The organism is Azospirillum brasilense, assembly GCF_001315015.1.
GTDB classification, from domain to species: domain Bacteria; phylum Pseudomonadota; class Alphaproteobacteria; order Azospirillales; family Azospirillaceae; genus Azospirillum; species Azospirillum brasilense.
The window spans coordinates 1,102,501-1,160,171 of sequence record NZ_CP012915.1 but is presented as its reverse complement, the minus strand read 5'-3'; the positions used below and the strand labels follow the sequence as shown (position 1 = coordinate 1,160,171).

At 70.0% G+C, this 57,671-nt stretch carries 48 protein-coding genes (1 of these 48 running past the window's edge); 32 read left to right on the top strand and 16 right to left on the bottom strand.

Features of this window, described 5'->3' with window-relative positions:
• The 3 genes from AMK58_RS18965 to AMK58_RS18955 all read right to left on the bottom strand — a co-directional run.
• Positions 1-782: the start of a tetratricopeptide repeat protein gene (locus AMK58_RS18965; protein WP_059399292.1), read on the bottom strand. The gene continues 1,381 nt to the left of window position 1, outside the view; only the first 782 of its 2,163 coding nucleotides appear in the window; the start codon lies at positions 780-782; its stop codon lies off the left edge, out of view.
• A 130-nt stretch (positions 783-912) separates the two neighbouring features.
• Positions 913-2,292: a sigma-54-dependent transcriptional regulator gene (locus tag AMK58_RS18960; protein ID WP_059399291.1), complete on the bottom strand. Its 1,380-nt coding sequence runs from the start codon at positions 2,290-2,292 to the stop codon at positions 913-915.
• A complete protein-coding gene (locus AMK58_RS18955; protein WP_059399290.1) occupies positions 2,289-4,043 on the bottom strand; it encodes a sensor histidine kinase in 1,755 nt (584 codons plus the stop codon). Before AMK58_RS18955 ends, AMK58_RS18960 begins: the two co-directional genes overlap by 4 nt.
• 303 nt (positions 4,044-4,346) lie before the next feature.
• Here AMK58_RS18955 and AMK58_RS18950 point away from each other — a divergent pair, with 303 nt between their 5' ends.
• The 8 genes from AMK58_RS18950 (at position 4,347) to pflB (ending at position 17,018) form a co-directional block, all read left to right on the top strand.
• On the top strand, positions 4,347-5,648 hold the full coding sequence (locus AMK58_RS18950; RefSeq protein ID WP_035678813.1) for a dicarboxylate/amino acid:cation symporter: 1,302 nt from the start codon (positions 4,347-4,349) through the stop codon (positions 5,646-5,648).
• A 164-nt stretch (positions 5,649-5,812) separates the two neighbouring features.
• Entirely contained in the window at positions 5,813-8,131 is a 2,319-nt protein-coding gene (locus tag AMK58_RS18945) for an NADP-dependent malic enzyme (RefSeq protein WP_035678815.1), read from the top strand.
• Positions 8,132-8,196: 65 nt separating this feature from the next.
• On the top strand, positions 8,197-9,891 hold the full coding sequence (locus AMK58_RS18940; protein ID WP_059399288.1) for a tetratricopeptide repeat protein: 1,695 nt from the start codon (positions 8,197-8,199) through the stop codon (positions 9,889-9,891).
• A 110-nt stretch (positions 9,892-10,001) separates the two neighbouring features.
• Positions 10,002-10,703, top strand: a complete 702-nt coding sequence (locus tag AMK58_RS18935) for a hypothetical protein (protein WP_035678818.1) — start codon at positions 10,002-10,004, stop codon at positions 10,701-10,703.
• Positions 10,704-10,862: 159 nt separating this feature from the next.
• Positions 10,863-12,119 (top strand): paraquat-inducible protein A, encoded by a 1,257-nt coding sequence (locus AMK58_RS29810; RefSeq protein WP_079292119.1) that lies wholly within the window; start codon positions 10,863-10,865, stop codon positions 12,117-12,119.
• A complete protein-coding gene (locus AMK58_RS18925; RefSeq protein WP_035678820.1) occupies positions 12,112-13,806 on the top strand; it encodes a PqiB family protein in 1,695 nt (564 codons plus the stop codon). Before AMK58_RS29810 ends, AMK58_RS18925 begins: the two co-directional genes overlap by 8 nt.
• A gap of 8 nt (positions 13,807-13,814) precedes the next feature.
• On the top strand, positions 13,815-14,426 hold the full coding sequence (locus tag AMK58_RS18920) for a PqiC family protein (protein ID WP_051140606.1): 612 nt from the start codon (positions 13,815-13,817) through the stop codon (positions 14,424-14,426).
• A 321-nt stretch (positions 14,427-14,747) separates the two neighbouring features.
• Positions 14,748-17,018, top strand: coding sequence for a formate C-acetyltransferase (pflB, locus tag AMK58_RS18915; RefSeq protein ID WP_199753550.1), 2,271 nt, complete (start codon positions 14,748-14,750; stop codon positions 17,016-17,018).
• Between the two features lie 149 nt (positions 17,019-17,167).
• Here the strand turns inward: pflB and AMK58_RS18910 are convergent, their stop codons facing one another.
• Positions 17,168-18,604, bottom strand: coding sequence for a sigma-54 interaction domain-containing protein (locus AMK58_RS18910; protein WP_059399285.1), 1,437 nt, complete (start codon positions 18,602-18,604; stop codon positions 17,168-17,170).
• A 215-nt stretch (positions 18,605-18,819) separates the two neighbouring features.
• On the opposite strand from AMK58_RS18910, the gene AMK58_RS18905 reads away from it, so the two are divergent.
• The 4 genes from AMK58_RS18905 to AMK58_RS18890 all read left to right on the top strand — a co-directional run bounded on the left by AMK58_RS18905 (position 18,820) and on the right by AMK58_RS18890 (position 21,797).
• A complete protein-coding gene (locus tag AMK58_RS18905) occupies positions 18,820-19,392 on the top strand; it encodes a sigma-70 family RNA polymerase sigma factor (RefSeq protein WP_051140560.1) in 573 nt (190 codons plus the stop codon).
• Positions 19,389-20,042 carry a ChrR family anti-sigma-E factor gene (locus AMK58_RS18900; protein ID WP_035678040.1) on the top strand — a complete coding sequence of 218 codons (654 nt, stop codon included), beginning with the start codon at positions 19,389-19,391 and terminating at the stop codon, positions 20,040-20,042. Before AMK58_RS18905 ends, AMK58_RS18900 begins: the two co-directional genes overlap by 4 nt.
• 68 nt (positions 20,043-20,110) lie before the next feature.
• Positions 20,111-21,310, top strand: coding sequence for a DNA polymerase IV (locus tag AMK58_RS18895; RefSeq protein WP_035678037.1), 1,200 nt, complete (start codon positions 20,111-20,113; stop codon positions 21,308-21,310).
• Between the two features lie 94 nt (positions 21,311-21,404).
• Positions 21,405-21,797, top strand: a complete 393-nt coding sequence (locus AMK58_RS18890; RefSeq protein WP_014198555.1) for a DUF4280 domain-containing protein — start codon at positions 21,405-21,407, stop codon at positions 21,795-21,797.
• 141 nt (positions 21,798-21,938) lie between these two features.
• Here AMK58_RS18890 and AMK58_RS18885 read toward each other — a convergent pair whose 3' ends face one another.
• The 11 genes from AMK58_RS18885 to AMK58_RS18835 form a co-directional block, all read right to left on the bottom strand.
• Positions 21,939-22,604 (bottom strand): toxin-antitoxin system YwqK family antitoxin, encoded by a 666-nt coding sequence (locus AMK58_RS18885; protein ID WP_035678035.1) that lies wholly within the window; start codon positions 22,602-22,604, stop codon positions 21,939-21,941.
• 1 nt (position 22,605) lies between these two features.
• The gene (locus tag AMK58_RS18880; protein ID WP_035678033.1) at positions 22,606-24,681 is read right to left on the bottom strand and encodes a type VI secretion system Vgr family protein; all 2,076 of its coding nucleotides are present in this window, start codon (positions 24,679-24,681) and stop codon (positions 22,606-22,608) included.
• A 16-nt stretch (positions 24,682-24,697) separates the two neighbouring features.
• Positions 24,698-27,313: a type VI secretion system ATPase TssH gene (gene tssH / locus AMK58_RS18875; RefSeq protein ID WP_059399284.1), complete on the bottom strand. Its 2,616-nt coding sequence runs from the start codon at positions 27,311-27,313 to the stop codon at positions 24,698-24,700.
• Positions 27,310-28,380, bottom strand: coding sequence for a type VI secretion system baseplate subunit TssG (gene tssG, locus AMK58_RS18870; protein WP_236778239.1), 1,071 nt, complete (start codon positions 28,378-28,380; stop codon positions 27,310-27,312). The genes tssH and tssG overlap by 4 nt, the downstream gene beginning before the upstream one ends.
• The gene (gene tssF / locus AMK58_RS18865; RefSeq protein WP_035678022.1) at positions 28,377-30,173 is read right to left on the bottom strand and encodes a type VI secretion system baseplate subunit TssF; all 1,797 of its coding nucleotides are present in this window, start codon (positions 30,171-30,173) and stop codon (positions 28,377-28,379) included. The genes tssG and tssF overlap by 4 nt, the downstream gene beginning before the upstream one ends.
• 14 nt (positions 30,174-30,187) lie before the next feature.
• The gene (tssE, locus tag AMK58_RS18860; RefSeq protein ID WP_035678019.1) at positions 30,188-30,646 is read right to left on the bottom strand and encodes a type VI secretion system baseplate subunit TssE; all 459 of its coding nucleotides are present in this window, start codon (positions 30,644-30,646) and stop codon (positions 30,188-30,190) included.
• A 142-nt stretch (positions 30,647-30,788) separates the two neighbouring features.
• A complete protein-coding gene (locus AMK58_RS18855; RefSeq protein ID WP_051140557.1) occupies positions 30,789-31,304 on the bottom strand; it encodes a type VI secretion system tube protein Hcp in 516 nt (171 codons plus the stop codon).
• 38 nt (positions 31,305-31,342) lie between these two features.
• Positions 31,343-32,812 (bottom strand): type VI secretion system contractile sheath large subunit, encoded by a 1,470-nt coding sequence (gene tssC / locus AMK58_RS18850; RefSeq protein WP_014198563.1) that lies wholly within the window; start codon positions 32,810-32,812, stop codon positions 31,343-31,345.
• Positions 32,813-32,861: 49 nt separating this feature from the next.
• Positions 32,862-33,398, bottom strand: coding sequence for a type VI secretion system contractile sheath small subunit (gene tssB, locus AMK58_RS18845; RefSeq protein ID WP_014198564.1), 537 nt, complete (start codon positions 33,396-33,398; stop codon positions 32,862-32,864).
• A gap of 168 nt (positions 33,399-33,566) precedes the next feature.
• Positions 33,567-34,202, bottom strand: coding sequence for a hypothetical protein (locus tag AMK58_RS18840; protein ID WP_236778238.1), 636 nt, complete (start codon positions 34,200-34,202; stop codon positions 33,567-33,569).
• A gap of 128 nt (positions 34,203-34,330) precedes the next feature.
• Complete coding sequence (locus AMK58_RS18835; RefSeq protein ID WP_035678015.1) at positions 34,331-34,645, bottom strand: hypothetical protein; 315 nt, start codon at positions 34,643-34,645, stop codon at positions 34,331-34,333.
• A gap of 155 nt (positions 34,646-34,800) precedes the next feature.
• Here AMK58_RS18835 and AMK58_RS18830 point away from each other — a divergent pair, with 155 nt between their 5' ends.
• From AMK58_RS18830 to modC, 19 genes are all read left to right on the top strand, one after another.
• Positions 34,801-35,553, top strand: a complete 753-nt coding sequence (locus AMK58_RS18830; protein ID WP_035678012.1) for a hypothetical protein — start codon at positions 34,801-34,803, stop codon at positions 35,551-35,553.
• The gene (locus AMK58_RS31450; RefSeq protein ID WP_059399283.1) at positions 35,550-37,493 is read left to right on the top strand and encodes a hypothetical protein; all 1,944 of its coding nucleotides are present in this window, start codon (positions 35,550-35,552) and stop codon (positions 37,491-37,493) included. Before AMK58_RS18830 ends, AMK58_RS31450 begins: the two co-directional genes overlap by 4 nt.
• Positions 37,490-39,514 carry a SpoIIE family protein phosphatase gene (locus AMK58_RS18820; protein ID WP_059399282.1) on the top strand — a complete coding sequence of 675 codons (2,025 nt, stop codon included), beginning with the start codon at positions 37,490-37,492 and terminating at the stop codon, positions 39,512-39,514. The genes AMK58_RS31450 and AMK58_RS18820 overlap by 4 nt, the downstream gene beginning before the upstream one ends.
• Positions 39,511-40,110, top strand: coding sequence for a transglycosylase SLT domain-containing protein (locus AMK58_RS18815; protein WP_051140608.1), 600 nt, complete (start codon positions 39,511-39,513; stop codon positions 40,108-40,110). The genes AMK58_RS18820 and AMK58_RS18815 overlap by 4 nt, the downstream gene beginning before the upstream one ends.
• A 10-nt stretch (positions 40,111-40,120) precedes the next feature.
• Complete coding sequence (locus AMK58_RS18810) at positions 40,121-40,627, top strand: SPOR domain-containing protein (RefSeq protein ID WP_035678843.1); 507 nt, start codon at positions 40,121-40,123, stop codon at positions 40,625-40,627.
• A gap of 217 nt (positions 40,628-40,844) precedes the next feature.
• Positions 40,845-41,597, top strand: a complete 753-nt coding sequence (locus tag AMK58_RS18805) for an SPOR domain-containing protein (protein ID WP_035678845.1) — start codon at positions 40,845-40,847, stop codon at positions 41,595-41,597.
• Positions 41,598-41,602: 5 nt separating this feature from the next.
• Entirely contained in the window at positions 41,603-42,052 is a 450-nt protein-coding gene (locus AMK58_RS18800; protein ID WP_051140609.1) for a hypothetical protein, read from the top strand.
• A 27-nt stretch (positions 42,053-42,079) separates the two neighbouring features.
• Complete coding sequence (tssK, locus tag AMK58_RS18795; protein WP_035678847.1) at positions 42,080-43,423, top strand: type VI secretion system baseplate subunit TssK; 1,344 nt, start codon at positions 42,080-42,082, stop codon at positions 43,421-43,423.
• 8 nt (positions 43,424-43,431) lie between these two features.
• Entirely contained in the window at positions 43,432-44,316 is an 885-nt protein-coding gene (locus AMK58_RS18790; RefSeq protein ID WP_035678850.1) for a DotU family type IV/VI secretion system protein, read from the top strand.
• 15 nt (positions 44,317-44,331) lie between these two features.
• On the top strand, positions 44,332-48,468 hold the full coding sequence (locus tag AMK58_RS18785; protein ID WP_059399281.1) for a type VI secretion system protein: 4,137 nt from the start codon (positions 44,332-44,334) through the stop codon (positions 48,466-48,468).
• 8 nt (positions 48,469-48,476) lie between these two features.
• A complete protein-coding gene (tssA, locus tag AMK58_RS18780) occupies positions 48,477-49,577 on the top strand; it encodes a type VI secretion system protein TssA (protein WP_236778237.1) in 1,101 nt (366 codons plus the stop codon).
• A 3-nt stretch (positions 49,578-49,580) separates the two neighbouring features.
• The gene (locus tag AMK58_RS18775; protein ID WP_035678869.1) at positions 49,581-50,138 is read left to right on the top strand and encodes an Hcp family type VI secretion system effector; all 558 of its coding nucleotides are present in this window, start codon (positions 49,581-49,583) and stop codon (positions 50,136-50,138) included.
• Positions 50,135-50,722 carry a TIGR00645 family protein gene (locus tag AMK58_RS18770; RefSeq protein WP_079285651.1) on the top strand — a complete coding sequence of 196 codons (588 nt, stop codon included), beginning with the start codon at positions 50,135-50,137 and terminating at the stop codon, positions 50,720-50,722. Before AMK58_RS18775 ends, AMK58_RS18770 begins: the two co-directional genes overlap by 4 nt.
• A gap of 26 nt (positions 50,723-50,748) precedes the next feature.
• Positions 50,749-51,690 (top strand): ligand-gated ion channel, encoded by a 942-nt coding sequence (locus tag AMK58_RS18765; protein WP_035678871.1) that lies wholly within the window; start codon positions 50,749-50,751, stop codon positions 51,688-51,690.
• Positions 51,691-51,772: 82 nt separating this feature from the next.
• Positions 51,773-52,504 (top strand): SIMPL domain-containing protein, encoded by a 732-nt coding sequence (locus AMK58_RS18760; protein ID WP_035678873.1) that lies wholly within the window; start codon positions 51,773-51,775, stop codon positions 52,502-52,504.
• A 421-nt stretch (positions 52,505-52,925) separates the two neighbouring features.
• Positions 52,926-53,717 carry a TOBE domain-containing protein gene (locus AMK58_RS18755; RefSeq protein WP_035678876.1) on the top strand — a complete coding sequence of 264 codons (792 nt, stop codon included), beginning with the start codon at positions 52,926-52,928 and terminating at the stop codon, positions 53,715-53,717.
• Positions 53,718-53,742: 25 nt separating this feature from the next.
• Positions 53,743-54,489 (top strand): molybdate ABC transporter substrate-binding protein, encoded by a 747-nt coding sequence (modA, locus tag AMK58_RS18750; protein WP_035678879.1) that lies wholly within the window; start codon positions 53,743-53,745, stop codon positions 54,487-54,489.
• Positions 54,490-54,523: 34 nt separating this feature from the next.
• Positions 54,524-55,192, top strand: coding sequence for a molybdate ABC transporter permease subunit (gene modB, locus AMK58_RS18745; RefSeq protein ID WP_035678881.1), 669 nt, complete (start codon positions 54,524-54,526; stop codon positions 55,190-55,192).
• The gene (modC, locus tag AMK58_RS18740) at positions 55,189-56,280 is read left to right on the top strand and encodes a molybdenum ABC transporter ATP-binding protein (RefSeq protein ID WP_035678884.1); all 1,092 of its coding nucleotides are present in this window, start codon (positions 55,189-55,191) and stop codon (positions 56,278-56,280) included. Before modB ends, modC begins: the two co-directional genes overlap by 4 nt.
• An 18-nt stretch (positions 56,281-56,298) precedes the next feature.
• On the opposite strand, the gene AMK58_RS18735 is transcribed toward modC, so the two are convergent.
• The gene (locus tag AMK58_RS18735) at positions 56,299-57,198 is read right to left on the bottom strand and encodes a DMT family transporter (RefSeq protein ID WP_059399279.1); all 900 of its coding nucleotides are present in this window, start codon (positions 57,196-57,198) and stop codon (positions 56,299-56,301) included.
• 12 nt (positions 57,199-57,210) lie between these two features.
• On the opposite strand from AMK58_RS18735, the gene AMK58_RS18730 reads away from it, so the two are divergent.
• Positions 57,211-57,654 (top strand): acyl carrier protein, encoded by a 444-nt coding sequence (locus AMK58_RS18730; RefSeq protein ID WP_236778236.1) that lies wholly within the window; start codon positions 57,211-57,213, stop codon positions 57,652-57,654.
• Positions 57,655-57,671 lie beyond the last annotated feature (17 nt).

The following is a 57,671-nucleotide window of genomic DNA, read 5'->3' as shown; positions in this document are numbered from 1 at the left end:
CGGCGTGCCGCCTCCGCCGCCGCGCCGTAACGTCCCAAGGTTTCGCAGGCGGCGGACAGGTTGACCCAGCCCTCGACATGGCCGGGCTGAACGGCTAGCGCCCGCCGGCAGGCCGTGGCGCCGTCCGCGGTGCGACCGCTCTCGTCGAGCAGCAGGCCGAGGTTGCTCAAGGCTTCGGCGTGGCCGGGGGCGAGCGCCAGCGTGTGGCGGAATTCCCGCATCGCTCCGCTCCGGTCACCCAGCGCATACAGCGCCGCCGCGCGGTCGAAGCGGATGCCCGCATCCTCCGGCAGCAGTCCCACCGACCGCTCCAGAAGCGCTGCGGCCTCCGCACGCCGCCCGGCGTCGCGGTGGGGCCGCGCCATGATCTGGAGCAGAAGGGCGGCGCGTCCCGCGGCGCGATGGTCGCCGGGCACCAGCCTCGCCGCGCGCTCCAGCGCCGCAACCGCCGCTTCGCGCAAATGGGTGCCGCCATGGGGCAGGGCGTTGCCGAAGCGGTACCAGCCCTCCGCCGCGTCGGGGGCCAGCGACAGGGCGCGGCGATGGGCGGCGGCGGCCCGTTCCGGTTGCCCCGCGGCGTCGAGGATGTTGGCGAGATTGGCGGGATAATCCGCCGTATCGGGGCGCAGCGCCATGGCCTCGCCGATCAGCGCCGAGGCCTGTTCCGCGCGCCCGGTCTGTCCACACAGCACGCCCAGCAGATGGCGGGCGTCGGCCTGCTCGGGGGCGGCCTCCAGGATGCGCCCGTACAGAATCTCCGCCTCCGCCAACCGCCCGTTCATGTGGTGGTCGAGCGCGGCGGCGAGGGCTTCGGTTATGGTCGCCAGGGCGGGCCTCCGGTGTCCATGGGGCGGGCGGGTCAGATGGCTTTTTCGCCCATCGCGGCCCCGCCGTCCACCGTCCGAAGAAAGGTCACTCCACGAAATCCTCGCGGCTGAGGCCGTAGCGCTTCAGCTTGTCGTAGAAGGTCTTGCGGGGGATGTTCAGCGCCTCGATGGCGGCCTTCACGCTGCCTTTGCAACGGGCCAGCTCGCTCTCGATCAGGCTCTTCTCGAACAGATCCACCTGCTCGGCCAGCGACAGGCCGCTGCGCCCCGCCGCCATCGCCGGAGCGGTCCCCCCCACCGCGGACAGCGTGTCGTCCAGCCCCAGCACGAAGCGGTCGGCGGCGTTGCGCAGCTCGCGGACATTGCCGGGCCAGTCGTGGGCCGCCAGCCGCTGCACCTGCGCCGGGCTCGGCGCGCGCGGCTCGCGGTTGTAGCGGGCGGCGGCCTGGACGACGAAATGCTGGAACAGCAGGGGGATGTCGTCGCGGCGGTCGCGCAGCGGCGGGATGGTCACCACGACGACGTTGAGCCGGTAATAGAGGTCCTCGCGGAACTTGCCCTCGCTGGCCGCCTTGCGCAGGTCCACCTTGGTCGCGGCGACGACGCGCAGGTCCACGGGGATCAGCTCGTTCGAGCCGAGCGGCTCCACCACCCGCTCCTGGATCACGCGCAGCAGCTTGACCTGGAGCGACAGCGGCATGCTCTCGATCTCGTCGAGGAAGAGGGTCCCGCCGCTGGCGTGCTCGATGCGCCCGACGCGGCGCTTGCCGGCCCCGGTGAAGGCCCCGGCCTCGTGCCCGAACAGCTCGCTCTCGAAGATCGCTTCGGGCATGGCGCCGCAATTCAGGGCGACGAAGGGGTGCTTGCGCCGGTTGCTGCCGGCGTGGAGGGCCCGGGCGACCATTTCCTTGCCGGTGCCGGTCTCGCCCAGCACCAGCACGTCGGCGTCGGTGTCGGCCACCGCGGCGATGGCGCCGCGCAGCCGCTCGATCCCCGGCGTCCGCCCGACGATGGGCGAGACCTCCCCGGCGGGCAGCCCGGCGAGCTGGTCGCGCAGGCGCCGGTTCTCCAACACCAGGCGGCGCTTCTCCACCGCGCGCCGCGTCACCTCGACCAGCCGGTCGGAAGGGAAGGGCTTTTCCAGGAAGTCGTAGGCGCCGCGCCGCATCGCCTCCACCGCCATCGGCACGTCGCCGTGGCCGGTGATCAGGATGACCGGCAGCTCGGGGTCCAGCGCCAGCGCGCGTTCCATCAGCTCCAGCCCGTCGATCTGCGGCATGCGTACGTCGGTGACCAGGGCGCCCGGCCAGTCGCGGCCGAGATGACGCAGGGCGCGCTCCGCCCCGTCGCAGGCGGTGACGTCGAAGCCGGCCAGCTCCAGCGCCTGCTGCCCGGCGAGGCGGACGGACCGCTCGTCGTCCACGAAGAGGACGGAGCCGCCCGGGGCGATGCTGCCGGTCGTCATGTCTGGGTATCCCTGCGCTTGAGGCGGACAGTGAAGAGGGCGCCGCCCTCCGGGTGGTTGGCGGCGGTCAGGCTGCCGCCGAAATCCTCGACGATGCCATGGCTGATCGACAGGCCGAGGCCGAGCCCGTCGCCCGCGTCCTTGGTCGTGAAGAAGGGCACGAAGATGCGCGGCAGGTCGGCCTCGGCGATGCCGGGGCCGCTGTCGCGGACGGTCAGCACCGCCTCCTCCCCCTCCGCGACCAGGGCGATGCGGACGTGGCGGTGGGGGGAGGCGCGCATGGCGTCGGCGGCGTTGCCGATCAGGTTGACCAGCACCTGCTGCAACCGCACGTCCTCGCCGGTGACCAGCAGGGGGCCGGGCGGCAGGTCGGTGTCCACCGTCACGGACTCGCGGCGCAGCCGGGCCTCCAGCAGGGCCAGCGCCTGCCCGACGGCGGCGGCGGCGGAGACGGCGCCCAGCGTGCCCGAGGCGCGCCGGGCGAAGCCCTTCAGGCTGCGGGTGATGGCGGCCATGCGGTCGGTCAGGTCGGCGATCTCCGCCAGATTGTCGCGCACCGAGTCCGGCCGCCCGCGCTCCAGCAGAACCACCGCGTTGTCGGCGAAGCTGCGGATGGCGGCGAGCGGCTGGTTGATCTCGTGGGCCATGGCCGCCGACATCTGGCCCAGCGCCGCCAGCTTCGCCGCCTGGGTCAGCTCGTTCTCGGTGGCGCGCAGCTCCGCCGTGGCGGCGGCCACGCGGCGCTCCAGCTCGGCCCGCGCCTCCTCCTGCAGGGCCAGCCGCTCCACGAGGTTCAGGCGGCGCTGGGCCAGCGCGTGGCCGGTCAGGGCGGCCAGCGCCACCACCGCGGCGGCGAGCAGCCCGGCCTGCTGGGCGCGGGTGGCGACCGGGGCGAGGCTGGTCAGGGCGTGGATCGTCCAGTCGCCGCCGGGCACCGCCGCGGATTGCAGGAGGTAGCGCCGCTCCGCGTTGCCCTCCCGCAGCGTGATGCGGTCGGACGCCCCGCCGAAGGCCCAGGGCAGGGTGGGGATCTCCTCGGTCGCCGGGACCGCCGCCGCGGGCAGCGTGACCGGCAGGCGGCGGGGCAGGGCGTTGTAGCGCCAAGCCTCCACGTTGGTGATGAAGACGACGCCGTCGCGGTCGGAGACCAGCACCTTCTCCTGGCCGTGCGACCAGGCGCGCTCCAACTCCTGGAAACCGACCTTCAGGACCACGACGCCGGCCGGCCGGTCCTCTGTGCGGTTTTCCGCCACCACCCGCTGGGCCGTGTAGTAGCCGGGGACGAGCGAGGTGGTGCCGAGCGCGAAATGATGCCCCTCCCCCCGCTCCATGGCCGACTGGAAATAGGGGCGGTAGCTGAAATTCTGCCCGACGAAGCTGGGCGAGGCGTTCCAGTTGCTGGCCGCGACGGTGGTGCCTGTCCCGTTCATCACATAGAGGGCGGACGCCTTCAGCGTCGCCGCGATGGCCTCCAGCTTGCGGTTCAGGTGGTCTACCCGCTCCGGGCTGGGGTCGCGCAGCAAGTCGGCGACCTCGCGGTCGTGGGCGAGCACCATAGGCACGGCGGCGTGGCGCTCCAGCTCCGTCCGCAGGTTGGATTCGTAGAGCGACAGCTGCGCCGACCCCTGCTCGCGCAAGGATTCGCCGGCGTTGTCCGCCGCCAAGCCCGCCGCCACAGCCGCAGCCAGCGGCATGCCGACGACCAGCACGGCCAGCATCACCCTCCGCGGACGGGCGAACAGCAGGGGCATGCGCCGGGCGACCCAGTCGCGGCTTTGCGAAAATGTCCAGCGGGTCGGGGCGATCCTAACCAACGGTCCTCAATCCATGCTGCGCCGCAACAAGAAGTCGCGTCGAGGAAGCGATGTGCGGATTTTCGCACACGGATTCCGCCCCTGTCGTGCGGATTCTGACCCACGCCTTTCGTCAGAGCGCTGCGATTCCTCACTTTTGTCTTTGGCACACCGCTTGCTTTGAGAGTGGCATGACGGGCCGGCCGCCGACCGCGAGACAAGAGCGGCAGCCCATTTCAGGAACGCCACGAGGAGACGACCATGCACGCCCAAGGGCAGCCCCAGAAAAAGCCATTCTACATGAACCTGACGGTTCAGGTTCTGACCGCGATCACCATTGGCATTCTGCTCGGCCATTTCTATCCGGCTCTTGCGGTGCAGATGAAGCCGCTGGGCGACGTCTTCATCAAGATGATCAAGATGGTCATCGGCCCGATCGTCTTCCTGACCGTGGTCACCGGCATCTCCTCGATCGGCGACATGAAGAAGGTCGGCAAGGTCGGCGGCAAGGCGATCCTCTACTTCGAGATCGTCACCACCTTCGCCCTGGGGCTCGGCCTTCTGGTCGTCAATCTGTTGAAGCCGGGCTCGGGGATGAACATCCAGGCCGGCTCGCTGAAGGCCGACGCCGTCGCCAAATACGCGACCGAGGCGCAGAACCACACGACCATCGACTTCCTGGTCAACATCGTCCCGGACAACGTCATCGGCGCCTTCGTCAAGGGCGACATGCTGCAGATCCTGTTCTTCGCGGTGATCTTCGGCGTCGCGCTGTCCGCCATGGGCCAGAAAGGCAAGGTGGTCGAGGACATGTTCGAGAAGGTGTCGCACGCCCTGTTCGGCGTGATCGGCATCCTGATGCGCGTCGCCCCGCTGGGTGCCTTCGGCGCCATGTCCTTCACCATCGGCAAGTACGGCGTGTCGTCTCTGACCTCGCTTGGCCAGCTGATGGCGGCGGTCTACATCACGATGGCGCTGTTCGTCTTCGTCGTGCTGGGCAGCATCGCCCGCCTGTACAACTTCAGCCTCCTGACCTTCCTGCGCTACATCAAGGACGAACTGCTGATCGTGCTCGGCACCTCCTCGTCGGAGTCCGTGCTGCCGCGCATGATGGAGAAGATGCAGAAGTTCGGCTGCTCCAAGCACGTCGTCGGGCTCGTCATCCCCACCGGCTATTCGTTCAACCTCGACGGCACCTCGATCTACCTGTCGATGGCCGCGATCTTCATCGCCCAGGCCTTCAACATCGACCTGACGATCTGGCAGCAGCTCACCATTCTCGGCCTGCTGATGCTGACCTCCAAGGGTGCGGCGGCGGTCACCGGCGGCGGCTTCGTGACGCTGGCGGCCACCCTGTCGGCCACCGGCCACCTGCCGATCGAGGGGCTGGCGCTGCTGCTGGGTGTGGACCGCTTCATGTCGGAAGCCCGCGCCATCACCAACCTGATCGGCAACGGTGTCGCCACCATCGTGGTCGCCAAGATGGAAGGCGAGTTCGACGAGAGCAAGGCGGTCGCCGAGTACCAGGAGCACTTCAAGGAACCGGCCCTGGCCCGCATCTGACGCGGGGCCGGCTTCTGGTCCTGAGGCGTGAAAAGGAAGGGGCGGTCCGCCGCGGGCTGCCCCTTTCCCATTCCGGTGCCCGGGCAATTCGGGTATAAGCCGGAGGGGAAACAGTTCGTCGTTCGGCAAATTAACTGAAATCAAGTTAAAAGGGGAGAGGACGTATGTCCGGCGACTTCGACGCGATGGCGCTTGAGTACCACCGGAATCCAAAGCCCGGTAAGCTGGCGATCGTCGCCACCAAGCCCATGGCCAACCAGCGCGACCTCGCGCTGGCCTACTCGCCGGGCGTGGCCGCGGCGTCCAGCGCCATCGCCGCCGACCCGTCCCAGGCGGCGGAGCTGACGGCCCGCGCCAACCTCGTGGCGGTCGTCACCAACGGCACGGCGGTGCTGGGCCTGGGCGACATCGGCCCGATGGCCGCCAAGCCGGTCATGGAGGGCAAGGCCGTCCTCTTCAAGAAGTTCGCCGGCATCGACTGCTTCGACCTGGAGCTGAACGAAAAGGACGTCGACGGTCTGGTCGACACCATCGTCCGCCTGGAGCCGACCTTCGGCGCCATCAATCTGGAAGACATCGCCGCCCCCGCCTGCTTCGAGGTGGAGCGCCGCTGCCGCGAGCGGATGAAGATCCCGGTCTTCCACGACGACCAGCACGGCACCGCCATCGTGGTGGGTGCGGCCGTCCTCAACGGGCTGAAGCTGGTCGGCAAGGACATCTCCACCGTCAAGGTCGTCTCCACCGGCGGCGGGGCGGCGGGCATCGCCTGCCTGGACCTGATGCTCAGTCTGGGCGTCAAGCGCGAGAATGTCTGGCTGGTCGACCGCATCGGCGTGGTCCACAAGGGCCGCAACGAGGAGATGAATCCCTACAAGGACGCCTACGCGCAGGACACCGACGCCCGCGTGCTGAACGACGTCATCGACGGGGCGGACATCTTCCTTGGCCTGTCGGGCGCCAAGGTGCTGAAGCCGGAGATGTTGGCCCGCATGGCCGACAAGCCGCTGGTGCTGGCGCTGGCCAACCCGGAGCCGGAGATCATGCCGGACCTCGCCCGGCAGGCCCGCCCCGACGCCATCATCGCCACCGGCCGCTCGGACTTCCCCAATCAGGTCAACAACGTCCTCTGCTTCCCCTTCATCTTCCGCGGCGCGCTGGACGTCGGGGCGACGACGGTGAACGAGGAGATGAAGATCGCCGCCACCCACGCCATGGCCAGCCTCGCCCAGGCCGAGCCGTCGGACGTGGTGGCCGCCGCCTATGTCGGCGAGAATCTGCGCTTCGGCCCGGACTACATCCTGCCCAAGCCCTTCGACCCGCGTCTGGTGATCGAGGTGTCCTCGGCGGTCGCCAAGGCCGCCATGGAGTCGGGCGTGGCGACGCGGCCGATCGCCGATTTCCGCGCCTACCGCGACAGCCTCGGCCAGTATGTCTTCCGCTCCGGCCTCGTCATGAAGCCGGTCATCACCAAGGCAAAGGCGGCGCCCAAGCGCATCGTCTATGCCGAGGGCGAGGAGCCGCGCGTCCTGCGCTGCGCCCAGGTGGTGGTGGACGACGGCATCGCCCATCCGGTCCTGCTCGGCCGCGCCGACGTGATCGAGCGGACGATCGCCGACATGGGCCTGCGCATCCGCATCGGCAAGGACGTCGAGGTGATCGAGGCCGGCCGTGACCTGCGCTGCCACAACTACGCCGAGGTTTACCGGCAGCTGATGGGCCGCCGCGGCGTGTCGCCGGCCAACGCGCTGAACGTCGTGCGCAGCCAGCCGACCGTGTTCGGCGCGCTGATGGTCCGCCGGGGCGAGGCCGACGGCATGGTCTGCGGCACTTCGGGCCGCTACGGCGACCACTTCAACCACGTCATGGACGTGATCGGTCTGCGCAAGGGCGTGAAGGTCGCCGGCGCCATGAACGGGCTGATCTCGCAGAAGGGCACGCACTTCATCTGCGACACCTACGTCAACCCCGACCCGACCGCCGAGCAGGTGGCCGAGATCGCCCGGCTGGCGGCGGAGGAGGTGAAGCGCTTCGGCATCGAGCCGAAGGTGGCGCTGCTCTCCCACTCCAACTTCGGCAGCGCCGACACCCCGTCGGCCCGCAAGATGCGGCTGGCCTACCAGCTCATCGCCGAAGAGAATCCCGACCTGGAGGTGGACGGCGAGATGCACGCCGACGCCGCCCTGTCGGAGGTGCTGCGCAAGGGCGTGCTGCCCGACAGCCGCCTGAAGGGCGAGGCGAACCTGCTGGTCATGCCGACGCTGGACGCCGCCAACATCGCCTTCAACATGCTGAAGATCATGGCCGACGCGCAGAATGTCGGGCCGATGCTGCTGGGCGCCGCGCGCCCGGTGCACATCGTCACCCCGTCGGTGACCACGCGCGGTCTGGTCAACATGACGGCGGTGGCGGTGGTCGACGCCCAGCTCGCCGCCCCGGTCAACGCCGCCCCGCGTCCCCCGGCGCTGCAGGACGGCGAGGACTGAGCAACCGCGACCGCGGGGCCGGACGGCGCTTGCGCCGATCCGGTCCCGCGGGCCACTCTGCCGGGATGAGTCCCGACGCCCCTTCCCGCGATGACCTCTCCAGTCTGACAGCCCAGGCCGTCCGCCATCACGCCGAAGGTCGGCTGGCCGAGGCGGTGACCGCCTACACCGACGCCTTGCGGCTGGATCGCCGAAACCCGGCGCTGCTCTACGGTTTCGGGCTGGTGCTGCGCGATCTCGGACAAATGGACGGGGCCGCCACATGCTTCGAGGCGGCCTTCGCCCTTGATCTCCGGTTCGTGGACGCGGCCGACAGCCTTGGCACGCTGCGCGCCGGGCAGGGCCGTTTCGCGGAGGCCGAAGCCTGCCACCGCGCCGCTCTGGCCCACGGTGCCGACCGGGCGACGTTCTGGAACAATCTGGCCAACGCGCTGAGCCGGCAAGGCCGGGCCGCCGCCGCCCTGGCGGCGTGGCGACGCGCCGTCCTGCTCGATCCGGCCTTGCCGGAAGGGCTGTCCAACCTTGGCGGTGGACTGCGCGACGCCGAGCGGCTGGACGAGGCCGAGCGGGCGCACCGCCGCGCGCTGCGGCTGATGCCGGGCGAACCGCAGGCCAACAACAACTTCGGCCACGCGCTGCAGGCGCGGCTGCGCCATACGGAGGCGGCCAGTTTGTTCCGCCGCGCCCTGGCGCTCGACCCTGGCTACGCGGCGGCGCTCTGCAATCTCGGCCTGACGGTGCAGCGCCTGGGCGATGACGGGCTGGCGGAGCGCCTGTACGGGCGGGCGCTGCGCGTGGTGCCCGATCTGCCGCTGGCCCGGTTCAACCAGGGCTTGCTGCATTTGGAGCGCGGCGAGCTGGCGGAGGGCTGGGCCGGCTATGGCTGGCGCTTTGCGTCCGGTCAGGCGGGTGGGGCGCGGCAGCCGCGGCTGCCCGCATGGCGTGGCGAGGATCTGACGGGGAAGCGCCTGCTGATCTGGGGCGAGCAGGGGGTGGGCGACACCATCCTGTTCTCCTCCCTCTGCGGGGAGGCCATCGCCCGCGCCCGCTCCGTGGTGATCGAGACCGACCGGCGGCTGGTGCCGCTGTTTGCCCGCTCCTTTCCCGCCGCTCTGGTCCGTGCCGCGCGGTCCGACGCCGAGGCCGTGCCCGATTGCGATCTGCACACGCCCATCGGCTCCCTGGCGCGGGTCTTCCGTCGTGACCTGTCCGACTTCGCCGGTCATGCCGGCGGCTGGCTGGTCCCCGACCCGCTTCGAGTGGCGTTTTGGCAGGAGCGGGTGGCGGCGCTCGGCCCCGGCCTTCGCGTGGGGATCGGCTGGCGCAGCGCGCTGATGACCGAATCGCGCCGCAGCGCTTACAGCCGGCTCGACGAGTGGGGCGCGCTGTTCGCCGTGCCGGGGGTGGTCTTCGTCACTCTTCAGTATGGCGCGTGCGAGGCCGAGCGGGCGGCGGCGGAGGCACACTTCGGCGTTGCCATCCACCGCTGGGACGATCTCGACCTGACCGACGACTTCGACGGGACGGCGGCGCTGATGGCGAGCCTGGATCTGGTGATCGCGCCCGCCACGGCGGTGGGGGAGTTGGCGGCGGCGCTCGGCGTGCCCGTCTGGCGCTTCGGCGGGCGGGATTGGACCCAACTCGGCAGTGCGGTGCGCCCCTGGTTCCCGGCGCAGCGCCTGTTCCGGCCGCAGGCCGGAGAGGACATCTCTGGCGTGCTGAGTCGAATGGCTGGACAACTCGCTCGCCGCCCTACCTGAAATTTCGGCGAAAAACAATTCGCAACTTTACATGCTTTGCAGTAAAGTAGTGGTCCAGCGATCCATTCGCGCCCTCCCGTTCGGGGGCGTGCCTGATGGGAGAATGAGCCATGTCTGACGGAATGGCCGGCGTCAACCAGATGGTCTCGGACCTCAACAAGTCCGTGTCCGCTGCAGTCGAGCGTCTGAACGCCCAGCGGGAGGCCGAGGCCGCCGCCAACGCGAACGTGCAGGAATTCCGCAAGGACGTCCGCAAATCCTCCGTCAATACCCCCGGCTTCGCCACGGACATGGGCGTTCTCGCCAAGAACGTGACCCGGCTGAACGTGGTCGGCGCGCTGGGCGCCGACGATCCCGTCGACTTCTACAAGTTCCGCGTGACCACCAAGGGTGCGGTGACGCTGGGGCAGGTGGGCGACGAGGGGTTGCGACTCCAGGTGATGTCCAAGTTCGGCACGGTCGTGGCCGACAGCGACAAGAGCGCCGGCAAGAATTACGACGCCTTCAAGAGCATGATGCAGGGCGAGTACGAGCTCGACCGCGGCGACTACACACTGCGCCTGACGCGTGAGAAGGGACAGTCCGCCAAGGACACCAAGAATTACGCCATCCAGCTCAGCATGGGCAAATACACCCAGGATTACGACACGGTCGCCAAGGCGCCGAAGAAGGGCGAAAGCCCGTTCAACCTCTCCACCGGCCAGCAGGCCATGCTGGACGGGCTGAGCCAGGCGGCGGCGAGCCTGAATTCGATCCCCACAGGCCAGACCGGCACGCAAAAGCTGCTGGGCAGCTTCAACATGTTCGTCTGAGCAAAGCCTGCCCTTCTCCACAGGCCGAAGCCCTTTCCCCACTCTGGGGGAAGGGCTTTTTCCATTCGGGGCTTGCGGTTCGCCCCGGTCGGTGATCCTCCGTCGGCCCACTCCGCAAGCGGCGGACCTTTCGCCTCTGGGAAATGTTAAGCCAACGCTATGACCGCACCAGACCACCCGATCCTGCTCTGCCACGACTGCGGAGCGCCGCACGCCCTGCCGCCGGCCTTGCCCGGCCATCGCGCGGAATGCCACCGCTGCGGGGCGGTGCTGCGCCATTTCCGGACCGGCGGGCTGGGGCACGCGGTGGCCCTCGCCATCGCCTCGACCATTCTGTTCGTCACCGCCAACCTGTTCCCGATCCTGACCTTCGAGCTGGAGGGGCGGGCGCAGACGGCGACTCTGCTCAGCGGCTCGGTGGCGCTGTGGGACGGCGGCTACGAGGTGCTGGGCGTCCTGGTCTTCTTCGTGCTGTTCCTGGCGCCTCTGGCGCAGGTGCTCGGCACGCTTTACGTCGTGATGCCGCTCGCCGCCGGGCGGACGGCGGCGCCGGGCGCGGCCTGGACCTTCCGGACGGTGGCGCGGCTGCGCCGCTGGGCGATGGCCGAGGTCTTCCTGCTCGGCCTGATCGTCGCCTATGTGAAGCTGTCCGATCTGGCGGAACTGGAGCCAGGGGCGTCGCTGGCCGCCTTGGTCGCCTTCATCCTGGTGCAGGTGTGGGGGGAGGCGTCGCTCAGCCCCTTCGAGGTGTGGGAGCGAATCGCGCCCCAGACCCGCGTGGCCCAGGCGGGCAACGCCGATCCGGAACGGCTGACCGCCTGCCACGACTGCCGTCAGGTGGTGGCCGGATCGGAGGGCGCGTGCCCGCGCTGCGGCGCCCGTCTGCACCACCGCAAGCCGAACAGCCTGCCGCGCGGCTGGGCGCTGATCTCCGCGGCGACGATCCTCTACATTCCGGCGAACCTGCTGCCGATCATGACGGTGGTCTATTTCGGCGCCGGCCAGCCCGACACCATCCTGTCCGGTGTGGAGGCGCTGATCGCGGCGGAGATGTGGCCGGTGGCCCTGCTGGTCTTCTTCGCCAGCATCACCGTGCCGGTGCTGAAGCTGATCGGGCTGGCCTATCTGCTGTGGACGGTGCAGCGGGGCTCGCCGAAGCGGCAGCGCGACCGCACGCGGCTCTACCGATTGATCGAGGGGGTTGGGCGCTGGTCCATGGTGGACATCTTCATGATCTCGCTTCTGGCAGCCCTGGTCCAGTTGGGTGCCATCGCCACCATCCACGCGGAGTTGGGCGCCGTCGCCTTCGCCGCGGTCGTCATCATCACCATGCTGGCCTCGGAGTCCTTCGATCCGCGGCTGATCTGGGACGCGCCGCACCATCAGGCTAAGCGGCAGGACTCTTCCCATGACTGAACCGAACTCCACGTTGGAGCCGGCCAGCCCGGTCATCCGCCGCCGCCGCGGCCTGCCGCTGATCTGGCTGGTGCCGCTGATCGCCGCGCTGGTCGGCGGCTGGCTGGCCTGGAGGACGCTGAACGAGCGCGGCCCGACCATCACCATCACCTTCGACACGGCGGAGGGGCTGGAACCGGGCAAGACTCGCGTGCGCTACCGCGACGTGGATGTCGGGACGGTACAGGGGGTGGCGGTCTCGCCCGATCTTGCGAACGTCATCGTCTCCGTGCGCATGGTGAAGGGCGCCGCCTCCTACCTCAACGACCGGACGAGCTTCTGGGTGGTCAAGCCGCGGCTGGGCTTCGGCGGCGTGTCGGGCCTCGGCACGCTGATCTCCGGCGCCTACATCGGCATGGATCCGGGAACCGGCAACGGCGAGGCGCTCAGCGCCTTCCGCGGGCTGGAGGAGCCGCCGCTGATCCGTTCCAGCTCGCCGGGGCGGCGCTTCGCGCTGCGCGCCGACCGGCTGGGCGGGCTGGGGCCGGGGGCACCGATCTACTACCGCGGGATCCAGGTCGGCGAGGTGGTCGGCTATGAATTCTCCCAGGACTGGCAGTCGCTGACCATCCCGGTCTTCATCCACGCGCCCTACGACCGGATCGTCCGACCCAACACCCGCTTCTGGAACGCCAGCGGCCTGTCGGTGTCCATCGGGCCCGAGGGGCCGACGGTGGCGCTGGAATCGCTCCAGTCGCTGGCGACCGGCGGCGTGTCCTTCGAGACTCCCGGCCTCGGCGGCCCCGGCGACAACGGCGAGATCGCGGCGGAGGGCACCGACTTCCCCCTCTATGAGAGCCGCAACGCCGCCAGCGATGCCCGCTTCACCCGGCGGGTGCCCTTCCTGGTGCATTTCGATGGGTCGGTGCGCGGGCTGCATCCGGGGTCCGCTGTGGAATTCCGCGGCATCCGGGTGGGCGAGGTGACCGACATTCGCCTCGACGTGGACCCGGTGACCGGCGAGGCCCGCATTCCGGTCACCCTGAACATCGAGCCGGAGCGGCTGGGCAGCGACCTGCCGGCGGCGCATGACACTGACACCGCCTATGCCCGCATGAAGACGCTGGTGGAGCAGGGGCTGCGGGCGCAGCTGCGCACCGGCAACCTGTTGACAGGCGAGTTGATCGTGACGCTCGACCTGTTCCCGGACGCGCCGAAGGAAACACTGGTCCGCGGCGGTCCCTACCCGGAACTGCCCTCCCAGCCGAACGTGCTCGACACGGCGACCAAGACCGCCACCGACCTGATGAACGAACTGGCCCGTGCGCCCATCGCGGAAACAGTGGTGGAACTGCGCTCGACCATCCAGAAGGCCGGCGCCCTGATCGGCTCACCGGAGATCGCGCAGGCCGTCGGTTCGCTCAGCCGGTCGCTGGCGGAGCTGGAGAAGACGACGCAGGCGCTGGGCAGCGAGGGCGAGCCGACCATCCGCGCCCTGCGCGACGTGGCGGAAAACACCTCCAAGCTGGTCCGGCAGGCCGAGAAGACTCTCAGCAGCGCGGACGGGCTGGTCAACTCGTCCCGCCCAGCGGTCAGCGACCTGCAGGGGCTGGTGCGCGAACTAACCGCTGCGGCCCGCTCCATCCGCGGCCTGACCGACTATCTTGAACGCCATCCCGAAGCCCTGATCCGGGGCAAACGCGGTTGAGGATTCCCATGGCTCCGATTGCTCACGCCCGTCGCCTGCTGTTGTGCGCCTCCGCTGTGGCTCTGCTGGCCGCCTGCAGCACGCCGCCCAGCCGCTTCTACCATCTGGACGCCGTCGCGCCGGACACGGCACCCTCGGGCGCAGCCCCGTTGCGGGGCGCTGAGGCGCAACGGCGCGTGATCGGGCTGGAAGGGGTGGAGGTCCCCGGCTATCTCGACCGGTCGGAGCTGGTGATGCGGGGGCCAGGCAATCGGCTGGTCGTCCGGGAGTTCGACCGCTGGGGCGGCCCGCTCGACGAGATGGTGACCCGCACACTGTTGCGGAACCTGGAGGCGGACCTGCCGGGAGCGGAGGTCGTCGGCTTGCCGCTTCAGCGCGACTTCCCGCTGTCCCAGGTGGTTGAGGTGACGCTGGACCGCTTCGACGCGGCGGAGGACGGGCCGGCGGTTCTGGAGGCGCGCTGGCGCGTCTTCGACCAGGGCGGCGACCGGCTGCGCCGGCTGGGCCACACCGCGACGCAGGAGCCGGTGAGTGCGGCCGGCGATCCCGGCGCCGTCGCCGACGCCCTCAGCCGCACCCTGGCCCGCTTGGCGCAAGATATCGCAAGCGCGCTGCGCTGATCTGAACCGTCTGTTTTAAAACCGGCGATCCGAATGAAAATATTCGGCTTCCGGTGGATTGTCTCAAATGCTGCGACGCAAAAGCGGCGCATTTCTTCAGTTTTTGTGACAGGACGTGCCTTGGATGGTGGTCTGCGTATTTCGCAGAGATTGATTGATTGGGATCAATGTGGCTGGGGAGCTTTGGGCGCCTACTGATTGGGCAAGCGCGATGCTTGGCCGGGCGGTTCGCCCGGTTCGGCGCCGCGCAACGTGGCGCGGCCCCCGCCGGGGAGGGCAGGGACCGCCGCAGACCAATAGAGGCGCGTCATGGATTCCCTGATGTTCGAACCGAAAATCCCCGTTGCCGAAGCCGAGACGCCGAACCCCTGGCGCGGTTTTGCGCCCGGTTCCTGGCGGACCACGGTCGATCTGCGCGATTTCATCGTGAAGAACGTCCGCCCCTATGGCGGCGACGGCAGTTTCCTCTCCCCGGCCAGCGACCGCACCCTGTCGCTGTGGAACAAGGTGCGCGATCTCCTGAAGGAAGAGCGCGCGGCCAAGGGCGGTGTACTCGACGCCGATACGGAACTGGTCTCCTCCATCGTCAGCCACGCCCCCGGCTACATCGACCGGGAGCTTGAGGTCATCGTCGGCCTTCAGACGGACAAGCCGCTGAAGCGGTCGATCATGCCCTTCGGCGGCTGGCGCATGGTCAAGACGGGCCTGGAAGCTTACGGCTTCAAGCCCTCGCCCAAGCTGGACGACGTGTTCCCGGCGCTGCGCAAGACGCACAACGACGGCGTCTTCGACGTCTACACCGACGAGATGCTGCGCTGCCGCAAGTCCGGCGTCATCACCGGCCTGCCGGACGCCTATGGGCGCGGCCGCATCATCGGCGACTACCGCCGTCTGGCGCTCTACGGTGCCGATTTCCTGATCGCCGACAAGAAGGCCCAGTACAAGAGCCTGGAAGTCGACCGCATCGACGAGAACACGCTGCGCCTGCGCGAGGAGATCACCGAGCAGATCCGCGCGCTTCGCGATCTCGTGACGATGGCGACGTCCTACGGCTTCGACGTGACCCGCCCGGCGACCAACGCCTTCGAGGCGGTGCAGTGGACGTATCTGGCCTATCTGGCCGCGGTGAAGGAGGCCAATGGCGCCGCCATGTCGCTCGGCCGCGTGTCGAGCTTCCTCGACGTCTACATCGAGCGTGACCTGCGCGAAGGCCGCCTGGACGAGGCGGGCGCCCAGGAGCTGATCGACCAGTTCGTCATCAAGCTGCGGATGGTGCGTTTCCTGCGCACGCCAGAATACGACCAGCTTTTCTCGGGCGACCCGACCTGGGTGACCGAGTGCATCGGCGGCATGGCGCTCGACGGGCGCACGCTGGTCACCAAGGGCAGCTTCCGCATGCTGCACACGCTCCAGAATCTCGGCCCCGCTCCGGAGCCGAACCTGACCGTTCTGTGGTCGGAGAGCCTGCCGGAGGGCTTCAAGAAATTCTGCGCCGAAACGTCGATCAAGACCTGCTCGGTGCAGTACGAGAACGACGACCTGATGCGGCCCTACTGGGGCGACGACTACGGCATCGCCTGCTGCGTCTCGGCCATGCGCATCGGCAAGCAGATGCAGTTCTTCGGCGCCCGCGCCAACCTCGCCAAGACGCTGCTCTACGCCATCAACGGCGGCCGCGACGAGGTCTCGGGCGAGCAGGTCGGTCCGGCCTTCGCGCCGATCACCGGCGACGTGCTCGACCACGACACGGTGGTCGCCCGGCTGCTGCCGATGATGGAGTGGCTGGCGCGTGCCTACATGAACACGCTCAACGCCATCCACTTCATGCACGACAAGTACATGTACGAGCGGCTGGAAATGGCCCTGCACGACCGCGACGTGCTGCGCACCATGGCCTGCGGCATCGCCGGGCTGAGCGTGGTCGCGGACAGCCTGTCGGCGATCAGGCACGCCACGGTCAAGGTGGTCCGCGACGAGCGCGGCCTCGCCACCGACTTCGTCATCGAGGGCGACTATCCGGCCTTCGGCAACAACGACGACCGGGTCGACGGCATCGCGGTGTGGCTGGTCGAGACCTTCATGGGTCTGCTGCGCAAGCAGAAGGCCTACCGCGACGCGGTGCCCACCCAGTCGGTGCTGACGATCACCTCGAACGTGGTCTACGGCAAGAAGACGGGCAACACGCCGGACGGGCGCAAGGCCGGCCAGCCCTTCGCGCCGGGGGCCAACCCGATGCACGGGCGCGACCGCAAGGGGGCGATCGCCTCGATGGCGTCGGTGGCCAAGCTGCCCTACGCCCACGCCCAGGACGGCATCAGCTACACCTTCACCATCGTGCCCGGTGCGCTGGGCCCGACCGAGGGCGAGCGGGTGGACAATCTGGTGGGCATGCTGGACGGCTACTTCGGCCAGGGCGGCCACCACATCAACGTGAACGTCTTCGACCGCGAGACGCTGCTGCACGCCATGGACCATCCGGAGCTGTACCCGCAGCTGACCATCCGGGTGTCGGGCTACGCGGTGAACTTCATCAAGCTGACCCGCGAGCAGCAGATGGACGTCATCAGCCGCACCTTTCATGGCGCGCATTGAGTCCCTGAAAGTCCCCTCTCCCCTCTGGGGAGAGGGTTAGGGTGAGGGGGTGCCCGTCAGGGCGTCAACGCAGCCTCATTGCAGTGCATTTCCGGCCTTGCGGCCGCCCCCTCATCCCATACCCTTCTCCCCAGAGGGGAGAAGGGCTTCTACACCGTCCCCTGCGTGTCCTCCTTGATCCCCAGCGCCTGCATCCGCTCGTAGAGCGAGGCGCGCGAAATCCCCAGAAGCTTGGCGGCCTTCGCCTTCACCCCGCCGGTGCGCGACAGGGCGCCGACGATGGCCGCGCGCTCCGTGTCCTTCAGCACGTCGCTCAAGGGACGGTCGCCACCCTCCGCCAGCCGCTCGCCCGAACCGGCGGGACCCGCCGCGCGCGGCAGGGCACCACGGATGTGGTCGGCGGTCAGGACCGTGTCGTCAGTCATCGCCGACACCCGTTCCAAAACGTTGCGCAGCTCCCGCACATTGCCCGGCCAGTCGTAATCCTCCAGCACGGCGATGGCCCCGGCGGTCAGCTCCCGCGACGGGGCGGCGGTGGTGAAGGCCAGCTCGTCGAGAATGCGGTCGGCGATGCTGCCGATGTCCTCCGTCCGGTCGCGCAGCGGCGGCAGGGTGATCGGAACAACGTTCAGGCGGTAATAGAGGTCGGCGCGGAACTGCCGCTCGCGGACCAGGGCGTCGAGGTCGCGGCTGGTCGCCGCGATGACGCGCAGATCGACGCGCACCACCTTGTTCGAACCGACCGCCTCGAACTCCCGCTCTTGGAGCACGCGCAGCAGCTTGGCCTGGAGCGGCAGCGGCATGTCGCCGATCTCGTCCAGGAACAGGGTGCCGCCGTCGGCCAGCTGGAACTTGCCCTCGCGCATCTTGCGGTCGGCGCCGGTATAGGCGCCGGGGGCGACGCCGAACAGCTCCGATTCCAGAAGATTTTCCGGGATCGCCGCGACGTTCACCCCGACGAAGGGCGCGTTGGCGCGCGGGCTGGCGGCGTGGATGCCGTGGGCCAGCAGTTCCTTGCCGGTGCCGGTCTCGCCCAGCAGCAGGACGGTGCTGTCGAGCTGTGCGGCGCGGCGGGCCAGACGCTTCACCTCGCGCATGGAATCGCTGTTGCCGATCATCTGCGACAGGGAATATTTCGCGCGCCGCTCCTGCGCCAGTTCCTGCCGGGCGCGGGTCAGCTCCTCCTGAAGCTTCTGGTACTTCGACATCAGCGGGCGCAGCCGGTCGGCCCGGTCGAACAGGGCGAAGCCGATGGCCCCGATCAGCGTTCCGTCCTCGTCGCGCAGCGGCAGGCGGGTGACCACGATGGTCCGCTCCTTGATGTCCATCAGGTCGAGCAGCATGGTCTGCCCGCTCTCCACCACATGGCGCATCTGGCTGTTGGGGATGACCTCCTCGACCGGGCGTCCCAGCGCGTCCTCCGGGTTGCCGGAATAGCCCAGCAACTCCAGATAGCGGTCGCCGATCCAGGCGATCCGCGCGTCCCGGTCGACGACGATCAGCCCGACGCAGGCGTCCGCCAGATGCTGGAACAGCGACTCCACGGCCCTGGCCCGCAGATGTTCGAAGTTCGGTTCGAGGCTCATGCCTTCTTCCTTCTTGATGGGGGGCTTGGTGGGGCGCCCGGCGGAGGGCGTCGCGGACCTAGCATCAGGTGGGGGCACCATACCAGGGAATCCAGTTGGGGGATGCCCCGCCCCTACGCACGACGCTGATCCTATGCCGAATTACGCCGTGTGCCGCGGCACACGCTGTTGTATGGTGCGGAACGACGCTGACCGACCGAAGACTTATCCTTGGCATGCTGAAGGCCGATTCGAACGACCCCACCATGCCGGACCACGAGCAACTCCTGCTTGCCGTTGCCCGCGACCGCGATTCCACCGCCTTCCGCGCGCTGTTCGATCATTTCGCGCCGCGGATCAAAGCCTATATGCGCCGGCTGGGGGCCGACAGCAGTGCGGCGGAGGAACTGGTCCAGGACGTCATGATGGCGGTGTGGCTGCGGGCCGACCGCTTCGACCCGGCACTGGCCAGCGCCTCCACCTGGATCTACACCATCGCCCGCAACCGCCGGATCGACCGCGTCCGGCAGGAACGGCGGCCCGAGCTTCAGCCCGACGATCTGATGTCGGACGGTGGCGAGGAGCCGACGCCCGATCACCAGTTCGAAGCGGCCGAGACGGCCTTCCGCCTGCGCGCGGTGATCGGCAATCTGCCGCCGGAGCAGGCCGACGTGCTGCGGCTCGCCTATTACGAGGACAAGGTTCATGCGGAAATCTCCGCCGAACGCGGCATCCCGCTGGGTACCGTGAAGACCCGCCTGCGGCTGGCCCTCGTCCGCCTGCGCCGGGCCTTCGGAGAGGGGACGTGACCGTGCCGGCCCATCATCCCGCCCCCGAACTGCTTCTCGACTACGCCGCCGGCAGCCTGCGCGAGGTGCAGTCGCTGCTGGTCGCCGCGCATCTCGCCTATTGCCCGGACTGCCGGGCGCAGGTCACGGAACTGGAAGCCTGCGGCGGCGTCCTGCTGTCGGATCTTCCGCCGGAACCGGTCTCCGATTCGCTGTTCGGCACTCTGATGACCCGGCTCGACACGACGATCGCCGCGCCGGCACCCGTTCCCACGCCGGCCGGAAAGAGCCTGTTTCCCGGCCCGCTGCGCCGCGCCATCGGGGCGGAGCCGGAGGCGCTGGAGTGGGTGCGCGTCGTTCCGGGCGTCCACCTGTCGGCCTGGGGCGTCAGCGCAGGAACGGCCTCGGCCTGCCTGCTGCGCATGGCGCCGGGGTCACGGGTGCCGGCCCACCGCCACACCGATAGCGAGATGCTGCTGGTGATGAAGGGCGGCTTCTCCGACGAGTTCGGGGCCTACCGGGTCGGCGACGTGGCGTCCTACGACACCGGCACGCCGCACCACGCCGTGGCCGATGCGGACGGGGAATGCCTGTGCCTGCTGGTGCAGGACCAGCCCTTGGTCTTCACCGGCCTGCTCGGCTGGCTGCTCAACCGGGGCTTCCGCTTCTGAGCGGAAAACTGGAACGGGACAGGAACATTCCTTCCCCGCCGCGGGCGCGCTGCTGCTAGACTGCGGCCATGGCTGTGTTCGACGATTGCAAGGTCCTGTGCCGCGACTGCGCGGCGGCCCTCCGCGGGAGCGAGCCGCGCTGCCCGAAATGCGGCGGCCGGCGGCTGGTCCGGCATGAGGAACTGCATGGCCTCGCCATCGGTCACATCGACTGCGACGCCTTCTACGCCACGGTGGAGAAACGCGACCGGCCCGAGCTGGTCAGCCGCCCGCTGATCATCGGCGGCGACCGGCGCGGGGTGGTGGCCGCCTGCTGTTACATCGCGCGGATGGCCGGGGTGCGCTCGGCCATGCCGATGTGGCAGGCCCTGGAGGCCTGCCCGGACGCCGTCGTGCTGCGGCCCGACATGGCGAAGTACAAGGCGGTGGGCCGGCAGGCGCGGGAGCTGATGCACGCCTTCACCCCGCTGGTCGAGCCGCTGTCCATCGACGAGGCCTTCCTCGATCTGTCCGGCGTCGCGGAGCGGCTGAGCATCAGCCCGGCCCAGGCGCTGGCCGAACTGGTCCGCCGCTTCGAGAACCAACTGGGTATCACCGCCTCGGTCGGGCTCAGCTACAACAAGCTGTTCGCCAAGATCGCCTCCGACCTTGAGAAGCCGCGGGGATTCTCGGTGATCGGGCGGGGGCAGGCGCTGGACTTCCTGGCGCCCAAGCCGGTGTCGATCCTGTGGGGCGTCGGGCCGGTGCTCCAGCGCAAGCTGCAGTCGGACGGCATCCGCACAGTCGGCGACCTGCGTGGCTGGACGGAGATCGACCTCGTGCGCCGCCACGGCAAGATGGGCCGCCTGCTGCACCGCTTCGCCCGCGGTCAGGACGACCGCCGGGTGGAGCCGGAGTCGCCGAGCAAGAGCATTTCCGCCGAGACGACCTTCGACTGGGAGACTGCCGACAAGGGGGCACTGAAGGACGCGCTGCTGCCGCTGGCCGAGACGGTGGCGCGCCGCCTGTCCGCCGCGGGCTTGCGGGGGCGCAGCGTGGTCTTGAAGATGAAGACCGCCGATTTCCAGACGATCACCCGCTCGCGCCGGGTCGATCCGCCCGCCCGGTCGGCGGGGCTGATCTGGCAGACCGGCTGCGAGATGCTGGACGCCGAGCCGGCCGGGCGGTCGATCCGCCTGATCGGCGTCGGCTGCACAGACCTGCTCGACCCGGAGACCGAGGCCGAGCCGGGCCTGTTCGACGGCTTCGGCCCGTCTCCGCCGGGTTGAAGCGAATTCGGACCAATCCGGTCCAGGGACCGCTTGCCGCGGACCGGCGGAGGCGCACACTCTTGCCCTGGACGTTTCGGTGTGGAGAGACGGGATGAGTCAGGCGGTGTGCGCGGGGGCCATGATGACCTGCAGCTTCGGGGCGGCGCCATCCGCCCTGGTGGTGCTGCCGCTGAACCGGACGATGGCCGGCGGCCCGCCGATGGCGAACATCATGGACAACAAGCCGATCATGAACATCCCGCCCTTCGGCGTGTGCACCAGCCCGGCCAACCCGGTGGTTGCCTCGATGATTCCGGTGCCGCCGCCGGGCGTGATCAAGCCGCAGCCCTGCGTTCCCTGCACGGTCGCCCCCTGGGTGCCCGGCGCCCCGACCGTGATGGTCGGCAACATGCCGGCCCTGACCTCAACCAGCAAGCTCATGTGCAACTGGGGCGGGGTGATCCAGATCGTCGTACCGGGGCAGTTCACGGTGCAGACGCCGTGAATTGCGTGGGCGGTGTTGCCCCCACCCTAACCCTCCCCCGCTTTCGCAGGGGAGGGGACTGCCGCCGCTTCGCGTAAGGCACCCTCCCCTGCACAGCGGGGGAGGGCCGGGGAGGGGGCAAGACCTCCCCAAGGGTTTCCCTCACCCCGCCGGGGGGTGAAGCACGGCGATCTCCTTGCCATCCTCCGAATAGGTCCGCAGCGGTTCGATCAGCAGGCCGCGGCGGTAGACGCCGTGCTGCATCAGCGCGCCGGAGGGGAAGAAGCGGCGCAGCACCCCGTCCTGAAGCCCGTCCAGGAAGGCCGCGCGCTCGCTCACCGTGCCGTCGTCGTAATAGCCCAGCACCGGGCCGTGCAGGCGGTCGTTGGCGTAGTTCTCCCGCCGCATCGGACGGCCCTGCGGGCTGTGGAACAGCGCTTCGCCCTCGCGCTTGCCGTCGCAATACTGGAAGACGGCGGCCACCGTGCCGCTTTCGTGGAAGAAAACCGACGGGCCGTTGAGAAGGCCGTCGCGGTAGGTCATGCGGCAGGTCGGGCGGGCGTTGGCGTAGAAGGTGGTCTGGCCGTGCTGCACGCCCTCCGCGTATTCCGCCACCTGGACCAGGGCGCCGCCGGGCGCGTAGTTGCGCACTTCCCCGTGCAGCTTCCCGGCGCGCAGCCGGGCGCGCAGGATGGGATGCCCGTCCTCTCCGTAGGCGGTGAAGAGGCCGTGGAACAGTTCGTCGCGCATCTCGCCGCTGCGCACGATGCGGCCCTGCTCGTCGCGCTCCTCCACGGGTTGAGGATCGGATCCGGTATCGTCGGCCATCTCAATTCACCTTCACCAGGGTGCCTTTGACGGTCATGATGGCGCCGGCGCTGACCTCGCCCATGGTCTGGGCCTTCAGCGTGGCGGTCAGCCCTTCGGCGGTCAGGCCGAAGCCGGCCTTCAGGTTCATCGCCATGCTCGCCTTGACGTCCATGCCCATGCCCGACTTGATCTCCATCGCCATGCCGGACTTGGCGTTGAAGGCGCCGCCGGCGTCGAGCGTCATGCCGGTGCCGGACTTGACGCCGACCTCGCCGGAGGTGGCGGTCACCTTCACCGACTTGCCCTTGATGACCACGTCGCCGGTCACGTCGATGGTCAGGTTGCCCTTCACGGTCAGGGTGTAGTCGCCGTCGGCCTTGTGGATGAAGTCGGCCTTGTTGGTGTGGGTCTCGTTGTCCTTCACCGTCACGGTGCGGGTGCCCTTCGCGACCTCGTGAGTCTCGTTGCCGTCCGACACGGTGATGCTGTGATCGTTCTTCACGGTCAGCTTGCGGTCGTGCTGGATATCGATGGTGCTGTCGTTCTCGACCGTCTCCACCTCGTCGTGCTTGATGAGGCGGGTCACGTCGTTCAACACCTCGACGTTCATGTCCTTCTGGGCGTGAACGAAAATCTCCTCGGCGTCGGCCTTGTCCTCGAAGCGGATCTCGTTGAACTTGCCGGTGCCGTTCTTCGAGGTCTGGGTCTTGATGGTGCTCTTGGTCGAATCGTCGGGCAGCGTGTAGGGCACGGTCTGTTCGGCGTTGTAGACCGAGCCGGTGACCAGCGGGCGGTCGGGGTCGCCGTCGAGGAAGGTCACCACCACCTCCTGCCCGACGCGTGGGAAGAACATGATGCCGTAGTTCTTGCCCGCCCAATTCTGTGCGACGCGGACCCAGCAGGAGCTTTTCTCGTCCTTCTTGCCCAGCCGGTCCCAGTGGAACTGCACCTTGATGCGCCCGTACTTGTCGAGCCAGATCTCCTCCCCGCTCTTGCCGACGACGATGGCGGTCTGGGTCGAGTGGATGCGCGGCTTCACCGCCGTGTCGAGCGGGCGGAAGGGCAGGTCCGGCGGGAAGGCGGTGAAATGGGCGTTGAAATGGCCGCTCGCCCCGTCGATGCGCACGGAATACAGGACATACTCGGCGTTCAGGTCGCTCTTGCTGTGGCCGGACACGGTGATGCGCGTCCCGGCCTCCAGCGACCGGCATTCGCCGCTGCCGCGCACCCGGCGTCCGGGGAAGGCCAGGGCCTGCTGGCGCAGCTTGGCCATCGCCTCACCATCCGACGAGGTGGTGTGGCGGCCCATGTAGTCGCTGACCGTGCCGAAGCCCGACGCGCCCTCCGCCGTGGCGTAGAGGTCGGTCGAGGGCGTCTCGAAATGGTAGCCGTCGATGCCGTAGCTCTTGGTCGTCACCCGCCGCTCGACGCTGAGCCCGTTCAGCACATGGTCCTCGTCGTCGTGCCCTTCGGTGGTGCGGTATTCGAAGGCGTCGAGCAGCGGGCTCTTGGCGAAGGCGTTGGCCCCGTCGCCCAGCACCAGCGTGTGCTTCCCGTCCTCATGCGTGAAGTAATAGAAGATGCCTTCCTCTTCGAGCAGACGGGCGACGAAGTTGTAGTCGGTCTCGCGGTACTGAACGCAATATTCGCGCTTGGCGTAGGTCCCGGTCAGCGATTTCTTGAGGTCGGTGTAGCCGGCGCCCTTGCAGACCTCCTCGACGATTTCCGGGACCGTCTTCTCCTGGAAGATGCGGCAGTCGCCGCAATGGGTCAGCATCCACAGCCAGGGGTGAAGCTCCGCCTCGTAATGGGCGACTTGGCCGCGGTCGTCGACGTGGGTCAGCTCGATCCGACCGACGATGGCGTTGATGTAACGCACCGTCTCCTGGTCGCCGAGCGTGACGGCGACGGTCACCGCCTTGCCGACGACGCGGTCGAAGGCGATGTCCTCGTCCGACGAGATCATGGTGACGCGGTAGGTGAACAGCGACGACAGCCGCTCCTCCCCCACGATGGTGCGCAGCGCCAGCGCGTCCGCCCCCAGTGGGGTGGTGATGGACAGGTACTGGCCGTCCTGGGAAAAGCGCTTCGCCATCCTCGCCGCTCCCCGGTCAGGCCGCCGTGCCGTCCACGCCGACGGTGAAGCGGCCGTCCGCGCTGTGGTCCACGGTGATGCGGCCCACCGGCTGGCCGGCGGCGACGCGGTCGAGGATGCGGATCGCCACCTCGGGCACCACGAACTCCGACAGCAGCGTGTCGATCATGCGCGCCCCGGCGTCGGAGTTCAGCGCCCGCAGCACCAGCGCCTCCACCGCCGCGTCGGTCACGGCCAGCTCGGCGCCGCGGTTTCCGGCGGTGCGGCGTTGCAGCTTGTCCAGCTTCATCGTCACGATGCGGCGGATCTGCGCCTCGCTCAGCGGGTAGTAGGGCACGACCGACAGGCGGCCGAGGAAGGCCGGGCGGAAGCGGCGGCGCAGCACGTCGGAGATGGCGGCCAGCCCCTCTTCCCGCGCCTCGCCGATGCGCCCGGCGTCGAGCGCCTCGCGGCCGAGCGCGAACAGCTCGGTGTCGCCCAGGTTGCTGGTCAGCAGGATCAGCGTGTTGCGGAAGTCCACCTCCACGCCCTCGCCGTCCTCCAGCACCCCCTTGTCGAAGACCTGATAGAACATGTCCAGCACGTCGGGGTGGGCCTTCTCGACCTCGTCCATCAGCACCACGGCGTGGGGGCGGCGGCGCACCGCCTCGGTCAGCACACCGCCGCTGCCGTAGCCGACATAGCCCGGCGGGGCGCCGCGCAGGGTCGCCACGGCGTGGGCCTCCTGATACTCGGACATGTTGATGGTGATGAGGCTGTCCTCGCCGCCGTTCAGCAGCTCGGCGAGCGCCAGGGCGGTTTCGGTCTTGCCGACGCCGCTGGGGCCGCTCAGCAGGAAGACGCCGATGGGGCGCTGCGGCTCGCCCAGCCCGGCGCGGTAGCCGCGCACGGCCCGCGCGATGGCCTGGAGCGCTTGCGGCTGGCCGACGACGCGGGCGGCCATGCGGTCCTCCAGCGTGGCGACCACCTCCAGGTCGTCCTTGGACATCGAGCCGACCGGGATGCCGGTCCAGTTCGACACCACGGCGGCGACCACCGCGCCGTCCACCCGGTGCGGGACCAGCGGGCTGTCGCCCTGGATCGCTTTCAGCTTTTCCGTGGCCGCGGCGGCCTCCACGGTGTGGCCGGCCTTCAACGCGGCCTCCACCGCATCGACCAGATCGCGCTCGCGCGTCCAGCGCTCGTCGAGCGCGGCCTTCTCCAGGGCCAACGCGCCGCGGCGTTGCGAAATCTGCGACAGGCGGGCGTGGTGGGCGGTGCCGGGTTCGGCCTCCAGCCGCTCCGCCTCGCGGGCCAGGATGGCGTCCTCGCGCTCCATCGCCTCGATGGCTTCGGGCTTGGAACTGCGGGCGATGGCGACGCGGGCGCAGGCGGTGTCGAGCACGCTGATCGCTTTGTCGGGCAACTGGCGGGCGGGGATGTAGCGGGCGGACAGGGCGACCGCGGCGGCGATGCCGTCGTCGAGCACGCTGACCCCGTGATGCTCCTCGAAGCGGCGGACGAGGCCGCGCAGCATGGCCGCCGCCGCCGTCTCGTCCGGCTCCGGCACCGAGACGGGCTGGAAGCGGCGGGCCAGCGCCGGATCCTTCTCGAAATACTTCTTGTACTCGGCCCAGGTGGTGGCGGCGATGGTGCGGAATTCGCCGCGCGCCAGGGCGGGCTTCAGCAGGTTGGCGGCGTCACCCTGGCCGGCGGCCCCGCCGGCCCCGATCAGCGCGTGCGCCTCGTCGATGAAGACGACCATCGGCACGGGGGAGGCCGAGACCTCCTTGATGATCGACTTCAGCCGGTTCTCGAACTCACCCTTGACCCCGGCCCCGGCCTGGAGGAGCCCGAGGTCCAGCGTGCGGATGACCATGCCGCGCAGCGGCGGCGGCACGTCGCCCTCGGCGATGCGCAGGGCCAGCCCCTCGACGATGGCGGTCTTTCCGACGCCGGGGTCGCCGACCAGGATCGGGTTGTTCTGGCGGCGGCGCATCATGACGTCGATGACCTGCCGGATCTCGCGGTCGCGCCCGATCACCGGGTCGATCTTCCCGGCCTTGGCCTGCGCGGTCAGGTCCTGGCTGTACTGGTCGAGCATGGCCCGCCCGTCCGAGGCGGCGGAAACCGGAGCGGCGGCGGGAGAGGACTCGGCGGCGGCGGCAGACGGCCCGCCCGCCTTAAGGGCGCGGACCAGCTCCGGCAGGTCGGAGGCGGTGCGCTCGCGCGGCAGGGCGAGCAGGGAGGGGGCGGACTCCGTGACCACCGCCCGCACGGAATCGCAGGCGACCGCGGCCCAGAGGATGGCCGGGAGAAGGATCTGAGGGCTGTCCAGATGGGTGACGGAGATCAGCAGCGCCGTCTCCAGCATCTCCGGAACGCGGGGTGAGAAGGCCGGGGTGCGGCTGTTGCCGCGGCGGATGCGGTCCAGCGCGGCTTCGAGTTCCGTTTCCAGCCGGCCCGCCTCGACGCCGTAATGGCGCAGAATGCCGGCGACAGTGGCGTCCTTCAGCCGCAGCAGGGCGAGCAGCACATGCTCCGCCTCGACGTCGTAATGGGTCTGCGAGACGCACAGCGCGGCGGAGCGTTCGAGAACCTTGCGCCCGTCGCGGTCGAGCTTACCGATGAGGGACTTGATGTCGGCGGTCACGGGACGGCTCCCTGGGATGACGTTGCGGGCGGGGCGGGGTCGAGCGTGAGGCGCCCGTCCTTCAGGTTCGGGCGGCCCGGCGCCCGCAGCCAGGAGGTCCAGCCGAGGCGGCTGCCCTCCGGCGGCTTGGTGGACAGGCGGGTCGGCGGCACCTTGGTGGCTTCCAGCACCAGCACGATGCGGAAATCCATGCCGTCCCCGGTGTGGAAGCGGGCGAGCGCGCAGAGCGTCTGGTGATGCCGCCCATCGGGCAGGAACTCGCGGAAGCGCTCCAGGCTGTCGAGCGTCAGTTCGATGGCGTAGCAGCTCTGCTGGTCCCAGACGCGGCGGCCGAGCACCACCGTGCGGCCGAGGCTGTTGTTCCGCGCGCCGAAGCCGCCGCCGATTCGGGTCCGGCTCTCCTCGTCCAGCGGCAGCCAGCGCCCGACGAAGCTCTCCACACGCACCTTCACCCGGAAGACGGCACCGAGGATCGCCTCCAACCCGGCCGACGACCGGCGCCGGTTGGCGAGGATGCCGGAGAAAGCCAGCAGCATGCGATCGGGCGTGCCGGGCAGGCGCTGCTCCAGGCCGGGCGTGCCGATGCCGGCCAGCGCGCGCAACACGCGGGCCATCAGGGTGCGTTCCGGGTCGCGCTCCAGCAGGGGCAAACTGCCCTGACGGGTGCGGTAGAAGATCGACATCAGGCGGTGGTTGAAGATGTCGTAGAAGGCGGAGCCCGCCGTGTCGCGCCGGGCCGCCCGCTCGACCAGCAGTTCCGTGGCGACGTAGGGCAAGGGGCCGTTGATGCCCGCCACGCCGAGAACGGGGGAACGCACCACGCCGCGCCCGTCCTCCGTCCGCCGCGCCTCGACCACGTCGCTGGCGGGGAAGACGAAGCTCGGGTCGTGTTCGATGCGGACGGCCTCCTGCTCCGGGTCGATGCCAGTGCCGAGCGGCGCGTAGCCGGGCGCGGCGCGTTCCAGCAGGGCGATGGCCTGCAGCAGGTCGAAGCCCCAGGGCTCGGCCTCCAGCCGGTCGATCAGGGCGGGAGGGTGGCCCGAGGAGGGGGGAGGGCGGTCCGTCACAGGACCGGCTGGCTGCCGGCAAGGCGCGACCATGCCTTCCAGACCCCTTCCCGTTGCACCGAGCGCAGCCGAAGCTGGGCGAAGGCGTTGACGTTGACGTAGAGGCCGAGGAAGCGGCTGAGCACGCCGCCGAAGACCAGCGGGCTGGCGCCGACGAAGTTCCGCTCGTCCAGGGCCACCGTCACCTCCAGGCCGCGCACGAAGCCGCGCCAGGCGTCCTGTCCCATGCGGTGGAGCACCGGGCGGGAGGACAGGCCCTGCACGCCGCGGATCTGGTGCTGGGCGGACGGATCGTCGGGCGCGTGCAGCAGCAGGATCGATTGCAGGGCGCGCAGCCCCTCGGCGTCGCCGGTCAGGCTGAGGTGGTTGACCGACAGGTGCGAGATCAGCTTCCAGGCCGAGGAACCGCCCGCCGGGGCGGGGCGGCCGGGCGTCGGCTTGTGCAGGCAGCGGATGGTGGCGATGGGGGCGGATTCCTCGATCATCAGCGCGGCCCCCGCCGGGACCTGCTCGGCCAGCGCCCGGTTGGTGCACAGTGTGCGGACGAGGAGCGTCTCGTCGGCCGGGTCGGTCGGCGTCAGGTCGAGGTGGTGCAGGCTGAGATGCAGGTCGGTGCCCGGCACGTCCTCCCGCTGGGTCGGTTCGCGCGCCGCCAGCCAGAAGCCGCGCGGCTCGGTCTCCGCCTCGGCGTGCTGGTGCGAGAAGAGGGGGACGTAGCGGTGGTGCATGCCGTCGCCGTCGCGCAGGCCGCTGACCTCCAGGATCGAATGGACCTCGGTGGTGCGCTCGCGCAGGGCATCGGGGACGACGCGGTAGGCGGTGCGCCGGTGGTTCAGCCGGATCGGCTCCGCCGTGCGGTTGAACAGGTTGACGATGGGCGTGCAGCCGAGGACGAAGCTGTCCTTGCGCAGGGTCAGCCGGTTGGGCAGCGGGCGCGACACCGCGATCAGGATGTCCACGACCTCCCCCGACAGCCGGCCCCGGGGAAGCGGCAGGTCGTAGAAGTCGAACTTTTGCGGAAACTCGAAGTATTCCTGCAGCAGGCCGTAGGCCGGCTGGGCGTGCTTGGGATGGGGCAGCACCGTCTCATCGGGGCCGAAGCCGACGGGAGCGATCAGGTTCTCGCCGCGCAGCCGCACCGGCGGCTTGCCGGGCTGGACGTAGGCGATCTCGACCACGCCGCACAGGAACAGCTCGTGCAGGGCGGAGGTGAGGATCGTCTCGCCGTCGATGAACAGGCGCAGCGTGTCGATCGGCAGATTCTCGAAGGACTGGTTGCGCGTCTCCAGCCGCAGCCGCAGCACCGACGCGGTGGCGGCGCCGTCGAGGAAGTCGTAGCGGTCCGCCGGCTCCACCGCGGCGTCGGTCACGGCGACCGGCCACAGCGTCACGTCGTAGGCGGTGCGGAAGCGGCAGCGGATGTTGTCCTCGGCCACGGCGTGCAGCGGGGTGCCGCGCGGAACGCGGAAACCGCCGGTCAGCCGCCCCTCGCCGGGCGTCGGCTCCATCCGCGCGATGCCCATGGCGGGGATCGGCGCGATCATCTGCGGGTGCAGGATGCCGAGCAGCGCTTCGGAGAAGCGCGGGAACTCGCGCTCCAGATTGAGTTGCAGGCGACCCGACAGGAAGGCGAAGGATTCGATCAGCCGCTCGACGTTCGGGTCGGCGGCCTGATCCGGCCCCAGCGCCAAGCGGCGCGCGATCTTGGGATAGCTGCGCGCGAAGGCTTCGCCCGCCCGGCGGACGTAGAGAAGCTCGCGTTCGTAATGGTCGAGGAGGTCCTCGCGCCGCATCCTGGTGCGTCCTTTCAGCCGATTTCGGCTTGGCCGCGCAGGCCCACGTCGAATTCCAGCCGTTCGGTGACGGTGCCCGCCACGACCTCGCCGGAGATGCTGGTGACCATGGTGCCGCGCCCGGTTCCGGCGCTGACGGTCACCCGCGGGCGCTTCAGCCGCGGCTCGAAATCGATGATGGCCTGCCGCACCATCCGCTCCACCTGACGGCGGTCGGCGTCGGAGGCGGCGTCCAGATGCGTGATGTCGGAAATCCCATAGTCCAGCGCCGTTCCGCCGAGGTCGTTGCGGCGCGTGCCGGTGCTGCGGCTGTCGAGGATGCGCGCGACCTCGCGCCGGATCGACGCCTTGAGGTCTGGCATGGACAGCACCGTGGCGGACGGCTCGTCGCCCGTCGGTTGGTCCGGTTCGAAGTCGATCAGCCGTTCGAACAGCAGCGACCGTCCACCGGTCATCGTCTTGGGCTGGGTCATCGCCGTGTCCGTTGGGGCTTCAGTTCCTTCTCCCCTCTGGGCAGAAGGTTAGGATGAGGGGGTGCGCGTCGCGGAGCGTTCGGCAGAAGCGCAACCCCCTCACCCTTCCCTCTCCCCAGAGGGGAGAGGGCTATTTAAAGCCTCAGCTGTCGGAGACGGTGCCCTTCAGCAGGTTGAACTTCACGCCGCCACCGCCTTCGTGCTTCTGCTCCTCGGTGTAGCGCTTGTAGGTCCAGTAGATCTCGGTGGCGTTGATCTCGATGGTCTCGGTCGTGTCGCCCTCGTTGACGCTCAGGCTGTGCTTGGCGATCAGCGGGTTGGTCAGCTCGATCGTCAGGAACTCGCCCCACTGGTGGCTGTCGCCGATCGGCTTCAGGCAGTGGATGGTCCACTGCTTCTTCGCCGTGTCGGAGTTGGCCGAGCGCAGCAGCAGCGAGATCAGCTTGGGCGAGGCCCGGTCCCACTTGCGCTCAAGCGTGATGTTCTCGACCTTCGGGGTGTGGACCGTGCGGCGGGCGTTGGTCGACACCTCCATTTCGACGGTCATGTCCTGCGACAGGGAGTCGCACAGGATCATGTCCTTGAACACCGTGCCCCCGGCGATCTCCACCGCGGACTCCCCCTGGACGTTGGGGATATCGAGAATGATCATAGACATGCGGATTTACTCCGGACGATGCGTTCGGGGGGAGGGGATCAGGCTTCCGGCGCCGGCAGTTCGGCGACCATGCGGATGGAGGCCGACAGCTCTTCGAGCTGGAAATGCGGACGAAGGAAGATGTTGGCGCGGTAGACGCCCGGACGGCCCGGAACGTCGTAGACGTCGATGCGGGCCTCGCGCAGCGGGAAACGGGCCTTCGTGCCCTGCGACGCCTCGTCGTCCAGAAGGACGTAGTTGGCGATCCAGGTGTTCAGGTGGTCCGTGATGTTGTTGCGCGTCAGGAAGGCGCCGATCTTGTCGCGCAGCATCACCTTCAGGTAATGGGCGAAGCGCGACGACACCAGCATGTACGGCAGCATCGCGGAGATGCGGGCGTTCGCGTTGGCCTCGTCGGTGTTGTAGACCTTCGGCTTGTTGGTGGTCTGGCCGCTGAAGAACGCCGCGTAATCCGTGTTCTTGCAGTGGACCAGCGAGATGAAGCCGAGGTCGTTCAGCTCCTTCTCACGGCGATCGGTGATGGCGATCTCCGTCGGGCACTTCAGGGCGACGTCGCCCTCGTCGGTCTTGAAGGTGTGGCTGGGCAGACCCTCGACCTTGCCGCCGCCTTCCACGCCGCGGATGGCCGCGGTCCAGCCGTGCTTGGCGAAGCTGTCGGTGATGCGCGCGGCCAGCGCCCAGGAGGCGTTGCCCCACAGGTACTTGGAATGATCGCGCCCGTCGGTGTCCTCGACGAAGTTCATGCCTTCGACCGGAACGGTGTTCGGGCCGTAGGGCAGGCGCATCAGGACGTGCGGCATGGTCAGCGAGACGTAGCGGGAGTCTTCCGACGAACGGAAGGACCGCCACTTCACCATCTCGGCCGTCTCGAAGATCTTCGACAGGTCGCGCGGGGCGCCCAGCTCGCCGAAGTTCTCCATGTCGAACATCGCCGGCGACACGGCGCTGATGAACGGCGCGTGGGCGGCGGCGGCGAGGTTCGACATCTTCTCCAGCAGGGAGATGTCCTGCGGATGGCGGCCGAACTCGTAGTCACCGACCAGCATGCTGTAGGGCGTGCCGCCCAGCGTGCCGTACTCGGCCTCGTAGACCATCTTGAACATGGCGCTCTGGTCGAACTCGACCGCGCTGTCCAGGTCCTTCTGGAGGTCCTTGCGGGAGACGTTGAGGACGCGCAGCTTCAGCGTCGTCGAGGTCTCGGTGTTCATGACGAGGTAGTTGAGGCCGCGCCACGTGCCTTCCAGCTTCTGGAAGTCGGGGTGGTGCATGACCTCGTTCAGCTGGTCGCTGATCAGCTCGTCGATCTGCGCGATGCGCTGGTTGATCGCCTCGACCACGTCGATGGCGGAGGCGTCGCCGGTCTCGGCGAGGACCTGGTCGACGAATTCGGTCAGAAGGTCGCGGGCGTAGGGCCGCTGGCCCTCTTCGCGCGCCATCTTGCCTTCGACCATCATGCGGTCGAGCAGGGACAGACTGGCGGCGCTCTCAACGGACGTTTCCGTGCTCACCTGTTCGCTCCGTGAAGGGGGTTCTGATTGGGCTTGACGGGACGGGGGATCAGGCGGGCTCGCCCGCGGGCTCGCCGGCCGGGGCACCGGCCACCGGGCCGAGGAGCTTCTTCAGCTCGTCCTGCTGTTCGGTGCTGGTGATGACGTCGTTCAGCAGGCCGTTCAGCTCGTCGTTGCCGTCCAGCTTGGCCAGCAGGTCCGACAGCTTCTGCCGGGCTTCGAACAGGCGGCTCAGCGTCGGCACCTGCTTCAGCACCTCCACCGGCTGGAAATCGTCCATGTGGCGCATGTTCAGCAGGATGTTCAGCTTGCCGCCGTCCTCCTGCAGCTTGTTGTCCACCTGGAAGGCGAGGCGCGGGCCGACGGAGGCCATCACGTCGTTGAAGTTGTCGCGGTCGATCTCGACGAACTTGCGCTCCTTCAGCTTGGGAAGGGGCTTCTCCGGCTTGCCGCTGAGGTCGGCCAGGATGCCGACCAGGAAGGGCAGCTCCTTCATCTCCTGGGCGCCACCGGTGTGGACCTCGTAGGTGAGCTTCACCCGCGGCGGGCGGACGCGCTCCAACTTCTTCTGACTGCTCTCGCTCATATCTGACGACCTCATAGGGTTGTGCGCGTCGCGCGCCGGCTGTCGAGCTTCGCCATCATTCGAAAGGCACCCCCGCGGAGGCCAGCCGAGATGGACCCCAATTGGACGACATCGCCCCGGAACACCTCCGTTTCGGAGGGAATGTCCGGCGTACGAAGCATCGCCCGCTCAGCTTCGAAGGTGCTGCAAGAGGAAGTTGCGGGCCTCCAATAGTTGACTCATCCGCTCGGCGCTGGAGAGCAGGCCGGTGTCGGGGTGGAAGATCGGGGCCAGCGTGCGGAAACGGCTGTTCACCACCTGCGGGTCGAGGCCCCATTCGTGGGTGAAACCCAGCACGTAGGTGGCCTGCCAGGGCTTGCGGATCGGCTGGCGCAGCGGGCGGAAGGCCAGCGTCTCCAGCGCCGCGGTCAACTGCTCCAGCCGCAGGCGGCAGCGGCTCATCTCGCTTTCCACGGCGTTCAGTTCGCCCGCGGTGATGAGATGCGCGCCGTCGTCGTTGCCGATGGTGGCGGCGACCCAGGCGGCCTTGCGCACGGTCGCCGCGTCCAGCGGCGTGGCGTGGCGCACCCGCAGCTTCGGCACCACCCGCACGCGGCGGGTGCCGCCGTTCTTCAGCGTCACGGTGCGGTGGGAGACGTCCACCGGCTCGGGGCTGCCGGGATCGGGCAGATGGGTCAGCGCCTCCGGCCCGACCAGCGTCAGGCAGGAGCGGATCAGGGCGGGCACCGTCATGCCGCGCGCCGCCGCCGCGGAATCCACGGCGGCGTATAGGGCATGCTGACAGGGTGCGGTGATGGTGGGCAAAGGGCCTCCGGGTACGCACGGCGGTATTGCCCCGCAAGGTGTGCGATGGCGGGCCGCCGCGGAACGCCTTGTTGGTCCACTCCCGGAGTCACGCCGCCGGAACTGCGTCCGTTGCGGAGCGAAGGCGGTCAGCCGTCCTTGCCGCCGCGGAAGTCCTCCATCACGGCGCGGATGCCGGTTTCCAGCGCCCGGACGCGGCGGCGCTGCCGCTCCTCGCGCCGCGCGGCCTCCTGCGCCTCGCCGCGCAGGCGGTCCACCTCCTCGACCAGCGAGGGGGCGACGGTGCCGCGGTCGGTGTAGAACAGCCCGACCTGGATGACCTCGTAGAGGGAGGTGCCGGCGGGCATCAGCCGCTCCAGCGCGGAGAGGGCGGCCAGCCGCTCGCCGGGGGAGTCGCTGCGCAGCCGGGCGAGGATGGCGTGCAGGCGGGCGTCCCGGTTCATGATGGCCGCTTCATGATGGAGCGTGTCCTTTGTGGTTGGCCGGGGAGTATCGCAGGGGCCGGGGAGCGGCAAAAGCAGATCAGACCAAGTTGGGCCAATCTGAACGGGATGCACCCGCGGAAAGCCGCTATAGCCGGACCCTTGGGAGGCTGGCCATGCTCTACGGTTTCGGGCGTCTGGCGCTTGTGTTGTGGCTGTGCGCCGTGGGCGGGCAGGCGTTCACCCTGTTCGCCTTTCACAACGCGGTGGCGGAGGCGCACACGGCGGAAATCGCCGCGCGCGCGTCGGCGTTGGCCAGCCGCGTGGCGGCCAGCGCGGCGGAGCGCGCGGCCATCGGCTTTCCGCTCGCCGACCAGAACGACCTGCAAAGGCTGATCGAGGTGGCCTCCACCGGTGGCGGGGGCGTGCGGCTCTATGTGGTGGACCCGCGCGGGACGGTGCTGTTTGCCACCGCCCAAGCGGCGGGGACGCCGGTGCCGGCCTCTTGGATGGGCGGCGCTACGGGGCTGCCGGCGGAGCCCTGGGAACTCGCGGACCGCGACGGCGTGCTGGTCGGCGTGCCGGTGGCCGACGCCCTGGGCAAGCCCGCCGGCGCCGTGCTGGGCCTCGCCCCGCAGCAGGACGCGCGGGTGGAGGTTCTGGCCGCGCTGCGCGAGACGGCGACGGTCACCGCCGTCTTCCTGGCCGCCATCGGGATTCTCGCCGTTCTGGGCACGCGGCTTCTGCTGTCCGGCGTTTGCCGCTCCGTTCTGGAGCGGACGGCCTTCTACGCCGCCGAGGCGCGGCAGCTCCAGACCGACGCACCCGCCGCCGTGGCGGTTGGCGATCCGGCTCTGTCCGCCGTCCTGGCCGGGCTGCGCGCGGCGGAGACCGAGGCCGCCCGCATCGATGGTGAGGTGCTGCGATGACCCGTCCGGCGACGCTGTTCCCCCAACGCAGCGTGTTGCGCCGTTTCATACCGCTGATGGCGGTGGTGGTCGTCGTGCCCTGGCTCGCCACGCTGGCGGCGGCACTGATCGCCGCGGCGGGGCTGGCCGACCGCGGAACCGCCTCCCGCGCCGAGATCGTCGGGACGGGCATCGCCCATGACTTGGAGAAGGCTCTGGCGCTCGGCCTGCCGCTCGACCGCATGGCCGGGATGGACGATTATCTGGGCGAGGCCGGCGCGGTTTTCCCGGAGATCAAGCTGATCCTGGTGGTGGACGGGGCCGGCCGTCCCTTGTTCCAGAAATCCGACGCCGCGCGCCCCGACCTGTCGGTCCGGCTGGTGCCGGCGGAAACCGACTGGTCCGCGCTGGGGCTGGTCCTGCAGCGCTTTCCCATCCGGCAGGGCGCCGCGACGGCGGGGGAGGTCCTGCTGGGCCGCAGCGCCGTTGCGCAGCCGGCCAACGCGCCGCGCATCCTGATCGACTTTGCGGTGGCACTGAGCATCGCGCTGGCGCTCGGCGGGCTGGCGCTGCGCACCATGCTGAACGCGCAGGTGATGGCGCCGCTGCGGCTGGTGGCGTCGTTGGAGGCCAACCTCGCGCGCTCCGCCTACGACCGCATCGCCCCGCCGGTGGAGCAGAGCCTGATCGGCACCCTGCTGGCCGAGATGAATCGGGTGGTGACCGGTGTGAACGACCGCTTCGCCCGCCTGCGCAGCTATCTGGCCGAGGTGCGCGACCTCAGCTTCAACAAGGACGCGGCGGCGGAGGTGGCGCCGCTGATCGAGCGGATCGAACGGCTGGGCCGTTTCTCGCCCGACCGGCTGACCGCGCTGGCCCCGCCGGACGCCGGGTCGTTGCCCTACGCCACCGCCTTCTGCGCGGGTGTGGGGGCCGCGGCCGCGGCGGCCATGGCGGCGCGGCACCTGCCGCCGGCTGTGGCGCTCGGCGGGGTGCTTCTTGGCATGGCCGCGGCGGTGCCGCTCGCCCTGGCGCTCGGCCGCCGCGCGCCCGTCGCGGGGGCGTTGGCGCTGGGTGGTTGGGCGCTGCTGAACGGGCTGGGGGACGGAGTGGTCGTCTGGCTGGCCGGCGCGGTGATGGGCGGGGTTTTCGCCGCACTTCCCTTCCAGGCGGCGCGTCCCGCCGCGGAAAGCCTGCGTGCCGGGCCGGCGGTGTCTGCCGCGGGCGGTCTGGTCGTTGGAACGGGGCTGTCGGTCCTATGCCTCGGCGGTGGCGTGCCAAATGTTCTGATGGCCGGCGCGGTGCTGTCCGGGCTGGCCGGACTGCTGGCCGCCGTCCGGCTGGAGCGGCGGGGCGGTCTGACACCGTCGCGCGTGACGCTCCGTGCCTTGCTGGCGATGGACCGCTGGTGGGCGGACGGTGCGGCGCGTCCCAAGGGTTGGGGGCTGTGGCTGGTCACAGCGCTGGCCCTGGCGGTGTTGAGCCGGGCCGACGGCGGCGGAGCGATGGACGCCCGCCGGATTGCAGAGATTCTCTGGCTGCATGCCACCCCGGCCTGGCTGGCCGCCGCCCTGGTTGCGGTGCTGGTGCCGCGGGGGGCTGCGGCACTGCTGAGCCTGTGTGCGACGGCGGCGGTCGGGCTGCTCCTGGCGCTCGGCCCGGTGGAGCCGGGAACGGCCGTCGCACTGGGCATCGCCGCGGCGCTTGGCGCCGGCCATGCGGGATTCGCGGCGTCGGGGAACTGGGGAGGGCTGACCGCGGTCCGCGCCGCGCTGACCCTGGCCGGAACGCTCGGCGTGCTGTGGCTCTCCGGAGGGAGCAACACGGTGGTGGCCGCCGGAACGCTGCCCTCCCTCGCTTTGCTCGCCGGGATCGCCGCGCTCCCGCCGCTGGCCCTGGCCCTGTGGCGCCACGCCACGCCACGCCGGCGCGTTCCGGTCAACGGGGAGGCCGCGCGATGACCGGTCTTCGCCAGCGCATGACGGTGGCCGCCGCCGCGGTGGTCCTTGCCGTGCTCGTCACCGCCGCGGTCTTCGCCCTGCTGCGCATCGAGAGCGGGGCCACCCGCCACGCCGAGGACGAGGGGCGGATGACTCTGCGGCTGTGGGAAGGGCTGCTCGACCAGTCCGCCGCGGCCGCTCGGGTGGCGGTGGGCGATCCCCGCCTCACCGACGCCCTGGAGCGCGGCAACGCCGCGACGGCGGCGGAGCGGCTCGGCGCTCTGGGATTCACGGCGGTGACGGTGGTCAACGGCGCCGGACAGACCCTGCTTGCTGTCCCGGCCGACCAGCCGATCCGCCTTCTCGACGAGCGGCGCATCGGGCAGGTGCTGGCCCGCAACGACACGCAGGACGGTCTGGTGCTGACCGGCGGTGCCGCGCAGCTTCTGCTCGCCCGCCCCCTCGGCGCGCAGCGGCCGGCCGACCGGGCGCTGGTCGCCATCCGTCCGCTGACCGGCGGCCTGGAGGCACTGGCCGGCGTCCTCGGCGGTTCCGCCTTCCTGGTCGGCAGCGACGGCACCTTGTACGGCCACGCCGGACCGCTGGCCTGGGCCGACGTGCGTTCCGCCGCGGAGCGCGGCGAGGAGGTGCAGGCGAGCATCGGCGCCCGCGGCTACGGCGTGCGCAAGCTGCGCCTGCCTAAGGTTGCCGGGACGGAGGGGGACGGCACGCTGTACCTCGTCACCGTGCGCGAGACCACGCTGGCCACCATGGCCGACAGCCTGCTGGACAGCTCCGCCATCCTCGTGGTGCTGATGATGCTGGTGGCGGGGACGCTGGGGCTGGACTGGTACTTCCGGCGGGTTTTCACTCCGGTTTACGCCTCGATGTCCGCCCTGTCCGCTCTGGCGGCGGGGGACACCGGCGTCGCCGTGCTGGGGGCGGAGCGCACCGACGAAGCCGGGCAGCTCGCCCGCACCGTGGAGGTGTTCCGCAGCCGCAGCCGCGCGCTGCGCGACGCCGAGGAGCGGCGCGCCCGTCACTGGCTGCGCCAGCAGTCCTTCATCCGCCGCCAGATGCTGCGTCTGTCCGAAACCCTGCCGGAGCAGGGGCGGCGTGAACTTCTCGCCGACCTCGCCCGAATCGAGGCGGCGTCGGAGGGCCGGACGCCCTGCGCCCGTACCGACGACCCCGGCGCGCTCGCCGTCGCCTTCGAGGTGATGGCGGAACGCGTGCGCGACCAGCACACCGCGCTCGACGGCATGGTCCGGCAGCTTCAGGCCGCGCTGGACACCCGCACCGAGCTTCTGGAATTGCAGAAGCAGTTCGAGATCGCCCGGCGCATGCAGGCGGCCATCCTGCCCTCCGACCTGACCACGCCCCCCGATCTGGAGGCGTCGGGCCTGATGCGTCCTGCGGCGGAGTTCGACGGCAGCTTCTACGATTTCTTCCTGACGGCGGACGGGTCGCTGGCGGTCCTGATCGGGCAGGTGTCGGGCGGTGGGCTGGCGGCGGGCTTCATGACGGTGACGGCGCGCGCCGCCTTGCGCACGCTGGCGGCGGCCGGGCTCGGGCCGGCGGCCTGCCTGACCGGAGCCAACCGACTGCTGGCGGCGGACAACGCGGCGGGCCTGTCGATCGGGCTCGCCATGGGCATCGTGTCGCCGCGCTCGCGCCGGCTGGTTTTCGCCGCCGCGGGCGTGCCGGAACCCTTCCTGCTGCGGCGCTTCGGCGATGTGGTGGACCTGCCGGTGGCGGCCAACCCGCCGCTCGGCCTCGATCCCGCGATGACGGCGGTGGAAACCGCGCTCGACCTGCCGGTGCCCTCCACGCTGGTGCTGTGCAACGGCGGACTGCTGGACGGCGAGAACCGCTTCGGCGTCGCCTTCGGGCGGGCGCGGCTGACCGGCATCCTCGGCAATCTCGACGACCTGTCCGCCGCCAGCGTCACCGCCGCGGTGTCCGCCGGTCTGGCCGAGCATGGCGGCGGCGCCGCGATGGCGGTGGACCGGCTGTGCGTCGCCCTGCGGGTGCGCGCATGAGGACGCGCGGCATTCTGGCCGGTGCGCTCGCCCTGATGGGCGCGCTGCTCGCTGGACCGGTGGCGGCGGAACTGGCCCCGGCGTCCGACGGTGGACCGGCGCTGTTCCAGTGCAGCCGCTATCTCCGCAACGGGGAGGCACTCTACGGCATCCCGCCGGGCATCCTGCACGCCATGAGCGTCGTGGAATCCGGGCGGGCCGGGATGCCCTGGCCCTGGGCGTTGAACGTCTCCGGCCGTCCGCACTATCCGGCGACGCGGCGCGAGGCGCTGCGGCTGATGCAGGACGGCGAGGGCGGCCTGCGCGGCGACGTGGCGGTCGGCTGCATGCAGATCCACACGCGCTGGCACGCCGGCTCCTTCGCGGGGGGCGACGACATGCTGGACCCTGCGGTCAACGTCGCCTACGCCGCCCGCTTCCTGCGGGAGCTGTACGACCGCCACGGCTCCTGGACGGAAGCGGTGCGCCGCTACCACGCCAGCGACCCGACGGCGCAGGACACCTACCTCTGCCTCGTGCTCGACCGGCGGGTGCGGCTCGGCTACCAGCGCGAGACGGCGGAGATGCGCCGGCTGTGCGGCGGCCCGGAATCGTGAGCGCGGTGCCATGAAGAAACTTCTGATCGGCGTGCTGGCGCTCCTCCTTCTCCTGGTGGCCTTCGCGGGGGGCTATTTCCTGGCTGGGGGCAGCGTGCCGGGAGGCAAGGAGGACCCCGCGCCCGCTGAGGCGAACGCATCACCCGCCGCCGCGCCGCAGGAGGCGGCGAAGGCGGAGCCGGAGACGGCTGCTCCGGCCGCCGTCCCGGTCCGTCCGGTTGCTGCCGTGAAGGCGGCGACGGCGCGCTTCTCCATCGAACTCGGCGTCTTCCGCTCCGCCGGGAACGCCCAGGACTTCGCGGCGGCACTGGCCGGGCGGGGCCTTCCGGTGGAGATCGTCGAGACCATGGACGCCGCCGGGGGGCAGTGGCACCGGGTGCGCGCCGGCGCCTTCGCCGACCGCTGGCAGGCCGAGGCGCGCCGCCCGTCCTTCGAGCGGACCGCCGGGATCGGCGGGGTGGTGGTCGAGGAGCCCCTTGCCGCCGCCCAGCCCGCGAAGGCCAGCGGCGGCGAATGATCCAGTTCGGACCAACGGGGTAACCCGCCGGATTTGCGGGCTTCTCCGCACGGCGGAGCGGGCTTCCGGGCCATCGCCGCGAAACCCCCGCGGGACTACGCCAGAACGAACCAGACAGCGCGCGGATTTGGGCCGCCGGGATGCTTCTATCAGGCTGGGCCGCCGTCCTGTGGGGCGGGTGGTCCATCCGACGGTTTCTTCCCCAGGAATTCCCGCGATGACCACGATCACGCTCGGACGATGGCAGGTGGCGGCTCTGGCCGCCGGCGTCGCCGTGCTGACCGTCGTGGCCCTGCTGCTGGGTGCGGTGATGGCGGCGCTGATCCTGACGGGCGCTGGAGACACGCCGATGGCGTCGGCCTCCGCTCCCGCCGCCACGACCGCTGCAGCGCCCGCCGCTGGCGGCGGACTGGGCGCGATGGCACGGAGCAACATCGCCGACAGCTTCGAGGCCCGCCAGGGCGTGATCGAGACGGCGGACATCTTCAGCGACGAGGCGCGCGGACGGGCGATTTCGGCGACCGAGCCGATGACCCGTGGCGCCGCGGACGCGGCCCGCCGCTTCCTGCCCGGCTGGATGGCCGGCACCGCCGCCCACGTCATCGAGAAGACCGGCTACCGAGTCACCGAATTCGCCGGCAACAGCGTGGAAGGCGTCGTCGAGGACACGCTGAACGACCGGCTGGACGCGATGAAGGACGGCGGGGCGGCGCCGGTCCGCCACTACGCCATCGAACTCGGACGCTTCGCCACCCCGGCCAACGCCGAGTCCTTCGCCGCCGCCGCCGCCCAGCGCGGCGTGCGCGGCACGGTCGATTTCGCGCCGTTGCCCGGCGGCAACGCCCCCTACGCCGTGCGCACCGGGCGCTACACCGCCGCCGACGAGGCCGCCCGCGCGCTGGACGCGCTGACGAGGGCCAACGGGGTGTCCGGAACCGTCGTCACCCTTGCCGAAGCGGGAGAGCGCTGAACGCCATGATTCCGGTGAACGGAAAAGGATTTGGGTTGGCCGGCGCGCTGGCGCTGACGTTGTTGGTCGCCGGATGCGCGGACAAGCCGCGCGCCGCGCTGGACAGCGTGTCCTTCACGGTCGCCCCGGCCGCCAACGACACCACGCCGGTCGCCATCGACCTCGTCGCCGTCCGCGACAAGGCGCTGGTGGACAAGCTGGGGGCGCTGACCGCCGCGGAGTGGTTCGGCCAGCGCGAGCAGTCCATGCGCGACCATCCGACCACGCTCGGCGTGACGAGCTGGGAGCTGGTCCCAGGCCAGACGCTGAAGACGGACCTGCCGCCGGGCGAGCCGGCATGGGCCCTGCTGGTCTTCGCCAACTATTCCACGCCGGGGCCGCACCGCCTGCGCGTGCCCGACACACGAACGCTGACCCTCACCGCCGGGGACAAGGATGTCGAACTGGTTCCGTGATGTTCTTTCCCAATCCGTGAGGGCCGAATGACCGAGGCGCGCGACATTCCCGACGCCATCGACTGGCACGACGGGATGCTGCTGGCCCCGCAGCATTTCCAGCAGCAGGCGCTGCGGCACGAGCGGCAGTTGACCTACCATGTCCGGCAGGCGCGGCCCTTCCATTGGGGCGTCGTTCATCTCCAGGTCGACCGCGTGCAGCTCGTCTCCGGGCTGGTCCAGGTGCGGGAGCTGGAGGCGATCCTGCCCGACGGCCTCGTCGTGGACTACCGCGCCGGGATCGACGAACCGCTGGAGGTGGACATCTCCGCCTACGCCGACCCGGTGGGGCAGACGCAGATCACCATCCACCTGATCGTTCCCGCCGCCCGTGGCGACCGCGCGCCGGGGCCGGGGGAGACGCCGCGCTACGTCTCGGTCGAGGGCGCGCCGGTCGCCGACCAGCATGGCGGGGAGGAGCTGTCCATCGCCCGCCTGCGCCCGCGGCTGGCGCTGTTCGCCACCACCGGCCCGACGCAGAAGCCGCCGCAGAAGTTCGTCTCCATGCCGATCGCGCAGGCGACCTTCCGCAACGACGCCTTCGTGCTGACCGACTTCGTGCCACCGGCCATGACCGTCGCCGCCAACGCGCCGCTCGGCCGGCTGGGGGCGGAGGTGGTGCGGCGCGTGCGCGAGAAGGCGCTGTTCCTGGCCGAGCGTTCCGGCGTCGGCAACGGCAACCCGGCGACCGAGCTGGCCGAGGCCGCGCGGGCGGAGATCCGCAGCCTCGTCACCGGCCTGCCGCCGCTGGAAGCGCAGCTCGGCGTCGGCGTCTGCCACCCGTTCGACGTCTACATGTCGCTGTGCACGCTGGCCGGACACCTGTCGGCCTTCGCCAGCGGCGCCGTGCCGGCCAAGCTGTCGCGCTACGACCACGACGACCCGATGGCGAGCTTCGGCGAAGTGCGCGACTTCATCCTGCGCATGATCGACCGGGTGAAGGAGGGCGTCGCCCGCATCCCCTTCACCTTCGAGGACGGCATGTTCGGGCTGCCGATGGACGAGGCTTGGCTGAAGGGCCGCTTGGTCGTCGGCGTGCGCGGCCCGGCTTCCGCCCCGGTCAGCGAGGTCGCCGCCTGGATGGAGAACTGCATCGTCGCCTCGCGCTCGCGGCTGGAGACGCTGTCCGGCCTGCGCGTCAAGGGGGCCGAGCGCGTCGCGCTGGACGACAGCGGCGAGGGCGGTGTGGCCGCCCCGCGCGGCGTGGTGCCGTTCGAGATCAAGGTCGATCCCCGCTACATCGTCCCCGGCGAGCGGCTGGAGATCTGGAATCCGGACTCGCTGGGCAGCCGCTTCCGCCCCGTCGAGATCACCCTTTTCGTCAGCGCCTGAGGCTGGGAATGACCGCCATGCTGCACCGCCGGGATCTGGTCGATCACTTCCTCGCCTTCGCGCGGGAACTCCAGAAGCACCGCGCCGCGGTCGGCGCAGGCCGTGCGGCCGCCGCCTCCGCGAAGCCCGAGGGCGCCGCCGGGGAGACGGCGGACAGCCTGCCGGCCTTCCTGACCGAGGACGCCCTGGCGGTCCCGGCGCCGCGCGGTGCCGCCGCGGCGGTGCCGGCCCTGGCGCTGGAGCCCGACGCCGAGATCATCATCCGCCGCCTTCAGGACTTCCTGGAGGCGCAGGCGGTCCAGGTCGGGCGCACCGGCACCGACCTGTTGATCAGCCAGCACCGCGAGGCGCAGTACGCCATGGCGGCGCTGGCCGACGATCTGTTCATCCACGACGTGGAATGGAACGGGCGGGAGCTGTGGCGCAGCGTGCTGCTGGAGCAGGCGGTGTTCCGCACCCGGCTGGCCGGCGAGCGGGTGTTCGACCGGATGGAGGCGCTGCTCGCCAGCAACGACCGGCGGCTGGTCCAGCTGGCGGCGGTCTATCTCTGCGTCCTCGGCATGGGCTTCAAGGGGCGCTGCCGGGTGCCGGGCGGCGAGTCCACCCTGCGCGACTACAGCGCCCGCCTGTTCGAGTTCATCGCCGGCCGCGAGTCCGAGCTGGGCGCCGGGGTGCTGCCCGGTGGGCGGACGCTGATCCCGGCCGCCTACGCCTACACGCTGACCGACGGCAAGGCGCGCACGCTGGCGCGCGGGCCGCGCTGGCCGCTGGTCCTGGGGGCCATCGCCGGGCTGTGGCTGGTGCTGGGTCAGGCGCTCTGGTGGATGTCCACCGCACAGCTTTCAAACGCGGCGGACGCGGTGCTTCAGGCATCCGTCCGCGTGACCCGCTGACGGGAGAGGACAGTCATGGAACTCCTGGCAGCGGTCCTGTCCGGCATCGCCGGCAACCAGATCTGGGTCTTCGCGGGGCTTCTCGTCCTCGTCCTGCTGATCATCGCGGTGATGGCGGCGATCCTGCTGCGCGCCCGACGCGCGGCGCCGCCCGCCCCGGCGGAACCGGCGGCCTTGCCGCCGCCCGACGCGGCGGAGGAGGAGGGCGGGGCGGTCCCGGCACTCGCGGCGACGGCGCCGGACGTCACCATCCGCGACATCCGTCGCCTGTTCCGCGATGGTCTGGCCGCCTACCGCGAGACGCTGTCGCGCAACGTCTATCTGGTGCCCTGGTATCTGCGCACCGGCGTCGCCGCGTCGGACGACGCCGGCCTGCTGTCCTGCGCGGAGGAGGTGCGCCCCCCGGTGACCGCCGAGCGGCACGCCGGCTTCTCCTGGCGCTTCTACGACCGGGCGGTGGTCATCGACGTCGATGATCCCCGCGCTGCCTGGGCGGGCGTGCTCGATCTGCTGGGCCGCCGCCGCCCGATGCTGCCCGCCGACGGGCTGATCCTGACCGTGCCGCTGGCCGAGCTGGACGACGTGCGCCGCGCCACCGCGCGCGGGACGGAGCTGTACGCCCGGCTGTGGGAGATCCAGCGCACGCTGGGCTTCGCCCTGCCGGTCTATGTGGTGGTGACGGGCTGCGAGGAGGCCCCCGGCTTCGCGGCGCTGGCCGAGGCGCTGCCTCCGTCCCTGACCGGCGGGATGCTCGGCTGGTCGAGCCCCTACGCGCTGGAAACCGCCTTCTCCCCCGACTTCGTGAGCGAGGCGCTGCAATCGCTGGCGGACGGGCTGCTGGCGGTGGAGCTGGAGGTGTTCGGCGCGACGGCGACGCCGGACGGCGCCCCGCTGTTCGCCCTGACGGAGCGGCTGACCGGGACGGAGGCGGCCTTGCGCGCCCTGCTCGGCACGGCCTTCAAGCGCACGGCCTATCAGGAAACGCTCTACGTTCGCGGCCTCTACTTCACGGGCCGCCCCGATCCCGACGCGGCGGCGCTGTTCGGGCGCGACCTGCTGAACCGCAAGATCTTCCCCGAGGCTGGTCTGCCCAAGCCGACCCGCGCGCTGGCCGCGTCCCGCGCGTGGCGCCGCTATTCCTGGCCGGTGGGAACGGGGGCCGCCGCCGTGGCCGCGATCCTGCTGCTGTGGATGGGGGTGCAGCGCGCCTCCACCCTGTCGGACCGGCTGTTGCCGGTCCTGGCCGACATTCCGGGCGGGCTCCAGCAGCTGGCCGACCAGCGCCCGGCGGTCGAAGCCGGCGCGCCGATGACCGCCGCCTATGGCGATCCCGCCGCCCGCTTCGTGCAGGGCGTGACCATGCTGCCCACCGACTGGACCTTCAACCCGCTGCCGGCGTCCTGGATCAGTGGCGTTCCGGATTCGGTGTCGGGGGCGCTGGCCGTCGGCTACCGCCGGCTGGCCCTGTCCACCGTGCGCGACGTGGCCGAGGACCGGCTGCGCCGCCTGACCCGCGACGGCGGGGTGGGGCCGGCGGGGGCGGGCGCCTTCGAACGGCTGCGCGCCTTTGCGGGCGAGATCGGCATCGCCGAGGGGCTGGCCCGCGCCTACAACAACGTCGATGCCCGCGACCCGACCCTGCCGCTGGACGAGGTGCTGGATTTCGCGCTGGGCTCCGGTGTGGCGCGCGGCTTCTCGGCGCGGCTGCACGGCTGGGAGATCGACCAGCCGCCGGGCGGCACCGCCATCCCGGCGCCGGGGCCGGGGGCGCAGCGCCCCATCGACCTGACCGCCCACCGGGCGGAGGTCAGCCGCCGTTTCCGGCAGTACGCCGACGCCTATCTGCGCGACCTCGCCATGGGCGGCCTCGCCGCCGCCCGGCTGTCGGTCGCCGCCAACGAGCTGGAGCTGCTGGCCGGCGGGGCGCGCTCCGGCGCCGACGCGGCGGCGGCCTATGCCGAGGTGCTGTCGAGCCTGGAGGATGCCGCCCGCGGCTTGGGGGCGGAGCGCGGCGCCTGGATCGGCGCGAACGGCCCCGTCCTGCCTCCGGAATTCGAGGCCTTGCTGGGCCGTTTGGAGAAGTCCGACCTGCTCGGCCCCAACCTGCGCGCCGACATCCTGGATTTGGCGCAACGCCGCTACGACGAGGCGGGCGTGGGCGCGCGCAGCCTGGATTCGGTGATCGGAAGGCTTCTGGAGCAGGCTCCGAATGGCGGCGCCCGGCTGGCTCCAGCGGCGGAGCAGCTTCGGCGCACCCTGGCGGTGTGGATGGCCCGCCGCTTCATGAAGACGGACGACACCGGCGCGCTGGCGATGCCCGCCATGGGCGCCGGCTGGGACCGCGCCGCCCTGGACAGCATCCCGCCGCTGGTCGAGGACTATCTGCTGTTCGACGCCAAGGACCTGCCGCAGGCGCCGGCCATGCTCCGCACCTCCATGCGGGCGGCGGCGCAGCACCAGCTCCGCCAGGGGGTGGAGCGCATCCTCGCCCGCGCGCTCGCCGGCAGCCCGGCCGGCGGCGGGGTGGACCGGGCGGGTGGGTTGGCGCAGCTCCGCGCCTCGGCCCACGCGCTGCGCACCGCCTTCCCGGTGCTGGCCGAGACCATGCAGTCCTTCCGCCAGATCGGGTTGACCACCTCCGCCGACACCATCCGCGACACGGTGGCCCGTCAGGCCAACGCCGTTCTGGCCCAGGCCGACCGGCTGCTGGAGGGCGACCAGCTCTACCGGCCCGACGCCCACGCGCTGGACGTCTGGGTGGACGGGCCGCTGGTGCCGCACCTGCTGTTCGGGCAGACCACGCCAGCCGGGCTGGCGCTCTATCTCGGCAACGCCCGGCAGGAGGTGACGGTGCTCGCCCGCGACATCGCCGCCCCGGTGGTGGAAATCCTGGAGCGCCCTGTGATGGGCGCCGGCACCGGTTCGGGCGCCGCCGCCAAATGGGCGCGCATCATCACCGAACTGGACAAGTACGACGGCGGCCGCCCGAACAGTTCCCTGGCGCAGCTCGAAAAGTTCGTGACGGTGGAGAGCGCCGCGGTGGACGCCGCCGGGTGCCAGAATCTCGGCGCCATCGACGGGGTGCCGGACGATTTCTTCCGCAGCCGTCTGGCCGAGCTGAAGCAGTGGATCGCCACGCGCTGCGTGCTGGCCGCCGACGCCCGCGTCTACGACGCCTACGTCGACATGGCCGCGTCCTTCAACGAGATGCTGGCCGGCCGCTTCCCCTTCGCCGCCGCCGCAGTGGCGGGCGAGGAGGCCGATCCGGCGGCGGTGCGCGCCTTCTACGAGCGGTTCGACGCGCGGTCGGCCTTCGTGCTGGAGGGCTTGCGTCGCGGCGAGCGGTTCGGCACCGCCGGGCGCGAGGCGCTCCGCTTCGTGGAGACGATGGAGCGGGCGCGCCCGCTGCTGATCGCCGCGGTGACCCCGGACCAGAGCGGCGGACTGGCGCTCGACCCCGCCTTCCGCGTCAACCGCGGGCGTGAGGCCGGGGGCAGCGACATCATCGAATGGAAGCTCGCCACGCCGAACGGGGCCCTGTCCAGCGTGCTGCCGCGGACGCCGCTGCGCTGGTATCCGGGCGACAAGCTGAGCGTGACGCTGCGCTGGGCCAAGGACGGCACCGTGCTGCCGGTCTCCGGCGTCGGCGCGGGGGTGACGGTGGACGGACCCTCGCTGCGCTTCGACTATGACGGCCCCTGGGCGCTGTTCGCCCTGGCCAGCCGGCAGGCCGCGCCGCAGCGCGACCGCCGCCCCGGCCCGGACACCGAGCCGCTGCTGCTGTTCGAGGCAACGGCCAGCGGTCCGGTCAAGGAGGCGGCCGCCGCTGCCCCGCTGCCGATCGCTCCGGCGGTCCAGGCGGCTCCGGCGCCGGCGGTGAAGCCCAACGTGCGGGTCTTCATGGCGCTGGCGGTCAAGCGCACCGTCCTGGCCGACGGCAAGCCGCCGCGCGAGGAGAAGGTGGCCGTGCCGGCGCTGCCCGCGCAGGCGCCGCCGCTCGCCCCGGTCGGCTCCATGCGGCGGATGCCGGGGCTGGCCGGCTGGCCGGCGCCGTCGGGTGCAGTGGCCCCGGCGGACCGCGCCTTCTTCGACCTGGGTACCGCCCCGTCCCAGCCCCCGATGCTCCGCCCCGCGGCCCAACGCTTCCCGTGAGCAACGCCATGACCGCACCCCACCCGCTGATCGACATCGGCGCCCTGCTCCAGCCCATCCCCGGCGGCGACCCGGCGGGCGAGGACCTGCGCCATGGCCCGGAATTCGACGCGCTGACCGAGGCGCGCCGGATGGACGACGATCTCGACCAGGGCATCTGGCAGACCACCGTCAAGAAGGCCGACTGGAAGGGCGTCGTCCAGCAGGCGTCGGACCTGCTGACGACCCGCACCAAGGACCTCCAGGTCGCGGCGTGGCTGGTCCAGGCGCTGGGCCATCTGCACGGTCCGGCGGGGCTGGCGCCGGGGCTTCTGCTGGTCCACGGGCTGGTCGAGGACTTCTGGGACGGCCTCTACCCGCGGCTGGACGACGGCGATCCGGAGCCGCGGCTGGCGCCGCTGGTCTGGCTGGACAGCCAGCTGTCGCGCGATCTGATGGCGACCGCCATCACCCAGCCGGGGCCGCACACCGACGAGACTCACCGTTTCCAGGACTGGCAGAACGCCCAGCGCCTGCGCAAGCTCGCGACCCGCGACCCGCGCGCCTTCCACGCGGCGGTCGACGACGGCGAGGTGACGGTCGAGCAGATTCTCGCCGCCCAGGACCGCACGCCGCCGGACTTCTACCAGGCCCAGCACGGCCATCTGCGCGACGCGGTGACGGCGGTGCGCACCTTGGCGGCGGAGCTGGACTCCGTGGCCGGGCGCGCCGCCCCCGGCTTCAGCCAACTGCTGAAGACCCTGGAAAGCCTGATCCAGTTCCACCGCGAGGCGCTCACCAAGCGCGGAATCGATCCGGACGGCGCTCCCGCTGCGCCGGAGGAGGCCGACGGCGGGGAGGGGGCCGCCATCGACGCGTCCGCCGAGATCATCCCCGCCGCCGCCTTTGCCCGCCCCGGCGGGCCGCGGACCCGACAGGAAGCCTACGCGATGCTGCACCAGATCGCCGACTTCCTGGCGCGGGAGGAGCCGCACAGCCCGACCTCCTACCTCGTCCGCCGTGCCGCCGCCTGGGGGAACCTGTCCCTGCCGGAGCTGTACGCCGAACTGCTGGGCGACCGCGGCGAGGTCGGGCGGATCTTCGGCCTTCTGCGGCTTGAGGAGCGCTGAGCCATGCCCCGCATCCTGCTCGACTACCCCGGCATCAAGGGCGAGTCGCTGATCCGCAACTACAAGAATCTGGCCGACTGCGTCAGCTTCGACCTGTCCTCGGGCAAGCGCGAGGTCGGCGGCTTCAACTACGACGACCCGATCGAGGACAACTCCTACTTCGGCAGCCGGAAGGCGCAGAAGCAGGACAAGCTCGGCGTCGACAGCCTGAAGCTGGAACGCCACTTCGACCTCGCCTCGCCCAAGCTGATGCAGGCGGCCTTCGATCCGCAGAAGAAGGACGTCACCGCGACGATCCACTTCTTCCGCACCTTCGCGCAGCTTCAGGGTGGCGAGTATTTCGGCGAGAGCGACATCTTCGCCGAGCCGTACCTGACCATCATCCTGAAGAACACGCAGATCACGGAGTACGTGCTGTCGGTCGACGACGACGACAGCAGCAATGGCACCGAGACCATCTCGCTGGCCTTCGACCAGCTTCAGATGACCTACCAGCATCAAATCGACGGCCGGAAAATCGGCCAGATCCGTGGCGACATCACATTGGCGAGCAAGTCATGACCCAGTCGAACCCGTCGGCCCTGACCGGCGACACCACCGTCCTGTCCCGCAACGGCGAGGGGCGCCGCCGCCCAGGGCGCCGGGCCGAGCATTTCCTGGAGCAGGTGATGTTCCAGAGCCGCTGGCTCCTGGCGCCGCTCTATGTCGGTCTGGTGGGTGCGCTGCTGATGATCGGCTGGCGCTTCGCGCTGGAACTGGTGCATGCGCTGCCGCTTCTGATCCACGGCACGGAAAACGACATCATCCTGATCGTTCTCGGTCTGGTCGACCTGACGATGGTCGGCAACCTCGTGCTGATGGTGATCTTCAGCGGCTATGAGAACTTCGTCTCGAAGATCGACGTCGCCGGCCACGCCGACCGTCCGGAATGGATGGGCAAGCTGGATTTCAGTGCGCTGAAGGTGAAGCTGATCGCCAGCATCGTGGCAATCTCCTCCATCCAGATCCTCAAGACCTTCATGAACGTGTCGGAGGTCTCCGACCGCGACCTGATGTGGCTGGTCGCCATCCACGTCACCTTCATCGTCTCCGGCGTGCTGCTGGCGACCATGGACGTGCTGGTCAAGAAGAGCCACGCGCATTGACGGCGAACCGGAAAGGAGTCGGAATCATGATTCGGTACGCGCTGGCGTTCCTCGCCATCCTTCTGACCGGCTTGCCCGGAATGTCGAAGGCGGAGCCGGCGAAGGTGGTGGTCGGCACCTACGTCAACCAGATCACCGGGGTGAACCTCCGTGACAATCAGGTCAATGTGGACTTCTACGTCTGGTTCCGCTGGGACGACGATTCCCTGAACCCGCTGGAGACGTTCGAACTGATGAACGGGCGGATCGAGTCCCGCACCCCCACCCCGGTCCGCAAGCTGAAGGACACCAACTACGGGCAGGCGCGCGTCCAAGCCGTTCTGAACCAGCCCTGGGACGTGAGCCGTTTTCCCTTGGACACCCAGACCATCCGTCTGGTGATCGAGGACAGCGACCAGACGGCGGAATACGTCGTCTACGTGCCGGATACCGACAACAGCACCGTCGATCCCGACGTCGACGTCTCCGGCTACACGCTGATCAACAACGGCGCCACCATCTCGGCGCACCGCTACCGCACCAATTACGGCGACATCACCCTGCCGAAGAACCACGAGTCGGTCTATTCCCGCTACACCCACGCGATCACCTTGGAGCGGCCGGATTCGGTCTATTACATCAAGACCTTCTCGACCATCTTCATCTCCTCGCTGGTGGCCTTCCTGGCCTTCCTGGTGAAGCCGGTGGACCTCGACCCCCGCTTCGGACTGGGCATCGGCGCTCTGTTCGCCGTGGTCGCCTGCTACTTCGTCATCGCCAGCGACCTGCCGCGCAGCAGCGGCTTCACCCTGTCGGACCGGGTCAACCTTGCCTCCATGGGCATGATCTTCCTCAGCCTGATGCAGAGCGCCGTGTCTCTGATGATCTACGAGCGGAACGCGGCGAAGGCCCTGATCCTGGACCGCTGGTCCCTGGTGGTCTTCCCCATCGCCTACTTGCTGCTGTGCGTCTGGCTGACCACGGTGTGACACCGCTGCGGGGCGCCGTTCCGGCCTGAGCTTCGCCACAATCCTCCGTCATGCTCCGCGAAGAGCGACGAGGGAGAGTGGGATGATCGGAAACCGGACGGCGCTGGCGGCGGCAGCGTTTCTCGCCGTCGGGATCGCGGTGGCGGGCTGGTCGGCGGGGCGCGAGGTCGCCCAGGTCCGGCTCGCCGACCGTTTCGTCACCGTGAAGGGCTCCGCCGAGCGCGAGGTCAAGGCGAACCTTGCGCTCTGGCCGGTGCGCTTCGTCGCCACCGGCGACGACCTGTCCGCTGTCCAGGCGAAGACGGCGGCCGATGAGAAGGCCGTGCTGGCTTTTCTGGAACGCTACGGGCTGGGCGCCGACGCCGTCGTCTCGCGCTCGCTCGATCTCGTGGACCTGCTCGCCCAGGCCTACCGCCAGGGGCCGGCGGACCAGCGCTACATCCTCACCCGCACCCTGATGATCCGCAGCCCGGACGTGGAGCGGGTCGATCGCGCCAGCCAGAATCTCGCGGAGCTGCTCGACCAGGGCGTCACCCTGGGCGGGGAGCCGGGCATGGGCTCCGGCCCCAATTACCTGTTCACGCGGCTGAACGACGTGAAGACCGAGATGATTGCCGAGGCGACCGCCAAGGCGCGCGAGGCGGCGACCCAGTTCGCGACCGACAGCGGCGCCACTCTGGGCGGCATCCGCCGCGCCAATCAGGGCCTGTTCCAGATCCTCGCCCGCGACGAAGCGCCCGGCATCATGGAAAGCCGGCAAATCGACAAGATCGTCCGCGTCGTGTCGACGCTCGACTGGGAACTGGTGGATTGATGGGGCGGAGAGCGCTCCGCCCGCATCCTTCGCTGTATAGGTCACCTACATATTGAATTCGCCGCAACCGGCCATTCCTTGCCAGAGGGATGGTGCGGGCGGCGTGGCCTGCTGCCGGGCAGCAAGGCGTTTTGAAGTCCAGATTGCTCTGATTGTTTCAATGAACTACCGTTTTCGACACGAGGCAAACAACAACGCCTTCTCAATCACTGAAAACCGCTCAGAAATTCAGCATGATGAGCAGATGCCGTGCATCTTGTGCACGGCGTGTTGCGCGCGGCGCTCCGATTTTCAAATCAGCGATAGCGTCAATCCCGCCCATAGACCTCAGAAAATGACGATTTCGGCAGAAAGCGCTAGTTCACCTGTGTCGAGCATGGTTATATAGCGAGCGTATATAGCGAATTCGGGGTGTCCGCTGATGTCCGTCCAACCGCAGGTGTCGTTCGCCGGGCCGCACGCGTCGCCGATCGGCGCGGAGCGCATCCGGCTTTTGGAGGCGGTGGGGCGCGAGGGCAGCATCTCCGGCGCGGCGCGGTCGGTCGGCGTCACCTACAAGGCGGCCTGGGACGCCATCGACGCCATGAACAACCTGTTCGGCCGCCCGTTGGTCGAGGCGCAGGCCGGTGGTAAGCGCGGCGGCGGAACCGCCTTGACGCCGGACGGCGTGCGGCTGGTCGCCACCTTCCACCGCTTGCAGAGCGAGATGGTCCGCGCCTTCCAGGTGCTGGAACCGGAACTCAACGGCACCGGCCTGTCGGCGGCCAGCCTGATGTGGGGATTCTTCATGCGCACCAGTGCCCGCAACGCCCTTCGTGGAACCGTCACCGCCATCACCGACGGGGCGGTGAACGCCGAAGTCACCCTGGCCATCTCGGACCAGACCTCGATCGTCGCGATCATCACCCGCGACAGCGTGCGCGACCTGGGCCTGTTCCCGGGGCGCGCGGCGACGGCGCTAATCAAGGCGCCCTTCGTGATCCTCGCCCCGGCGGACGAGGCGAAGCGCACCTCGATGCGCAACCGCGTGGAAGGCGTGGTGTCCCGCCGCGAGGACGGCGCGGTCAACAGCGAGATCACCCTGGACATCGGCGGCGGCAAGACGCTGACCGCCATCATCACGCTGCGCAGCGCCGACGACATCGGCCTGAAGCCCGGCGACCCGGCCTGCGCGCTCATCGACGCATCGCACATCATTCTTGCGGTGGATTGACGATAGATCGGAAGGAGTTTTTCGAATGACGCGTTTCCTGCTTGCCGCCGTCGCGCTGCTGTCCGTCTCGGCGACGGCCCGGGCCGACGAATTCAACGTCGCGGTCGCCGCGAACTTCACCGCCCCGGCGAAGGAGATCGCCACCGCCTTCGAGCAGAAGACCGGCCACAAGGCGGTCCTGAGCTTCGGCGCGACCGGCCAGTTCTACGCCCAGATCAAGCAGGACGCGCCCTTCGTCGTCTTCCTCGCCGCCGACGACGAGACCCCGAAGAAGGCGGTGGAGGAGGGCTTGGCTGTTCCGGAGTCCCGCTTCACCTACGCCGTCGGCCGTCTGGTGCTGTGGACCAAGGCCAGCGACGCGCCGTTGGGTGAGGACACGCTGCGCAAGGGCGCCTTCGAGAAGCTGTCGATCGCCAACCCGGCGACCGCGCCCTACGGTGCCGCCGCGGTGCAGGCCATGAAGAAGATGGGCGTCTACGAGGCGATCCAGCCGAAGATCGTCCAGGGCAACAGCATCGCCCAGGCTTTCCAGTTCGCCGACACCGGCGCCGCCGAGCTGGCCTTCGTCGCCCTGTCCCAGGTGATCGCCAAGCCGGACGGCACCCGCTGGCCGGTGCCGGAAGCGCTGCACGACCCGATCTTCCAGGACGCCGTGCTGCTGAAGAGGGGCGCCGGCAACGAGGCCGCCTCGGCCTTCCTCGCCTTCCTGAAAGGGCCGGAGGCCGCGGCGGTGATCTCCAAGTACGGTTACGGCACGAGGGCGCCGAACTGACCATGCCGGCCTCCCTGGGAAGGACAGCCCGCCGATGAGCTGGCAACCGATCATCCTGACCCTGGAGCTGGCGGGACTGACGACGGTCATCCTGCTGATCGTCGGCACCCCCCTGGCCTGGTGGCTGGCGCGGTCCGGAGCCTGGTGGAAGGAGGCGGTGGCCACGGTGGTGGCGCTGCCTCTGGTCCTGCCGCCGACGGTCCTCGGCTTCTACCTGCTGATGCTGCTGGGGCCGAACGGCCCCGGCGGCTGGCTGGCCTCCCTGTGGGGCGCCCGCTCCATGGCCTTTACCTTCGAAGGGCTGGTCATCGGATCGGTGCTGTATTCCATGCCCTTCGTAGTGCAGCCGATCCGCAACGCCTTCGAGGCCTTCGGCGATCGCCCGCTGGAGGCGGCGGCGACGCTGCGCGCCTCGCCGCTCGACACCTTCTTCACCGTGGCGGTGCCGCTGGCCCGCCGCGGCTTCCTGACCGGCGCCGTGCTGGGCTTCGCCCACACCATGGGCGAGTTCGGCGTCGTCCTGATGATCGGCGGCAACATCCCCGGCCAGACCAAGGTGCTCTCGGTGGCCATCTACGACTATGTCGAGACGCTGCAATGGGACGAGGCCCATCTGCTGGCCGGCGGCATGCTGGTCTTCTCCTTCACGGTGATCCTGACGATGATGATGCTGGAGAAGCGCATCGGGCGGGGCGGGCGATGAGCCTGTCGGTGCATTTCCACGGGACGCTCGGGCAGTTCGCCCTGGACGTGGCGTTCGAGGCGCCGGGCCGCGGCATCACCGCACTGTTCGGACCGTCTGGCTGCGGGAAGACTTCGGTGCTCCGCTGCGCGGCCGGGCTGCAGCGGCTGAACGGGCGCTTCGCCCTGGACGGCGACGTCTGGCAGGAGGGGCGCACCTTCCGGCCGACGCACAAGCGGCCCATCGGCTACGTCTTCCAGGAAGCCAGCCTGTTCCCCCATCTGTCGGTGCGGACCAACCTGCTGTTCGGTCATCGCCGGACGGTGGGGCGCGGCGTGCCGGAGCACATCCGCCTGAACGACGTGGTCGACCTGCTGGGGTTGGGGCATCTGCTCGACCGCTCGCCGGAGCATCTGTCCGGCGGCGAGCGCCAGCGGGTCGGGGTGGGCCGCGCGCTGCTCTCGCAACCGCGCCTGCTGCTGATGGACGAGCCCCTGGCGGCGCTCGACCGCTTCAGCAAGGAGGAGATTCTCCCCTATCTGGAGCGGCTGCACGGTGTCCTGTCCGTCCCCGTCCTCTATGTCAGCCACGACATTGCGGAGGTCGAGCGGCTGGCCGACCATCTGGTGCTGCTGCGCCAGGGGCGCGTCGTCGCCGCCGGCCCGATGCAGGAGCTTCAGGCCGATCCCACCCTGCCCATCGCCCGCATGCCCGAAGCCGGGGTGACTCTGCCCGCGGTGGTGGCGGGGCGGGAGGACGCCTACGGCCTGACCCTGCTGCGGCTGGACGGCGGTCAGTTGCTCGTTCCGGGCGACCTCGGACCGCAGGGGACGGCGCGGCGCGCCCGCATCGCCGCGTCGGACGTCAGCCTCGCCCGCAACCCGCCGGAGGGCAGCACCATCCTGAACGCGCTCCCCGCCCGCATCGTCGCGGCGGAGCGGCACGACGACGTCCAGATGATGGCCGTCGTGGCTCTGGGCGAGGAGGGCAGGGGCGCGCGCCTGCTCGCCCGCGTCACCCGCAAGAGCTGGGACGCCCTCGGCCTGTCGCCGGGCCAGCCGGTCTTCGCCCAGGTCAAGGGCGTTGCCCTGGTTCAGGAATCAATGTGATTCGGGGCGCGCTGCATGTTACCCCGGCGTGAAGCGCTTGGGCAGGCGCAGCGCTCCCGTCCCCATCGCGATTCCGAACAGAACGCACAGCAGCCCGGCGGCGTGGGCGAGCGTGAAGGCTTCGCCCAGGAACAGCACGGCGGCCAGCACGCCCGTCGCCGGAATCAGCCCGGTGAACAGCCCGGCCCGGTTGGCCGGGACATGGGCGATCCCGCGCATCCACAGCACCACCGCCAGCAAGCCGCCGGTCAGGCCGGACGCCACGAACAGCAGCCAGACCCAGCCGGGCACTGCGACCGGATCGAAGCCGCCCAGCGTCGCCAGCGCACCCGGCGCCATCATCGCGGCCGCCAGGACATTCGCCAGACAGGTCAGCGCCAGAGGCGGAATCCGCCCGCCGAGCTGCCGGGCGAAGACGCCGTACAGCCCCTCCGACACCACCGCGCCCAGCACCAGCGCGTTGCCGACGACGGAATCGTCGGGTCCACCGCCGCCGCCGGGCCGCAGATTCAGCGCGACCATGCCAACGACCGCCAAGGCGATGGCCACGGCGCTGCCGGCTCCGATCCGCTCGCGCAGGATCAGCGCCGCCCCGAGAGCCGTCATAGCCGGGATGGTGCTGGTGATGATTCCGGCGGCCACCGCGCTGGTTTCCCGCAGCCCGTAGAGAAGGAACAGGTTGAACAGCACCATGCCGAACAGGGAGAGCAGGGTGAGGCTCGTCCAGTCCCGGCCGTTGCGCGGCAGCGCCGCCGCTCCACCCCGGAGGGCAAAGGGGGCCAGAAGCACCGCGACCAGGGCGAAGCGCATTTCCGCCGCCACAAGCGGCGGGATGTGGGATACGATCACCTTGGACGCTGGAACGGACAGGCCGACCAGGGTCATCGACAGGGCGAGGTTGAGATAAGCGGCGCGCATGGGCCGCATTCTATGAGCGCCGCCGCCGTCTTACGGAAGCGGCATTTTCACGCAATGAATTTGCAAAGAATGCGTGTCATTCTTCGCGCCAAGGTCGCGGTACACAAGGGGCGGGGTATGTCGGAGCCGATCCTCGGGATCACCAATTGGATGCATCTGTTCCGCTGGATCGTGAAGCTGATCCGTGACGAATACGGCGTGGATGAAAAGGTCTTGACCCGCAACGCCGTGTTGGACGGAGGGATCGGCCTCACCGCCGAGCAGCTGGAACAGGTTCTGGACCACATCGCCGAAACCTTCGAGCTGACCTTTCCCGAGAACACCCTGAACGAAACCGTGCGGTTGGAAGACCTCTGCACGCTGACGGCCTGGATGCGCGGCCTTTTCAAGAAGCCGGACTTCGTCACCCCGCCGTTCGAGGAGCGTTGCCGGTCCCTCAACAACGTGCCGGCCTGACCCGCGCGGTTCGTTCC

Bases quoted from the DNA above. Each gene is read 5' to 3' on its own strand.
- AMK58_RS18735 (WP_059399279.1), bottom strand. From the start codon at position 57,198: ATGCGCGCCGCTTATCTCAACCTCGCCCTGTCGATGACCCTGGTCGGC.
- tssB (WP_014198564.1), bottom strand. From the start codon at position 33,398: ATGAGCGAGAGCAGTCAGAAGAAGTTGGAGCGCGTCCGCCCGCCGCGG.
- AMK58_RS18880 (WP_035678033.1), bottom strand. From the start codon at position 24,681: ATGGCGAAGCGCTTTTCCCAGGACGGCCAGTACCTGTCCATCACCACC.
- tssF (WP_035678022.1), bottom strand. From the start codon at position 30,173: ATGCGGCGCGAGGACCTCCTCGACCATTACGAACGCGAGCTTCTCTAC.
- AMK58_RS18790 (WP_035678850.1), top strand. From the start codon at position 43,432: ATGACCGCCATGCTGCACCGCCGGGATCTGGTCGATCACTTCCTCGCC.
- AMK58_RS18770 (WP_079285651.1), top strand. From the start codon at position 50,135: ATGACCCAGTCGAACCCGTCGGCCCTGACCGGCGACACCACCGTCCTG.
- AMK58_RS18835 (WP_035678015.1), bottom strand. From the start codon at position 34,645: ATGAACCGGGACGCCCGCCTGCACGCCATCCTCGCCCGGCTGCGCAGC.
- AMK58_RS18775 (WP_035678869.1), top strand. From the start codon at position 49,581: ATGCCCCGCATCCTGCTCGACTACCCCGGCATCAAGGGCGAGTCGCTG.
- AMK58_RS18950 (WP_035678813.1), top strand. From the start codon at position 4,347: ATGCACGCCCAAGGGCAGCCCCAGAAAAAGCCATTCTACATGAACCTG.
- AMK58_RS18920 (WP_051140606.1), top strand. From the start codon at position 13,815: ATGGCTCCGATTGCTCACGCCCGTCGCCTGCTGTTGTGCGCCTCCGCT.
- AMK58_RS18935 (WP_035678818.1), top strand. From the start codon at position 10,002: ATGTCTGACGGAATGGCCGGCGTCAACCAGATGGTCTCGGACCTCAAC.
- AMK58_RS18925 (WP_035678820.1), top strand. From the start codon at position 12,112: ATGACTGAACCGAACTCCACGTTGGAGCCGGCCAGCCCGGTCATCCGC.
- AMK58_RS18955 (WP_059399290.1), bottom strand. From the start codon at position 4,043: ATGCCCCTGCTGTTCGCCCGTCCGCGGAGGGTGATGCTGGCCGTGCTG.
- AMK58_RS18755 (WP_035678876.1), top strand. From the start codon at position 52,926: ATGTCCGTCCAACCGCAGGTGTCGTTCGCCGGGCCGCACGCGTCGCCG.
- AMK58_RS18890 (WP_014198555.1), top strand. From the start codon at position 21,405: ATGAGTCAGGCGGTGTGCGCGGGGGCCATGATGACCTGCAGCTTCGGG.
- AMK58_RS18830 (WP_035678012.1), top strand. From the start codon at position 34,801: ATGCTCTACGGTTTCGGGCGTCTGGCGCTTGTGTTGTGGCTGTGCGCC.
- modC (WP_035678884.1), top strand. From the start codon at position 55,189: ATGAGCCTGTCGGTGCATTTCCACGGGACGCTCGGGCAGTTCGCCCTG.
- AMK58_RS18960 (WP_059399291.1), bottom strand. From the start codon at position 2,292: ATGACGACCGGCAGCATCGCCCCGGGCGGCTCCGTCCTCTTCGTGGAC.
- AMK58_RS18885 (WP_035678035.1), bottom strand. From the start codon at position 22,604: ATGGCCGACGATACCGGATCCGATCCTCAACCCGTGGAGGAGCGCGAC.
- AMK58_RS18785 (WP_059399281.1), top strand. From the start codon at position 44,332: ATGGAACTCCTGGCAGCGGTCCTGTCCGGCATCGCCGGCAACCAGATC.
- AMK58_RS18910 (WP_059399285.1), bottom strand. From the start codon at position 18,604: ATGAGCCTCGAACCGAACTTCGAACATCTGCGGGCCAGGGCCGTGGAG.
- AMK58_RS18800 (WP_051140609.1), top strand. From the start codon at position 41,603: ATGATTCCGGTGAACGGAAAAGGATTTGGGTTGGCCGGCGCGCTGGCG.
- AMK58_RS18810 (WP_035678843.1), top strand. From the start codon at position 40,121: ATGAAGAAACTTCTGATCGGCGTGCTGGCGCTCCTCCTTCTCCTGGTG.
- AMK58_RS18895 (WP_035678037.1), top strand. From the start codon at position 20,111: ATGGCTGTGTTCGACGATTGCAAGGTCCTGTGCCGCGACTGCGCGGCG.
- modB (WP_035678881.1), top strand. From the start codon at position 54,524: ATGAGCTGGCAACCGATCATCCTGACCCTGGAGCTGGCGGGACTGACG.
- AMK58_RS18765 (WP_035678871.1), top strand. From the start codon at position 50,749: ATGATTCGGTACGCGCTGGCGTTCCTCGCCATCCTTCTGACCGGCTTG.
- modA (WP_035678879.1), top strand. From the start codon at position 53,743: ATGACGCGTTTCCTGCTTGCCGCCGTCGCGCTGCTGTCCGTCTCGGCG.
- tssK (WP_035678847.1), top strand. From the start codon at position 42,080: ATGACCGAGGCGCGCGACATTCCCGACGCCATCGACTGGCACGACGGG.
- AMK58_RS29810 (WP_079292119.1), top strand. From the start codon at position 10,863: ATGACCGCACCAGACCACCCGATCCTGCTCTGCCACGACTGCGGAGCG.
- AMK58_RS18905 (WP_051140560.1), top strand. From the start codon at position 18,820: ATGCTGAAGGCCGATTCGAACGACCCCACCATGCCGGACCACGAGCAA.
- AMK58_RS18730 (WP_236778236.1), top strand. From the start codon at position 57,211: ATGAGCGCCGCCGCCGTCTTACGGAAGCGGCATTTTCACGCAATGAAT.
- AMK58_RS18760 (WP_035678873.1), top strand. From the start codon at position 51,773: ATGATCGGAAACCGGACGGCGCTGGCGGCGGCAGCGTTTCTCGCCGTC.
- AMK58_RS18805 (WP_035678845.1), top strand. From the start codon at position 40,845: ATGACCACGATCACGCTCGGACGATGGCAGGTGGCGGCTCTGGCCGCC.
- AMK58_RS18820 (WP_059399282.1), top strand. From the start codon at position 37,490: ATGACCGGTCTTCGCCAGCGCATGACGGTGGCCGCCGCCGCGGTGGTC.
- tssA (WP_236778237.1), top strand. From the start codon at position 48,477: ATGACCGCACCCCACCCGCTGATCGACATCGGCGCCCTGCTCCAGCCC.
- AMK58_RS18815 (WP_051140608.1), top strand. From the start codon at position 39,511: ATGAGGACGCGCGGCATTCTGGCCGGTGCGCTCGCCCTGATGGGCGCG.
- tssE (WP_035678019.1), bottom strand. From the start codon at position 30,646: ATGACCCAGCCCAAGACGATGACCGGTGGACGGTCGCTGCTGTTCGAA.
- AMK58_RS18940 (WP_059399288.1), top strand. From the start codon at position 8,197: ATGAGTCCCGACGCCCCTTCCCGCGATGACCTCTCCAGTCTGACAGCC.
- AMK58_RS31450 (WP_059399283.1), top strand. From the start codon at position 35,550: ATGACCCGTCCGGCGACGCTGTTCCCCCAACGCAGCGTGTTGCGCCGT.
- AMK58_RS18855 (WP_051140557.1), bottom strand. From the start codon at position 31,304: ATGTCTATGATCATTCTCGATATCCCCAACGTCCAGGGGGAGTCCGCG.
- AMK58_RS18945 (WP_035678815.1), top strand. From the start codon at position 5,813: ATGTCCGGCGACTTCGACGCGATGGCGCTTGAGTACCACCGGAATCCA.
- pflB (WP_199753550.1), top strand. From the start codon at position 14,748: ATGTTCGAACCGAAAATCCCCGTTGCCGAAGCCGAGACGCCGAACCCC.